39 protein-coding genes, 1 tRNA gene, 2 rRNA genes and 1 pseudogene (2 of these 43 running past the window's edge) are annotated in these 57,671 nt (G+C 72.0%); 8 read left to right on the top strand and 35 right to left on the bottom strand.

What is annotated here, in order from left to right:
• Positions 1 to 483, top strand: partial view of a serine/threonine-protein kinase gene (locus OG370_RS31540; RefSeq protein ID WP_328470225.1) — the final stretch only. Its footprint begins 750 nt before the window's first position; 483 of the gene's 1,233 nt are visible here — the last part of the coding sequence; its start codon lies off the left edge, out of view; its stop codon occupies positions 481 to 483.
• Here the strand turns inward: OG370_RS31540 and OG370_RS31535 are convergent.
• The 5 genes from OG370_RS31535 to OG370_RS31515 form a co-directional block, all read right to left on the bottom strand.
• Positions 461 to 1,084 carry an FHA domain-containing protein gene (locus OG370_RS31535; RefSeq protein ID WP_328470223.1) on the bottom strand — a complete coding sequence of 208 codons (624 nt, stop codon included), beginning with the start codon at positions 1,082 to 1,084 and terminating at the stop codon, positions 461 to 463. The genes OG370_RS31540 and OG370_RS31535 overlap by 23 nt on opposite strands.
• Positions 1,085 to 1,177: 93 nt before the next feature.
• On the bottom strand, positions 1,178 to 2,935 hold the full coding sequence (locus OG370_RS31530) for an IucA/IucC family protein (RefSeq protein ID WP_328474612.1): 1,758 nt from the start codon (positions 2,933 to 2,935) through the stop codon (positions 1,178 to 1,180).
• Positions 2,936 to 3,087: 152 nt separating this feature from the next.
• A complete protein-coding gene (locus OG370_RS31525; protein WP_328470221.1) occupies positions 3,088 to 3,801 on the bottom strand; it encodes a GNAT family N-acetyltransferase in 714 nt (237 codons plus the stop codon).
• Between the two features lie 85 nt (positions 3,802 to 3,886).
• Entirely contained in the window at positions 3,887 to 5,710 is a 1,824-nt protein-coding gene (locus tag OG370_RS31520; protein ID WP_328470219.1) for an IucA/IucC family protein, read from the bottom strand.
• 264 nt (positions 5,711 to 5,974) lie between these two features.
• Complete coding sequence (locus OG370_RS31515; protein ID WP_443060779.1) at positions 5,975 to 7,447, bottom strand: diaminobutyrate--2-oxoglutarate transaminase family protein; 1,473 nt, start codon at positions 7,445 to 7,447, stop codon at positions 5,975 to 5,977.
• A gap of 179 nt (positions 7,448 to 7,626) precedes the next feature.
• On the opposite strand from OG370_RS31515, the gene OG370_RS31510 reads away from it, so the two are divergent.
• The gene (locus tag OG370_RS31510) at positions 7,627 to 8,802 is read left to right on the top strand and encodes a trypsin-like serine peptidase (protein WP_328470217.1); all 1,176 of its coding nucleotides are present in this window, start codon (positions 7,627 to 7,629) and stop codon (positions 8,800 to 8,802) included.
• Positions 8,803 to 8,919: 117 nt separating this feature from the next.
• On the opposite strand, the gene hflX is transcribed toward OG370_RS31510, so the two are convergent.
• From hflX to miaA, 5 genes are all read right to left on the bottom strand, one after another.
• Complete coding sequence (gene hflX, locus OG370_RS31505) at positions 8,920 to 10,419, bottom strand: GTPase HflX (protein WP_328470215.1); 1,500 nt, start codon at positions 10,417 to 10,419, stop codon at positions 8,920 to 8,922.
• A gap of 217 nt (positions 10,420 to 10,636) precedes the next feature.
• Positions 10,637 to 12,844: a RelA/SpoT family protein gene (locus OG370_RS31500; protein ID WP_328470213.1), complete on the bottom strand. Its 2,208-nt coding sequence runs from the start codon at positions 12,842 to 12,844 to the stop codon at positions 10,637 to 10,639.
• A gap of 242 nt (positions 12,845 to 13,086) precedes the next feature.
• Positions 13,087 to 13,992 (bottom strand): diaminopimelate epimerase, encoded by a 906-nt coding sequence (gene dapF, locus OG370_RS31495; RefSeq protein ID WP_328470211.1) that lies wholly within the window; start codon positions 13,990 to 13,992, stop codon positions 13,087 to 13,089.
• Between the two features lie 73 nt (positions 13,993 to 14,065).
• Entirely contained in the window at positions 14,066 to 14,476 is a 411-nt protein-coding gene (locus tag OG370_RS31490; protein WP_328474608.1) for a hypothetical protein, read from the bottom strand.
• A gap of 414 nt (positions 14,477 to 14,890) precedes the next feature.
• A complete protein-coding gene (miaA, locus tag OG370_RS31485; protein ID WP_328470209.1) occupies positions 14,891 to 15,823 on the bottom strand; it encodes a tRNA (adenosine(37)-N6)-dimethylallyltransferase MiaA in 933 nt (310 codons plus the stop codon).
• 245 nt (positions 15,824 to 16,068) lie between these two features.
• On the opposite strand from miaA, the gene OG370_RS31480 reads away from it, so the two are divergent.
• On the top strand, positions 16,069 to 16,293 hold the full coding sequence (locus tag OG370_RS31480; protein ID WP_328470207.1) for an antitoxin: 225 nt from the start codon (positions 16,069 to 16,071) through the stop codon (positions 16,291 to 16,293).
• Positions 16,294 to 16,480: 187 nt separating this feature from the next.
• Here the strand turns inward: OG370_RS31480 and OG370_RS31475 are convergent, their stop codons facing one another.
• The gene (locus OG370_RS31475; RefSeq protein WP_328470205.1) at positions 16,481 to 17,248 is read right to left on the bottom strand and encodes a class III extradiol dioxygenase subunit B-like domain-containing protein; all 768 of its coding nucleotides are present in this window, start codon (positions 17,246 to 17,248) and stop codon (positions 16,481 to 16,483) included.
• A 273-nt stretch (positions 17,249 to 17,521) separates the two neighbouring features.
• Positions 17,522 to 19,030 (bottom strand): tRNA (N6-isopentenyl adenosine(37)-C2)-methylthiotransferase MiaB, encoded by a 1,509-nt coding sequence (gene miaB / locus OG370_RS31470; protein ID WP_328470203.1) that lies wholly within the window; start codon positions 19,028 to 19,030, stop codon positions 17,522 to 17,524.
• A gap of 145 nt (positions 19,031 to 19,175) precedes the next feature.
• Between miaB and OG370_RS31465 the strand changes: the two genes are divergently transcribed.
• The gene (locus tag OG370_RS31465; RefSeq protein ID WP_328470201.1) at positions 19,176 to 20,174 is read left to right on the top strand and encodes a TAXI family TRAP transporter solute-binding subunit; all 999 of its coding nucleotides are present in this window, start codon (positions 19,176 to 19,178) and stop codon (positions 20,172 to 20,174) included.
• A gap of 57 nt (positions 20,175 to 20,231) precedes the next feature.
• Here OG370_RS31465 and OG370_RS31460 read toward each other — a convergent pair whose 3' ends face one another.
• Entirely contained in the window at positions 20,232 to 21,668 is a 1,437-nt protein-coding gene (locus OG370_RS31460) for a sensor histidine kinase (protein ID WP_328470199.1), read from the bottom strand.
• Positions 21,669 to 21,689: 21 nt separating this feature from the next.
• Complete coding sequence (locus OG370_RS31455; protein WP_328470197.1) at positions 21,690 to 22,439, bottom strand: response regulator transcription factor; 750 nt, start codon at positions 22,437 to 22,439, stop codon at positions 21,690 to 21,692.
• A 366-nt stretch (positions 22,440 to 22,805) separates the two neighbouring features.
• Between OG370_RS31455 and OG370_RS31450 the strand changes: the two genes are divergently transcribed.
• Positions 22,806 to 24,536, top strand: coding sequence for an FAD-dependent monooxygenase (locus tag OG370_RS31450; RefSeq protein ID WP_328470195.1), 1,731 nt, complete (start codon positions 22,806 to 22,808; stop codon positions 24,534 to 24,536).
• Positions 24,537 to 24,622: 86 nt separating this feature from the next.
• On the opposite strand, the gene recX is transcribed toward OG370_RS31450, so the two are convergent.
• From recX to OG370_RS31415, 7 genes and pseudogenes are all read right to left on the bottom strand, one after another.
• Positions 24,623 to 25,471 (bottom strand): recombination regulator RecX, encoded by an 849-nt coding sequence (recX, locus tag OG370_RS31445; protein ID WP_443060778.1) that lies wholly within the window; start codon positions 25,469 to 25,471, stop codon positions 24,623 to 24,625.
• Positions 25,410 to 26,333: pseudogene (gene recA, locus OG370_RS31440) on the bottom strand (recombinase RecA); the annotation flags it as partial. The pseudogene recA and the gene recX, both read right to left, overlap by 62 nt.
• Positions 26,334 to 26,563: 230 nt before the next feature.
• Positions 26,564 to 27,682, bottom strand: a complete 1,119-nt coding sequence (locus OG370_RS31435; RefSeq protein WP_328470192.1) for an AI-2E family transporter — start codon at positions 27,680 to 27,682, stop codon at positions 26,564 to 26,566.
• A 70-nt stretch (positions 27,683 to 27,752) separates the two neighbouring features.
• Entirely contained in the window at positions 27,753 to 27,947 is a 195-nt protein-coding gene (locus tag OG370_RS31430; RefSeq protein WP_328470190.1) for a DUF3046 domain-containing protein, read from the bottom strand.
• Between the two features lie 42 nt (positions 27,948 to 27,989).
• Positions 27,990 to 28,307, bottom strand: coding sequence for an AzlD domain-containing protein (locus OG370_RS31425; RefSeq protein ID WP_328470188.1), 318 nt, complete (start codon positions 28,305 to 28,307; stop codon positions 27,990 to 27,992).
• Positions 28,304 to 29,017, bottom strand: coding sequence for an AzlC family ABC transporter permease (locus OG370_RS31420; protein WP_328470186.1), 714 nt, complete (start codon positions 29,015 to 29,017; stop codon positions 28,304 to 28,306). Before OG370_RS31420 ends, OG370_RS31425 begins: the two co-directional genes overlap by 4 nt.
• A gap of 119 nt (positions 29,018 to 29,136) precedes the next feature.
• On the bottom strand, positions 29,137 to 29,973 hold the full coding sequence (locus tag OG370_RS31415; protein ID WP_328470184.1) for an AraC family transcriptional regulator: 837 nt from the start codon (positions 29,971 to 29,973) through the stop codon (positions 29,137 to 29,139).
• A gap of 92 nt (positions 29,974 to 30,065) precedes the next feature.
• On the opposite strand from OG370_RS31415, the gene OG370_RS31410 reads away from it, so the two are divergent.
• Entirely contained in the window at positions 30,066 to 34,754 is a 4,689-nt protein-coding gene (locus tag OG370_RS31410) for an ATP-dependent helicase (RefSeq protein ID WP_328470182.1), read from the top strand.
• A 37-nt stretch (positions 34,755 to 34,791) separates the two neighbouring features.
• Positions 34,792 to 35,649 (top strand): DNA-formamidopyrimidine glycosylase family protein, encoded by an 858-nt coding sequence (locus OG370_RS31405; RefSeq protein WP_328470180.1) that lies wholly within the window; start codon positions 34,792 to 34,794, stop codon positions 35,647 to 35,649.
• Positions 35,650 to 36,083: 434 nt separating this feature from the next.
• Here OG370_RS31405 and OG370_RS31400 read toward each other — a convergent pair whose 3' ends face one another.
• The 10 genes from OG370_RS31400 to OG370_RS31355 form a co-directional block, all read right to left on the bottom strand.
• On the bottom strand, positions 36,084 to 36,554 hold the full coding sequence (locus OG370_RS31400) for a Dps family protein (RefSeq protein WP_328470178.1): 471 nt from the start codon (positions 36,552 to 36,554) through the stop codon (positions 36,084 to 36,086).
• A 281-nt stretch (positions 36,555 to 36,835) separates the two neighbouring features.
• Positions 36,836 to 37,237 carry a helix-turn-helix domain-containing protein gene (locus tag OG370_RS31395; protein ID WP_328470176.1) on the bottom strand — a complete coding sequence of 134 codons (402 nt, stop codon included), beginning with the start codon at positions 37,235 to 37,237 and terminating at the stop codon, positions 36,836 to 36,838.
• A 165-nt stretch (positions 37,238 to 37,402) separates the two neighbouring features.
• Entirely contained in the window at positions 37,403 to 37,996 is a 594-nt protein-coding gene (locus OG370_RS31390) for a CinA family protein (protein WP_443060777.1), read from the bottom strand.
• Positions 37,997 to 38,010: 14 nt separating this feature from the next.
• On the bottom strand, positions 38,011 to 38,835 hold the full coding sequence (gene pgsA, locus OG370_RS41570) for a CDP-diacylglycerol--glycerol-3-phosphate 3-phosphatidyltransferase (RefSeq protein WP_443060776.1): 825 nt from the start codon (positions 38,833 to 38,835) through the stop codon (positions 38,011 to 38,013).
• Positions 38,836 to 38,837: 2 nt separating this feature from the next.
• Positions 38,838 to 38,984 carry a hypothetical protein gene (locus tag OG370_RS31380; RefSeq protein WP_328474912.1) on the bottom strand — a complete coding sequence of 49 codons (147 nt, stop codon included), beginning with the start codon at positions 38,982 to 38,984 and terminating at the stop codon, positions 38,838 to 38,840.
• Between the two features lie 117 nt (positions 38,985 to 39,101).
• Positions 39,102 to 40,802 carry a 30S ribosomal protein S12 methylthiotransferase RimO gene (gene rimO, locus OG370_RS31375; RefSeq protein ID WP_328470174.1) on the bottom strand — a complete coding sequence of 567 codons (1,701 nt, stop codon included), beginning with the start codon at positions 40,800 to 40,802 and terminating at the stop codon, positions 39,102 to 39,104.
• 89 nt (positions 40,803 to 40,891) lie between these two features.
• Positions 40,892 to 41,710: a helix-turn-helix domain-containing protein gene (locus OG370_RS31370; protein ID WP_328470172.1), complete on the bottom strand. Its 819-nt coding sequence runs from the start codon at positions 41,708 to 41,710 to the stop codon at positions 40,892 to 40,894.
• A gap of 370 nt (positions 41,711 to 42,080) precedes the next feature.
• Entirely contained in the window at positions 42,081 to 44,888 is a 2,808-nt protein-coding gene (locus OG370_RS31365; RefSeq protein WP_328470170.1) for a DNA translocase FtsK, read from the bottom strand.
• A 179-nt stretch (positions 44,889 to 45,067) separates the two neighbouring features.
• A complete protein-coding gene (locus tag OG370_RS31360) occupies positions 45,068 to 45,781 on the bottom strand; it encodes a response regulator (RefSeq protein ID WP_328470168.1) in 714 nt (237 codons plus the stop codon).
• Between the two features lie 288 nt (positions 45,782 to 46,069).
• Positions 46,070 to 51,598 (bottom strand): hybrid sensor histidine kinase/response regulator, encoded by a 5,529-nt coding sequence (locus OG370_RS31355; protein ID WP_328470166.1) that lies wholly within the window; start codon positions 51,596 to 51,598, stop codon positions 46,070 to 46,072.
• A gap of 329 nt (positions 51,599 to 51,927) precedes the next feature.
• On the opposite strand from OG370_RS31355, the gene OG370_RS31350 reads away from it, so the two are divergent.
• On the top strand, positions 51,928 to 54,555 hold the full coding sequence (locus tag OG370_RS31350) for a SpoIIE family protein phosphatase (protein ID WP_328470164.1): 2,628 nt from the start codon (positions 51,928 to 51,930) through the stop codon (positions 54,553 to 54,555).
• Between the two features lie 62 nt (positions 54,556 to 54,617).
• Here the strand turns inward: OG370_RS31350 and OG370_RS31345 are convergent.
• The 4 genes from OG370_RS31345 to OG370_RS31330 all read right to left on the bottom strand — a co-directional run.
• Positions 54,618 to 54,690 (bottom strand) — tRNA-Thr (locus OG370_RS31345).
• Between the two features lie 51 nt (positions 54,691 to 54,741).
• Complete coding sequence (locus OG370_RS31340) at positions 54,742 to 55,467, bottom strand: DegT/DnrJ/EryC1/StrS family aminotransferase (RefSeq protein ID WP_328474605.1); 726 nt, start codon at positions 55,465 to 55,467, stop codon at positions 54,742 to 54,744.
• A gap of 135 nt (positions 55,468 to 55,602) precedes the next feature.
• A 5S ribosomal RNA gene (gene rrf, locus OG370_RS31335) occupies positions 55,603 to 55,719 on the bottom strand.
• Positions 55,720 to 55,823: 104 nt separating this feature from the next.
• Positions 55,824 to 57,671, bottom strand: a 23S ribosomal RNA gene (locus OG370_RS31330) (it continues 1,277 nt past the right edge of the window).

Raw genomic sequence — 57,671 nt, 5'->3', positions numbered from 1 at the left:
ATCGAGCGGCGCCGGCCCGAGGTGCCGGCCGGCCTCGCGCACCTGGTGCACGAACTGCTCGCCAAGGACCCGGCACAGCGCCCGTCGACCGCGGGCGAGGTGGCGCTGCGGCTACGGGAGTTGCGGCAGCCAGGCCGCGCGCCGCATACGCCGACGGCCCTGGACCGCGGGACGCGGCATGTGGTGTGGGCGTTGCTGGAGGAAGGCGAGGGACTGCTCATGTCCGGCCGGTTCGCCGACGCCGACCAGCGGTACTGGCAGGCGCTCCAGCAGCTGGCGCGGCATGACGCGGAGAGGGCGCCGGCGTCCTTCGCGGCGCTCTTCGGCCGGGCGCGCGTGCTGGAGGGGCTCAACGGCGCGTCCTCGGTGGCCAGGCGCCTCGCGGAGCTGGCGGGCGACACGGCCGCCGCACTGGGCGCCGAGCATCCGCTCGCCCGGTGCGTGGCCTCCTATGCGGCGGTCAGGGCAGCACCCGAACGGTGACGTCGGCGGCGAGCCGTATGGCGTCGCCCGGGTTCAGCACCGCGGGTTCGTGGGGCTGGAGCCGGTAGCCGTGCAGGTACGTGCCGTTCGTGGAGCCCTCGTCGGTGAGGGAGGCGGAGCCGTCCGGCTCGACCCTGACGGTGGCGTGCAGGCGGGACAGGTTGTCGTGGGTGGCGAGGAATCCGACCGCGGGGCACAGGCGCCGCTCGCGGCCCAGCCGGACCTGCCGGCCGGGTTCGACCTCGACGACCTGACCGTCAGGGAAGCTCAGCCGCAGGGCGCGCGACGGGCCGTCCCTGCGGGTCCTGGCGTTGCCCGCCTCGGTGTTCGCGAGGCGGCCGATGACCCGGGTGTGGTCGGGGTGCGGCTCGGGTTCGGGGCGTGCGTCGGGTTCGGGACTCACGTCGGCAGGCTGCACGGTCTCCCCCGAGTCGGTGGGCCCCACGGCGTCCGTGGAGCCCACCGAGTCCGTGCGGTCCGCGCCGGGGACGGGTGCCATCAGCGCGAAGGGCACGTAGCAGCCCTGGCAGACCAGTTGCCCGGGGTGGGCGCCGCCGCTGCCGCACTCCGGGCATGCCCCGCCGCCGGTTTCCTCGCCCATCCCACTCCCGCCGTCGGGCCGTTCGTCGGCTCAGCCGTCGTCGGACCGATCGTAGCGGCGCCCGGCGGGGCGTCTCGGCGCCAGGCAGCGCGCTCAGGGCCCGCAGAGCGGATTGGCCACGGTCCCGTGCACGGCGGCGTGCGGGCGGTTGGCCCGGTCGCGGTACCCGTCGAGGTGCAGACGGTTGCGGTTGAGGCACAGCCGGGCGATCCGCGGCGCGAAGAGGTCGAACAGCGCGAACCGCTCCTTGAGTTCGGGGAAGCGCTCCTGGTGGCGCACGATCTCCTCCCGTACCAGCGCCCAGAACTCGTTTTCGGGAACGCCGAGTTGCTGCTCGCACAACGGCGCGAGATAGCGGAACACTCCGATGAACAGGCCCGAGTGGATGAACTGGGTGAGGAATTCAGGCGACTCGGTGAGCAGCACGGCGCGGACGTCCGCCGGCATGGTGTCGTGTTCCGGCAGCGGCTGGGCGGAGACGTTCACGTCGTCGACGAAATCCTTGACCGCCAGCCGCACCGGGATGTCGTGCTCGTCGTAGACGACGATCGCGTTCTCGCCGTGCGGGGAGAACACCGTGCCGTACCGGTAGAGGAAGTGCAGCAAAGGAGGGAGAAGCGCGGCAAAGAGGTGTCGCAGCCACACCCGCGGGGAAAGCCCGGAACGGGCGACGAGTTCGGCCGTGAAGGCGCGGCCCGCCGGGTCGGTGTGCAGCAGGGCGGCAAGCGTACGGGCGCGCTCGCCGGGAGCGAGGTACGCGGTCAGCGGCTCACGCCAGATACAGCCGAGCAGTTCGCGGTACTGATAGGGCACCGCGGGCATCCTGTCGTATTGCGGATGGGCGACGGTGACGGACGCCACCTCGCCGAGCAGGATCACCCGGGCCTCGTCGCGCAGGAACCGGTCGTGGTCGCGCAGCGTGTGCACCCAGCCGGTGACCGCGGGGGCGGCCAGCGTGCGCTCGGTGGGCAGGCCGCGCCAGACCAGGGTGTTGAGCACCGACAGCGGGAGCTTGACGGTGCGGCGGTGCGGCCGGCTGGTGTTGAGGAACGTGCGGATCGACTGCTGCGGCAGCCGGAGGTCGTTGTCGGTGGTGAGGTGGATGATGGACCCGTCGGCGATCGCGGGTGCGAAGAGCGGGGCGACGACCTGTTCCCACTGCCAGGGGTGGACGGGTAGCAGCAGGTAGTCGGCGGGATCACGGTCGTGGTCGGCGATCGTGCGGTGGAAGGTGTCCAGGGTCTCGGGGGCGAGTTCCTCGGCGTAGAGCGGGTCGGAGGTGTTCAGGGTGCCGGTGCCCCGGTATTCGGCGAGGTCGCGGTGGACGGCGATCCACGGCAGTCGGTGGCGTCTGCGGGCTTCGGGCGCCCAGTGCGCCGCGTCGGCGTCCGAGAACCCGATACGGCCCTTGTTGGCCACGAGCCATGGGTGGCCGGTCTGGTGCCCCTCGAGTTCGGCGTAGCCGAGGTCGGCGAGTTCGGCGGCCGGCAGCGCGTTGGCGTCCAGGCGCACATCGGCGCACAGCGTGGCGAGCAGTTCCCTGATCAGGTGGCCCGTGGTGTCGCCGCTGAGCCCGAGCACGCTGTCGTGGCCGTGCGCGAGGAAGTGCAGCGGGTCCCCGGTCGGGGTGATGCTGCCCGCGTCCACGTACCAACTCCCGTACGAGCCGCGGCGCGCGCGGAAGCGGTAGGTGACGTCGGGCGCGACATCGACCCGGTAGGTGTCGGGGCCGGACGCCGGGTCGGGTTGCGGCGCGATCACGTCTTCGTAGGCGAACTCGGCGAGCATCTTGGCGAGCAGCCGCCTGGCCGCGCGCTCCCACGCGGCGCCGGACTCGGTCGGGGATGGCATCGTCACGGTGGGCTCCTGCGGACGGGACGGAAGGGCTGCTTTGCGAAGCGGCCGCCGCCGGTCGGACACGACCGGCGCGGTCGGGCGTGCTCGGCGGCGTCCGGTCGCGATCGGATGCGGTCGGACAACGCCGGACGCGGTCGGGCACCGTGTCAGACGCGGTGACGCAGGGCTCGGTCGCGGATCATCAGGGCGGCGCGCTTCCCCGGCAGGTCGACCTCCGCGGAGAGCCGGAAGCCGGCGGCGAGGAAGGCCGCCACGGAGGGGGTGTTGCGCAGGTCCGGTTCGGCGATCACCCGGCCGCAGGCGGAGCGGTGGTCCAGGACCAGGTCGGAGACCGCGCGCAGCAACGTGCCGCCCAGGCCGCGGGCACGGTCGGCGACACCGCCGATGAGCAGATGGACACCGGTGTCGTGCGGCCGGGCCGGGTAGTAGCGGGCGATCGGGTCGAGGTCGGCGCGATAGACCTCCCAGTAGCTCATCGCACTGCCGTCGAGCACGCCGAGGCAGGGCACGCTGCGGCCGTCGCCGTCGAGTTGGGCCCGCACATGGGCCTCGGTGACCCGCTGCTCGCCGGCCAACTCCCAGAACTCGGCGACTGCCGGATCGTTCATCCACCGGGTGAGGACCGCGAGGTCCCGGTCAGGGACGACCGGGACCAGCCGGAAGGGGCCGGCCGGTGTCTCGGCGGCCGGCCAGGCCGCGATGCCGTCGAGCAGCCCGCCCGCGACGCCACCGGCTGCTCCCGCCGCGCCGCCCGCGACGCCCGTCGGCTCCCCCACGGCGCTGTCCGCGAACAGCGCGAGGACCTCCGGTGGCAGTTTCAGGTCGAGGGTGTCCTCGGTACTGGAGTCGGCGGATGGCAACGGAACTCCTTCCTGTCCCGGTCGGGCGCGGAAGGGCCGCGCGGGCGGGGCGTAGAGGCCGGTCGGCGGTGGTGCGTGCCGCCGCTCAGCGGGCCAGCGGGTTGGGCAGGGTGACGTACACGGACTGGGTGTCGACCGGCCCGACGAGTTCGTCCATTCCGTGCAGCCGGGTCAGCAGGTTGGCCTTGCAGCGCAGTTGCGGGCTGTGCAGCAGTCGCTCGGGAAGGCGGCTGGAGCCGCCCGCCACGCCCGCGAGGAAGCGGCGGAAGGCGGCGAGCAGCACTTCCTCGTCGGCGAGCCGCTGCGCCCCGAAGGCGCCGATCAGGCCGAGGACGTTGTTGATGCCGAGGTAGTAGGCGAAGCGCTCGTCGGCCACCTCGTCGGCGACGAAGGTGTCGCTGTGGGCGCCGATGCCGGGCAGTTGGCGTTCCAGGGCGTCGCGGTGCGACTCGCGGAAGTAGTAGCCCTGGTTGTCGCGGTAGCGGCCGCCGCGCGGCCAGCCGTCGGCGTCGAGCAGCACGATGGTGTTCTGCTGGTGCGCCTCGAGCGCGATGCCCGCCTCGCCGTCCAGCCATAGTGCCGGCCGGACCACCTCGTCGAGGTAGCGCAGGAACCACTCGGTGGCGACCGCGGTCCCCGGCCGTCCGCTCCGCTCGGAGAGGCGGCCGACGAGCACCGCGAGCCGGGAGGCCAGCGCCGGTGCGGGCAGTCGTGGCCAGGGCCGCGGGGAGGTCAGTCCGGCCACGCAGTGCGCCTGCGCGCCGGGCCCGAACGGGTTGTGCCGCAGGGCGACGTCAAGACCGGTCAGCGGGCGGCCGTCCCTGTCGTCCACGCCCAGCCAGGCGGGGTCACGAACGATGTCGAACCGGGGATAGGCCTCGTGCCAGCGGGCGGCCAGCCCGCTGCGCAGCAGCCGGTGCACCTCGGTGCCGCGCAGCAGCTCCTTGCGGAGGTTCTCCCGGCGGGAGTTGGTGATGCGCAGGGCCAGCGACAGCTTCAACATGACCTGTTCACCCGACCGGTAGACCGTACGCACCGACGAGGTGGGGTGCCAAGGCTCCCCGAGGGTGCCCAGGTCGTGCAGCAGCCCGGCGTCGAACAGCTCCTGTACGGCCGGCCGATGGCGGACCTCGCGTGCCTGCCACGGGTGCAACGGCAGCGGTGCGGTACCGGCGGGCAGCTCAGGGCCGGGTCCGGCCAGCGCCGTGAGCAGGTCGGGCGCGGACACCGGACGGCCGCGATCGGTCCACGCCGAATCGGTGGCGAGCAGCGAGCGGTCCACCGCGAACCAGTGCAGCGGGAAGGCGCCGCGCAGCTCGGGCGAGTAGGCCGCCGACTCGGCGTCGCCCAGGCCGTCGCGGCTCTTGGGCGTCGGGTGCAGCGGGTGGCCGAGGATCAGCGCCTGCTCGGAGTCGAGGAACGGCAGTTCGGGATCACCGTGGCCGGGGCGTTCGCGCCGGGCGGTGACGAAGACGGCGGTCCGGCGTACCGAGTCCGCCACCCTTGCGACCAGGTCGGCGCCCTCCGCCGGGTCGGCGCCGCTCTCCCGGGCCAGCAGCGCGGCGAGTTCGACCGCGGTCAGCGGCCGCTGGTCGGCCGTGGTGAGCCGGACGGGCCCGAAGCGGTGGTGGCCGGTGGCGGACCAGTGGTGGACGACCGCACCGGCCGCGGTGCCCGCCGCCGGCAGCGGCACCCGCAGCAGCCCGTCGGCCGGCTGCGCCAGGCCCTTCTCGCGGGTCCAGCAGCGCAGCAGTGCCTCGGTGCCGGCCGCGTCGGCCACGGCGTACGGCTCCTCGCGAGCCAGCGGGTCGGGACCGGTCACGATCCGGGGGGTGCGTGCCCGCTGGGGCGGCACGGAGGTGGCGGTGTCATGGCGGTCGGTGCCGGCGGGGTCCACGGGTGCGGTCATGCCAGGGGCCTCACTTGTCGTTACGGCGGTACGGCGGTGCGGCAGTGCTGTACGGGGGCGGGGGTGATGTGCCTTGGTGGGTCGGTGCGCTTCGGGGCGGCGGCGCCGTGCGCCGAGGCGACGGCTCGGCGTGGCACGCGGTGGGACACGGCTGCCGCGCCCCACCGTTGCAGCCAGGTCGTGGCGCGGTCAGGGGCCGACCGGCCCAGCGGAGCGGGGATCGGCGTCCTGCGCGCCGGCGTGCCCGCGGTGCGGTGGTCGCCCTCACGGGGTGCCCGCCGGCTGTGCCTCGCTCGTGCGCAGGGTGTCGATCCCCTTGGCCCGCCCGCCGATGGGGCCGCCACGGCTGCCGGCGTCGGGCACGTCGGCGGCGGCGATGGCGTCGGAGAGCCGGTCCAGTACGGCTTCGGCCTGCTCGTCGGTGATCGTCAGCGGTGGCAGCAGCCGTACGACGCTGGAGTGCCGACCACCCAGTTCGATGATCAGACCGCGCCGCAGGGCCTCCTGCTGGACGCGGGCGGCGAGACGCGGCGCGGCGGGCAGCGCCCCGCGGTCGTCGGGCTCGGCGCCGGTGTCGACAAGTTCGACGCCGATCATCAGGCCGCGGCCACGCACGTCGCCGATGCAGGCGTGGTGGGCGGCCAGGCCGCGCAGCCGGCGCAGGATGCGGGACCCGATCTCCTCGGCCCGCTCGTGCAGCGCGTTCCGCGCCACGTAGCGGATCGTGGCGGTGCCCGCGGCCATGGCGAGTTGGTTCCCGCGGAAGGTGCCGGCATGGGCACCTGGATGCCAGGCGTCCAGTTCCTCGCGGTAGACGATCACCGCGAGCGGCAGGCTGCCGCCGATGGCTTTGGACAGCACCATCACGTCGGGCACGATGCCGCTTCGCTCGACCGCCCAGAACGTACCGGTGCGGCCGACTCCGGTCTGCACCTCGTCGGCGATCAGCGGGATGCCGCGGGCCGCGGTGATCTCCCGCATCCGGCGCAGCCAGGAGTCCGGGGCCGGGATGACACCGCCCTCGCCCTGGACGGGCTCCAGCAGCATCGCCGCGGGCTGCTGCACGCCGCCCTTGGGGTCGTCGAGCAGACTGGCCGTCAGCCGCGCGGACAGCTCGGCACCGCGCTCGCCCCCGGTCCCGAACGGGCAGCGGTAGTCGTACGGATACGGCAGCCGGGTGACGCGCGCGTCCGCCTCGGCGGTGGCTCGCGCGTCGGTGTCGCCGGTGGCCGCGAGGGCTGCCGCGGTCATGCCGTGGTACGCGCCGGAGAAGGCGAGCAGGCCGGTCCGGCCGGTGGCGATCCGGGCGAGCTTGATGGCCGCCTCGACCGCGTCGGTGCCGGCCGGGCCGCAGAACTGGATGCGGCCGTGGTCGGCGAGCGCCGGTGGCAGCGTCTCGAACAGGGCGGTGGTGAAGTCGTCCTTCACGGGCGTGGCGAGGTCCAGGACGTGCAGGGGCGCGCCGGAGTCCAGCACCCGCCTGACCGCCTCCAGGACCACCGGGTGGTTGTGGCCGAGCGCCAGCGTGCCCGCGCCTGACAGGCAGTCCAGGTAGCGACGGCCGTCGGCGCCCTCGATGGTCATCCCGCGGGCGCGGACCGGCACCACGGGCAGCGACCGCGCGTACGTGCGCGCCGCGGACTCGCGCTGTGCCTGTCTGCGCAGGATCGCCTCCCCCGCACCGAAGTCTTCGTCGGGTGCCGTAAGTTGTCCCGGCACGCTCGAAGTGGCCGCCACGTGTGCTCTCCTCCTGCTCGGCGTTCCGTCCGTCCCCCATCCGTACTAACGACGCGGTCACCGACCGATCACGGGCCGTCGCCCGACTTTCCCGCGCGGAACCGCCCACAGGTCCGGTGCCGTCCATGAATCAGGCAGCACACGAGCCACGAACGCACGAATCAGGGGGACATACGTCCATGCCATCGATACGCAGGCCGCTGATCGCCGTGGCGGCCGCGGCACTTCTCGCGGGCGCGGCCACCGCGTGCGGGCCGTCCGGGAGCAATGACGACGCCAAGGCGACGACATCGCCGAGCGCCACCGCGGCGGCCAGGAAGACATTGCCCAAGCTGCCTACGTCACTGCCCACGAGCCTCGGCGACCTGAAGAAGTGGGAACAGGCGTACAAGGACGGCGGCTGGAAGAACTGGGACAAGTCGTCGTGGCTGCGCAAGGCCCAGGACTTCGTCAACCCGGTGATCGACGGTCTGTGGAGCAACGACCGGATGAAGGGCGCCGGTCAGGACGACAAGCAGGTGCCCGCGGATGTGCCCGCCGACCAGGGGAAGACCGACCCGGTGCCGGCGCCCGAGGCGGCCAGGAAGGTCGGCTCGCCGTACCACGACAACGCGCCGGCGGTCGGCAAGCTCTTCTTCGACAGCCCGAAGGGGCCCATGGTCTGCTCGGCCACGGTGGTCGACGATCCGGCGCACCCGGGCAAGTCGAACCTGGTGTGGACGGCCGGGCACTGCGTCCACGCGGGCAAGAGCGGAGGTTGGTACCGCAACATCGCCTTCGTGCCCGACTACAACGACGCCGGTCAGAGCGCGGCCGCGCTGGCGAACGCGGGGGTGGACAAGCTCGCGCCGTACGGCGTGTGGTGGGCGGACTGGGCCGGCACCTCGGACGAGTGGATCGCCTCCGGCTCCGAGGAGGGCGGCGGCGGTTCGCCGTACGACTTCGCGGTGCTGCACGTGACGCCCGCGAAGGGCTCCGGCGGCAAGTCGCTGCAGGAGACGGTCGGGGCGGCGATGCCGGTGTGGTTCGACGCTCCCTCGACGACGCAGATCAAGACCATCGGCGCATGGGGTTACCCGGCGGAGGCGCCTTACGACGGCCAGCGGATGTACGCCTGCCAGGGCAAGCCGGGCCGGCTGTCGCTGCTCGCCTCGGCACCGACGGAGTACCGGCTCGGCTGCACGATGACCGGCGGTGCCTCCGGTGGCGGGTGGTTCGCCACGATGCCGGACGGCAAGCAGGGGCTGGTCAGCAACACCTCGATCGGCCCGATCACGGCAACGTGGCTGGCGGGGCCCCGGCTGGGCGCGGACGCGAAGAAGCTCTACGACGGAGTGAGCAAGAAGTTCAGCTGAGCCGGGTGATGGTGACAGCGCAGTGACGGGTAAGGGTCCGCCTCCAAGAGGCGGACCCTTACCCGTTGTTGTGCGCCCAGGAGGCGAACCTCGGCCCGGTGGCCGGTCGAACTCCGGTCAGTGCTGGGCGGCGAGGGTGAACGGCGCCAGCTCGGCGGCCAGATCCTCGTGTACCCGCACCCGCAGCAGGGTGCCTTCGCCGGTGTGCTCCTCGGAGAGCACCTCGCCGTTGGCATGCGCCCGGGAGACCAACCCGCCGTGGGTGTAAGGCACCAGGGCCTCGATCTCCACCTGCGGGCGCGGCAGCGCGTCGTCGATGATCTCGAGAAGCTCGTCGATGCCCTGCCCGCTGCGCGCGGACACCGCGATGGCGTGCTTCTCGGCCCGCAACAGCCGCTGGAGGACCAGCGGGTCGGCCGCGTCAGCCTTGTTGACCACCACGATCTCCGGCACCTGGAGTGCGCCGACGTCGCGGAACACCTCGCGGACCGCGGCCAGTTGCTCCTCGGGCACCGGGTGCGAGCCGTCCACCACGTGCACGATCAGGTCGGCGTCGCCGACCTCCTCCATGGTGGAGCGGAACGCCTCGACCAGGTGGTGCGGCAGGTGCCGGACGAACCCGACCGTGTCGGCGAGCGTGTAGAGCCGCCCGCTGGGCGTCTCGGCGCGCCGGACGGTCGGGTCCAGGGTGGCGAACAGGGCGTTCTCCACCAGGACTCCGGCGCCGGTGAGCCGGTTGAGCAGCGAGGACTTGCCCGCGTTGGTGTAGCCGGCGATGGCCACGGACGGAACCTTGTGGCGCCGTCGCTCCTGGCGCTTGAGGTCGCGGCCGGTCTTCATCTCCGCGATCTCCCGGCGCATCTTGGCCATCTTCTCGCGGATGCGCCGCCGGTCGGTCTCGATCTTGGTCTCACCGGGTCCGCGGGTGGCCATGCCGCCGCCCGAGGAGCCGGAGCCACCGCCACCCATCTGCCGGGACAGCGACTGGCCCCAGCCGCGCAGCCTCGGCAGCATGTACTGCATCTGCGCGAGCGAGACCTGCGCCTTGCCCTCACGGGACTTGGCGTGCTGGGCGAAGATGTCCAGGATCAGCGCGGTGCGGTCGACCACCTTGACCTTGACGACGTCCTCGAGGTGGATCAGCTGGCCGGGGCTCAGCTCACCGTCGCAGACCACGGTGTCGGCGCCGGTCTCGACGACGATGTCCCGCAGCTCCTGCGCCTTGCCGGAGCCGATGTACGTGGCCGGGTCCGGCTTGTCGCGGCGCTGGACCACGCCGTCCAGCACGATGGCGCCCGCGGTCTCGGCGAGGGCGGCGAGCTCGGCCAGCGAGTTGTCGGCGTCGTCGACGGTGCCGGAGGTCCACACCCCGACGAGCACCACGCGCTCCAGACGGAGCTGCCGGTACTCGACCTCGGTGACGTCCTCCAGCTCGGTGGAGAGTCCGACGACCCGGCGCAGAGACGCGCGGTCGGAGCGGTCGAACTGGTCGCCGTCCCGATCCTCGTCGATCTCGTGGCTCCAGGCCGCGTCCTCTTCCATCAGGGCGTCGGCCCGAAGGCTCTCCGGGAGGCGCTGGCGGTTGTTCGAAGAAGAGGAGGAAGCGTTGGAGGTCATCGGGTCCTTCGGTCGTACGGTCAGTGGCCGGCAGCCGTGGTGGCGCCGTTACCTTCGATGGTCGCACGCCGGGGCGGAAGGGTCACGCGACTTTCGGTCCGACCGGCAGCCGGTTCCGCGAGAAGTTCGCATTCCGAACGAAATCCGCACAGGATCACCCGCAGGAGTGACGAAATCCGGGAACAGCGGGAAGCGACCGCCCGTTTACCCAGTGTGATCAGTTACGAACAGCAGCGACAGCAGGCTGGGCGCGGTAGACGTCGTACACGCCCGGCACCGACTTCATGGCCCGCATCAGCCCGGCGAGAGCTTCGGGCGCGGGCAGTTCCACGGTGTAGGTGTGCCGGACCCGATGCTCCTGCGGCGGCTCCACGGCCGCGGAGACGATGCCGATCCCCTGGGCGGCGATCACCTCGGTGAGGTCGGCGAGCAGTCTCGGCCGGCTGAGCGCTTCGGCCAGGACGGTGGCGCGGAAGTTCCCGGCGGAGGTGCCGTCACGCCATCGGACGGGCACGGCGGTCCGCCCGGCCGCCGCCATACGGGAGCCGGCCGGACACCCGGCCCGGTGCACCGCGACGGTCCCGCCGCGGATCACGAACCCGGTCACGCGGTCCGGCGGCACCGGCGTACAGCAGCGCGCCAGCCGCACCGCGGCGCCGGGCAGGTCGGTGACGGCCACCGGGTCGGTGTCCGGCGTGCTGTCGACCGCTGGCAGCGGACGGGCGGCGGGCGCGGCGGCCGGCCGGGCCCCGCCGGTCGCGGTCGGGTGCAGCGCCAGCCAGCCGGTGATGGCGATCCGGGCGGCCGGAGTGGTCGCGTGCTCCAGCCATTCGGGGTCGGGGCCTTCGGGCTCGCGCGCCGACGCGGCGGTGTCGTCCATCAGGAGCTGGAGAGCGTCGCCGTCGCGCAGGCGGGTGCCGAGCGGCGCCAGCCTGCCGTTGACCCGCGCGCCGACGCAGGCGTGGCCGGCCTCGCCGTGGACGGCGTAGGCGGCGTCCACGCAGCTCGCGCCCGCGGGCAGCCGGAGAGTGCCGGAGCGGTCTCCGTCCTGGCTGGTGAAGACGGTGATCTCGCGGTCCTGGGCGAGGTCGTCGCGCAGCGCCGTCCAGAAGGTGTCCGGGTCCGGGGCGGCGCGCTGCCACTCCAGCAGCCGGGCGAGCCAGCCCGGCTGGGTGGGGTCGGGGTCCGCCCAGCCGTCCCCGGAGGCGCCTGGCGCCTCCGGGCCCTGCGCGGCCTCGGCCGCGTAGGGGTCGCCGAGGGCGATCACACCGGCCTCGGCGACACGATGCATCCGCTTGGTGCGCACCAGCACCTCGGCGATCCGGCCGTGCCGGTCGGCGACGGCGGTGTGCAGCGATTGGTAGAGGTTGAACTTGGGAGCGGCGATGAAGTCCTTGAACTCGGCGATGACGGGGGTGAAACAGGTATGGAGCTCGCCCAGCACGGCGTAGCAGTCGGCGTCCTCGTCCACGAGGACGAGCAGGCGGCCGAAGTCGCAGCCGCCCAGTTCGGTCACGCCGCGCTTGAGCATCAGGCGGTGCACGGACACGGTGTGGCGGGGGCGGATGCCGACCTCGGCGGCGATGCCCGCGTCACGCAGCACACCGCGCAGGTCGTCGGCGACGACGGAAAGGGGGTCGGGCCGCGCCCCGGCCGCTTCGATCATCGTGCGGGTGCCGGCGTGCTCCTCGGGGTGGAGGATGGCGAAGACCAGGTCCTCCAGTTCGCTCTTGAGCGCCTGCACGCCGAGTCGTTCGGCGAGCGGGATGAGCACGTCGCGGGTGACCTTGGCGATCCGGGCCTGCTTCTCGGGCCGCATCACCCCGAGGGTGCGCATGTTGTGCAGCCGGTCGGCGAGTTTGATCGACATCACCCGCACGTCGTTGCCGGTCGCGACGAGCATCTTGCGGAAGGTCTCGGGTTCGGCGGCGGCACCGTAGTCGACCTTCTCCAGCTTGGTGACGCCGTCGACGAGATAGCTGACCTCCTCGCCGAAACCCCGCCGGACCTGATCGAGCGTCACCTCGGTGTCCTCGACGGTGTCGTGGAGCAGCGAGGCGGTCAATGTGGTGGTCTCGGCGCCGAGTTCGGCGAGGATGAGGGTGACCGCGAGCGGGTGGGTGATGTACGGCTCGCCGCTCTTGCGGGTCTGCCCCCGGTGCGAGGACTCGGCGAGCACATAGGCGCGGCGCAGGGTCTCGACCTCTTCGCGGCCGGCCTCGGGATGGCGGGTGCGGTGGACCTTGATCAGATGCTCGATGGCACCGGGCAGGCGGCCCCTGCTGTGGCCGTTGCTCCCCAGGAGCGCCACCCGGCCCAGACGACGGAGGTCGATCCGGCGCAGATCGATCCGGCGCAGCCCGCGCCGGACGACATCGGCGGCGTTCTCCGCACTCTCCGCGTTCACCGCGTTGTCTGCGCTCATCGGGGCCTCCCGGCAGCGTGGACCGGCTGCGGGAACTCACCACGCCCCGTGGGGCCGCGCCGGTGATTGATGCTATCGAGCCCACCACGTGCGGCTGCCACGCTCTCGCCGAGAGTGATCCCCATCACCCGTTCGAGGGAAGGCGTACGGGTGTGGTGACCTGATACGTCCGGTTCGGGTGGTGCGAGCCGGCGCCGACGGTGCCAGGCCGGCCCGCAAAGGGACCGCCGGGGGCCACCGGGTCAGCGCCCGGGGCCGGCGAGCCAGGCTGGGTCGACGGTGCCCTCGGCGAGGATGACGGCGGGACCGGTCATCTCGATCTCGCCGTCGGCGCGCTCGGTGATCACCAGACGGCCGCCGGGCACATCGACGGTGTAGGTGACCGGTTGGCCGGTGGCAGTGGGGTCCAGACCGTCCCTGCGGGCGGCGGCGACCATCACCGCGCACGCGCCGGTGCCGCAGGAGCGGGTCTCTCCCGAGCCGCGCTCGTGCACCCGCATGGCGACATGGGCGGGGCCGCGGTCGACCACGAACTCGACGTTGGTGCCGTTCGGATAGGCCGAACCAGGGCTGACGGCGGGTGCACGCAGCAGGTCGCCGGCGTCGTCCAGGTCGTCGACGAAGGCCACCGCGTGCGGGTTCCCCATGCTGACGTGTACGGCGGGCCAGGTGCGGCCGTCGACACCGACGTTGACGGCGCCGCCGGGCAGTTCGGCGGGCCCCATCGTGACGGTGACGTCGCCCGGTGTGCCGTCCACGCCGTCCTTGCCGATGTGGACATGCCGCACTCCGGCACGGGTGGCGATGTCCAGGTCCCCGGCGCCGGCGCGTCCGGTCCGCTGGAGATAGCGGGCGAAGACCCGCACGCCGTTGCCGCACATCTCGGCGATGCTGCCGTCGCTGTTGCGGTAGTCCATGAACCACTCGGCCTCGGCGGCGAGCGCGGCCGCCTCCGGATGAGCGGCGGAGCGCACGACCCTGAGCAGACCGTCGGCGCCGATGCCCGCCCGCCGGTCGCACAGCCGCGCCACGTCGCCCGCCGACAGTTCGAGCCGGCCGTCCGGGTCGGGGACGATCACGAAGTCGTTCTCGGTGCCGTGGCCCTTGAGGAAGGCGATGGGGGCGTCGGCGGAGCGCGCGTCAGTCACAGGTCCGATCGTACGTGGTCGGCCGTCGGTGCCGGGTATGCCGCCCGCACGGCGCTGACCTGGCGGCGCGCGGTCAGCGCAGCCGGGCGACCCGCCAGACGGCGAGCAACGCCAGCAGCACGATCAGTGCGGCATAGCCGGCGACGTAGCGCCAGTCGGCGCGCTCGCCCGAGCCCCGCGCGGGCAGTCCCGGCCAGGTCTGGCCGATCCGGCGGGCGGCCGCCAGGCCCCACCCGGCCGCGCAGCAGCACAGCAGCAGGCCGAGCATCGCGACCACCGGGCCGGTGTCCCCCGACTCGAAGGCGAGCGGGAAGGCGAACATCAGCGAACCGCCGACGGCCAGGGCGACGATCGGCGCGATCTGCCAGATCCGCAGCCGGCGCTGCGGCCGCAGCTCGCGGAAGGACTCGCCGTCCGCCATGGACGGCATCGGCTCCCCGGCCTCGAGCGGGTCGAGGTCGTCCAGCACGCCGAGCGGTTCCAGCCGGTCGAGCCGTTCCAGGTTGTCGTACCGGTCGAGCGACGCGACCGACGCGAGCAGATCGCCGGGGTCGTCCGGATCGACGGCGACGTCGGCCACGGAGTCGAGGCCGGGCTCGGGGTCGGCGGGCGCGTCCGGACCGATCAGCGCGTCCGGATCGAACGGAGCGTCCACGGAGTTCAACGACTCCAGGGAGTCCAGTGGTGGACGGGAGTCCGGAATCTGCCCCTGCCGGTGGTTCCGGTTCTGACTCCTCGCCGAGCGGTCGGAGTCCGTCGATGTGTCGCGCCCCGGTGGGGTGTCGCGTGGGCCGGCTGCCATCGCCACGCGCCCTCCCGTACGTCGACACAGTAGCTCGAAGCACGATGATGACACGGGCGGGAGGCGCCTCCGGGACACCGAGGCGTCCCGATGCAATCACGTGATCAGGCTGTGACCGCTTCTTGGAGTATCCCGCGCCAACGCCAGCGCCTGCCCGGCGAGTTCCGTTCCCTGGGTGGTGAGCCAGTGCACACGCGGGTCGCGCCGGAACCACGAGTCCTGACGCCGGGCGAAGCGCTTGGTGGCGCGTACGGTCTCGGCGTGCGCGTGCTCCTCGGTGCAGTCGCCGGCGAACCAGGCGAGCACCTGCTGGTAGCCCAGCGCGCGCGACGCCGTACGGCCCTCGCGCAGCCCGGCCGCCTCCAAGGCGCGCACCTCCGCGACGAGTCCGGCCTTCCACATCCGGTCCACGCGCAGCGCGATCCGCTCGTCGAGCTCGGGCCGCGGGACGGCGACCCCGATCTGCACGGTGTCGTAGACGGACTCGGGGCCGGGCAGGTTCGCGGTGAAGGGCTGCCCGGTGATCTCGACCACCTCCAGCGCGCGCACGATCCGGCGGCCGTTGCTCGGCAGGATCGCCCGAGCGGCCTCGGCGTCCACGGCGGCCAGCCGGGCGTGCAGGGCACCCGGCCCCCGCATGTCGAGTTCGGCCTCCAGACGGGCGCGGACGGCGGGATCGGTACCCGGGAAGCGGAGGTCGTCGAGGGCCGCGCGGACGTAGAGCCCGGAGCCGCCGACCAGGATCGGCACCTTGTCCTCGGCGAGCAACCGGTCGATCTCCCCACGGGCCAGTCGCTGGTAGTCGGCGACGTTGGCGGCTTCCGTGACGTCCCAGATGTCGAGCAGGTGGTGCGGCACGCCGCCCCGCTCCTCGTCGGTGAGTTTGGCGGTGCCGATGTCCATGCCCCGGTAGAGCTGCATGGAGTCGGCGTTGATCACCTCGCCGCCCAACTCCCGTGCCAGGGCGACGCCCAGATCGGACTTGCCGGCCGCGGTGGGCCCGACGACGGCGATCACGCGCTTGTTCACCCTGCAAGTCTCCCAAACTCCGCCGTGACGTACCGATCGAGTGATGATCGCAGGCGCCGGCCGACCGGTTGTCCACAGGGCGTGGCGGTCGGCGGCGCGAAAAGCCGGCAGCACGGGTATGGTCGAGAAGTGGAGGGCGCCATGTGCCCTTTGGTGTGCTTTGCGACCTGGTCACCGCCGGTGTCGGCGCATCCCGGCCGTCCCCCTGGCCGTCACTTCGAGGGGAATCCCAGGGAAGGTGCCAGATGAGCTTCATGGACTCGCTCAAGGGCAAGATCGGCGTGTCGAAGGACAAGGCCGCAGACCTCGCCAAGCAGCACGGCGACAAGATCCAGCAGGGCCTCGACAAGGCGGCCAAGACCGTCGACTCCAAGACCGGCGGCAAGTACAGCAACCAGATCAACTCGGGTGTGGGCAAGGCGAAGGACGCCGTGAAGGGCTACGGCGACAAGGGCCGCGACGCCACCTGAGCACCGACCCAACCGGTCCTGGTTCTGGGTGCCTCCCCGGGCCGTGACCAGCGCGCGGACGTATGAGCGCGCGCCCTGATGCCGGACGGCCGCGGACCCCACCATCCGCGGTCAGTCCACGTTCCGGGCCTATGCGCCTACGCGTCCGAACCGCAGGGCGGCCCCACGGCTCGCCTCGGCGGGCCCGCTACGTCCAGGTCGCGACGAAGTAGCCGACCCCGTACGGCGCCGCGTCGTACAGCAGTTCACCCGCCAGCCCGGCGCCGCGTGCCGCGCCCGCCAGCACCTGCCACGGCGCCCGCCCCGCCGCCTGGACCGCCTGGGCCAAGGCCGTGTCGAGCCCCTCCAGCGCCGCGGTGTCGGCCGCGCCGAGCGCCGCGGCCACGGCGGCGTCGAACGGTTCCGCCCGCTCGTCCAGATAGCCGGGCGCCTTGACCGTACGGCACGCACTGCCGTCGCCCATGACCAGCAGCGCGACCCGCGGCGCCGCATCGGCGACGGCCCGCCCGGCCACCGCGCACCGCTCCTGCTCCAGTTCCTCCCCCACCCCGAGCCCCTCGACAGGCGACGCCTGCCAGCCGCGCAGCAGCCACGCGGCCACCGCGAGCGAGGACGGCAGCGGAACCGGCGAGGCGGGCGGCGCCGCGTCCACGCGGTCGGAGGACGGCTCCGCGGTTCGCTCTTCGGCGGGCTCGTCAGCGCGCGGTTGTCCCAGCGTCACGTCGACCGCGACGCCGTAGCCGCGGAAGGAGCCGACCGCACCGGGAGGGAAGACCTCGCGCCCAGGTCGCGGAGCCGGACCGACGACCACCAGCCGTTCCGGTCGCGCCGCGGCCAGCACGCCGACGGCGTCCGCGCAGGCCGCCCGCAGGGTGTCCAACTCGGGCGCGGCACCGGCCGCGACCTCGGGTACGAGCAGCGGCGGGCAGGGGCAGACGGCAGCGGCGACCAGCATGATCGGAACCCTACCGGCCCGGCCTCTCACCGGCCCGGGCCCCCGACGCCGGTCTGGCGCCGATCCAATGCCGGTCCGACGCCGGTCCAACGCGGGTCGGACGCCGGTAGGACCCCGCTGACGAGCCACGACCGCGTGCCCACGCCGACCGCGTCCCCGCCCGACGGCAGCCCCCGGTCGCCGCCCAGGGCACCCTCGAAGGCCGCCGACGGCCCTTCACCGCCCCGGCCGGCCCCGCACGCCCCATCTCCCCGGCCGCGATGTCCGCGGCCCTCAGTCGAGCGCGCAGCCGCCCGCCGGTACCGCCTCGGGCGCGGGCGCCGGAGCACCGATCGTCGGCAGGCCGAGCATCACGCCTGCGGGCTTGGCGGCCGCAGCGCCCTGGCGCCGCTCCCAGGCGTCACCGGCGCGAGTGCGGCGGACCGACAGCGGGGGCCGCTCGGCGAGCAGGTGGTGCGGGGCTCCGTAAGTGATCTCGACGGTCGCCATGTCGCCGGGCCTGACCTCCTGCTCCGGCCGTGCGAAGTGCACCAGCCGGTTGTCGGGGGCACGGCCGGACAGCCGGTGGGTGGCGTCGTCCTTGCGGCCCTCGCCCTCGGCGACCAGCACCTCCAGGGTGCGGCCGACCTGCTTCTTGTTCTCCTCCCAGGAGATCTCCTCCTGGAGTGCGACCAGCCGCTCGTAGCGCTGCTGCACGACCGCCTTGGGGATCTGGCCGTCCATCTCGGCCGCCGGGGTGCCGGGCCGCTTGCTGTACTGGAAGGTGAACGCCTGCGCGAAACGCGCCTGGCGCACGACCTCCAGGGTCTGTTCGAAGTCCTCCTCGGTCTCGCCGGGGAAGCCCACGATGATGTCGGTGGTGATGGCGGCGTCCGGCATCGCGGCGCGCACCTTCTCGATGATTCCGAGGTAGCGGTCCTGCCGGTACGACCTGCGCATCGACTTCAGCAGCCGGTCGGAGCCCGACTGGAGCGGCATGTGGAGCTGGTGCATCACGTTCGGCGTCTCGGCCATGGCGGCGATCACGTCGTCGGTGAAGTCGCGCGGGTGCGGGGAGGTGAAGCGGACCCGCTCCAAGCCGTCGACGGCGCCGGTGGCCCGCAGCAGCTTGCCGAACGCCTCGCGGTCGCCGATGTCGGAGCCGTACGCGTTGACGTTCTGACCGAGCAGGGTGACCTCGACGACCCCCTCGGCGACCAGCGCCTCGACCTCGGCGAGCACGTCGCCGGGCCGCCGGTCCTTCTCCTTGCCTCGCAGCGCGGGCACGATGCAGAACGTGCAGGTGTTGTTGCAGCCGACCGAGATCGCGACCCAGGCCGCGTACGCCGACTCGCGGCGTGAGGGAAGCGTGGAGGGGAACGTCTCCAGCGACTCGACGATCTCGACCTGCGCCTCGTCCGCGATCCTGGACCGCTCCAGCAGCACCGGGAGCTGCCCGATGTTGTGGGTGCCGAAGACGACGTCGACCCAGGGGGCGCGCTTGACGATGGTGTCGCGGTCCTTCTGCGCCAGGCAGCCGCCGACCGCGATCTGCATGCCAGGGCGCGCGGCCTTCTTCGGCACGAGCTGGCCGAGGTTGCCGTAGAGCCGGTTGTCGGCGTTCTCCCGCACCGCACAGGTGTTGAAGACCACGACGTCCGCGCCGTCGGCGCCCTCCGGCGCCCGCACATACCCCGCGTCCTCCAGGAGGCCGGCCAGACGCTCGGAGTCGTGGACGTTCATCTGGCACCCGTAGGTGCGGATCTCGTAGCTTCGCTGGAGAGCGGTGTCCTGCGCGGTCATGCCCCCAGGGTAGGCGCTGCCCACGACATACCCGAACCCGGTTTGCCGCCGGGCGGACAGGGACGGCGCACCGGGTGGCGGCCGGGGCCGCCCGGTCCCGGCCGCGCCTTCCTTCCCGGCGGTACGGCTGGCAGGATCGCGGGGCATGGACCTCACCCGCCTCGGCAGCCGGCTCGGCACCCGACGTGCCCTCCAGGTCGTGCTGGCCGCCGCCTCGGCCCTGGCACTGCTGCTGTGGTGGCTGCTGCCGACGGACGGTCCGTCGTACCCGAAGGGGCCGATCTCGCTGGCGACCGGGGTGCAGAGCGGGGTCTACGAGAAGTACGGCGTGCTGCTCAAGAGCGACCTGCGGACCGCCCTCCCCGGTGTGAAGGTCGATCTCAAGCACACCGAGGGCTCCGTGGAGAACATCGAGCAGGTGGCGGACGGGCGCTCCGACTTCACGATCGCCGCGGCCGACGCGGTCGCGTCGTACAGCGGGCCGAACAAAAAGGACCTGCGGGCGTGCGCCCGGCTCTACGACGACTACATGCAGCTCGTCGTGCCGCGCGACTCCACCGTGCGGTCGGCACGGGACCTGCGCGGGCTGCGGGTGGGCGTCGGACAGGCCGGATCAGGGGTCAACCTGATCACCAGGCGGCTGCTGACGGCCGCGGGCCTCGACATCGCGAAGGACGTCACCGCGGTGCCGGTCGGGATCGATCAGGCGCCCTCGATGCTGCTCTCCGGCAAGCTCGACGCGTTCTTCTGGTCCGGGGGGCTGCCGACCGCGGCGGTGAGCGCGATGGCGTACCCGACCGACCGTATCCGGCTGGTCCAACTCGGCGACCTGGTGGCCAAGCTGCACTCCATGGGATCGCAGATGCAGTACTACCGGCAGGCGATGATGCCGCCGGACGCGTACCCGCGCGCCCAGGGCGGTCAGTCCGTCGCGACCATCGCGGTGGCGAACCTGCTGGTCACCACGGACCACGCCGACGCCGGTCTGGTGCAGCGGCTGACCAAGGCGGTGATCGACAGCAGGGACTCCATCGGCAAGGTGGTGCACGCGGCGCAACTGGTCGATCTGCGCACCGCCGTCTTCACCGACCCGCTGCCCCTGCACGTGGGCGCGGAGCGCTACTACCGATCCGTGAAGCCGTAGCCGGCGCGTCCGTTCGAGCCCCGCGCCACCAGCTGGTCCGAGGGTGTCCGCCCCACCTCAGTCGGCGGGCCGTGCCGATGCCACCGGCGCGGTGCGCGGCACCGCCAGCCGCACCTCCAGGCCGTGCGGCTCGCGGCGCCCGAAGCTGATGCTGCCACCGCCCTGGCTGAGCAGCGCCCGCGCGATCGACAGGCCCAACCCCGAGCCGTGCACGTTCTGGTGGCGGGCACTGCGCCAGAACCGGTCACCGATCCGGTCGAGTTCGTCGTCGTTCAGGCCAGGTCCGCTGTCGGCCACCTCGATGGCGACCTGATCGCTGTCGACCGCCACCCGCACCGTGACGGCGCTGCCCTCGGGGGTGAACTTGATCGCGTTGTCGATCACGGCGTCCAGGGCGCTGGACAGCGCGATCGCGTCGGCCCACGCGGTGGCCCCTCCGTGTGCGGGCGCGCTGAAGTGCACCGCGACACCCTCCCGGTCGCCGCTGGGCCGCCAGGCGTCAGCGCGGGTCCTGGCCAGTTCCGCGATGTCGGTGACGCCCAGGTGACTGCCCGAGCTCTCCGCGACGGCGAGGCCGAGGAGGTCGTCGAGCACCTGGGCGAGTCGGTGGCCCTCCTCCTTCACGGATTCGGCCTCGGTGTGGCCGTCGGGCAGCTCGAGGCCGAGCAGCTCGATCCGCAGCAGCAGGGCAGACAGCGGATTGCGCAACTGGTGCGAGGCGTCGGCGACGAAGGAGCGCTGCTGCTCCAGCACGGCTTCGACGTTGTCCGCCATCTCGTTGAACGACCGGACCAGGCGCCGAAGTTCCGGGGGTCCCCCGGATGCCCCGACCCGCGACTTCATCCGGCCGGTGGCGATGTCGTGCGTGACCCGGTCCAGCGTCGCGACCGGCAGCAGCACCCAGGCGGTCAGCCGCACCGCGAGCAGGACCGCGATGGCCATCGCCGCGAGTTCTCCGGCCGCGAGCAGCAGCCAGCCGTGCAGGATGCGCGAACGCAGCGCCCCGGTGGGCGAGTCGGTGACGACCACCGCGACCACGTCGCCGTCCCGCACGATCGGCGAGGCGATGGCGAGCATGCGGTGCTGCCACGGCCATACCTGCTCCGGATTGTGGACGCGCCGCCCCAGCAGCGCCGAGTCGTACGCGTCGTACAACTCCCCGCTGGACGGGACCCGCCAGCTGTGCGGCGCCGCGGCCATCGACGTGCGGTCCCGGTAGAAGACGCCGGCCCTGATGCCGTAGAGCTGCTCGTAGCGGTCGAGTTCGGTCACCAGCGTGTGCAGCCGCTCGTCGTCCTCCGGGTCGACGACCGTGTTCTCGTCGCGAGCCGTGACGAACTGCGCCAGCGCCGCGAAGCGGGTGGTGTCGTCGATACGGTCCACCACGACGCGCTGCTGCTGGGCGGCCGCCTGGCTGGCGGCCAGCGGGAACCCGAGCGCGAGCAGGACGCCGGCCATCAGGACGATGAGCAGCGGCAGGAGTCGTGAGCGCACGGCGGTCCTCGACTTCTGCGGTCAGCCGGCCGGCACGACGAGCCGGTAGCCGACCCCGCGCACCGTCTCGATCATGGCCGGGGTGCGCAACTTGGAACGCAGCGAGGCCACATGCACCTCCAGGGTGCGGCCGGTTCCCTCCCACGCGGTGCGCCACACCTCGCTGATGATCTGCTCCCGGCGGAAGACCACCCCGGGCCGCTGGGCGAGGAGCGCGAGCAGGTCGAACTCCTTGCGGGTCAGCGCCACCGGATCGCCGTCCACGGTGACCCGCCGGGTGGACGGTTCGATCACCACCTGGCCGAGTGACATCGGGGTGCCGTCGGCGGCGCCCGGCATGGTCACCACCGGGCTGCCGTTCGGCGGTGTGGCCGGCCCCGCGTTCTGGGCGGCCCCGGGTCGCAGCGGCGGTCGGCGTACCACCGCGTGGATACGCGCCAGCAGTTCGCCGGTGTCGTACGGCTTCACGACGTAGTCGTCCGCGCCCAGGTTGAGACCATGGATGCGGGACCTGACGTCGGATCGGGCCGTGACCATGATCACCGGGGTGGCGCTGCGGCGCCTGATGCGGCTGCACACCTCGAAGCCGTCCTGGTCCGGCAGCCCCAGGTCGAGCAGCACGCAGTCGTACTCCGGGCCGCCGTCGGGAAGCAGCGCCTGGATCGCCTCCTCGCCGCTACGGGCGTGGCGCACGTCGAAGCCGTGCTTTCCGAGCACCGCGGAGAGGGCGGCGGCGACCCGGTCGTCGTCCTCCACCAGCAGCAGTCGCATGCGTCACCTCCTCCTCATCCGCCGGAACCCCCGCGTTGGCGCGGACTTCGCCGCTCCGCCCGCGGAATGGGTCATGGACCTGTCGATCGAATCCACGCCGATCAGGACCCGCACGTCAAGGGGCTACCGGCCCTCGCAGCGGACCGTTACCCAGCCGGTACGCTCCGGGGACGGGGAAGGCACGCAGCGGCGATTCCCGTGGCGGCGGACCGGTGCCGCGGTGCGCGCCCCGGGTGCGTCGCGTGCGCGGCCGATGTGCGCCCGATGAACCGCCCGCACCGCGCCGACGTGCGACTGTCGCTTGACGTGGGCAGGCGCAGTGAGTTGCATACGCTTTGTGACCGCAACTCTTCCGGGGGCCGCTGCGTGGACCCGGTGATCGTCGCGGGGGCCGGCCCAGTGGGTCTGACCCTCGCCCTCGCGCTGGCCCACCGCGATGTGCCCGTGATCCTGCTGGACGAGGCGGAGGTGCTCGGCGGAGCCGAGGGGCTGCGGCAGGCGCGCACCTGTGTGCTCGGTCCGGCGACCGCAGCGCTCGTGGAACGCCTCGGCTACGGCGGACTGCGCGGCGACGGCGCGACCTGGACGGGCTGGCGCACGCTGCGCCGGCGTACGGAGGTGTTACGGCTGGACTTCGGCGCCGATCCCGCGGGCGCGCCGGTCCATGTCGCGCAGTACCTGCTGGAGAAGGGGTTGCGGACGGAGCTTTCGTCCCGCGGCTCGGTGCGTGTCGTGTCCGGCTGCCGGGTGGACGCGGTGGAGCAGGACGCGCGCGGGGTCACCGTGCACACCAAGGGCGCCGAGGAGACCTGGTGGCGCGGCAGTTACCTGGTGGGGTGCGACGGTCCGCGCTCCACGGTCCGCAAGCTGCTGGGCGTACGTTTCCCCGGCCGTACGGCGGTGGACCGGCACGCGGTGGTGACGGTGCGGACCGAACTGCCCGAACCCGGCGTGGCGCTGCTGCACCGCGATCCGCCGGGAGCCCCGGCCGGGCAGGAGATCACCGCCCGCCCGCTGCCGGACGGACGGTGGCGGATGGACTGGCTGCTGCCGGTGCACGGCCGCCAACTCACCTCCGACGCGCTGGTGGAACGTCTCAGGGCCGCCCTGACCGCCTGGTGCGGCAAGGTGGTGCCGTACGAGCTGGTCGGCTCGGCCGACTATCCGGTCCATCAGCGGCTGGCTCGCGCCTGGCGGGCCGATCGGGTCTTCCTCGCGGGGGACGCGGCGCACCTGATGGGGGCGCTGGGGGCGCAGAGCGTCGAAGAAGGGCTGCGCGACGCGGAGAACCTCGCCTGGAAGTTGGCACTCGCCGTTCACGACGGCGCTTCCGATCTCCTGCTCGACAGCTACGAGGCGGAGCGGCGGGGCGCGGTCGGCACCCGGCTGCGCGCTACCGACCAGGCGCTTCCGCTGCTGCGGGCGAACGGTGCCTGGCAGACGGTCCGCCACAGCCTGCTGTCCGGCTCGGCCCGCGGCCAGGTCGAGTTGCTGACCGACAGTCATCTCGGGCGCGGCGGCACGGCTGCTTCCACGGTGTACGGCCGCTCACCGCTTACGGTACCCGCACCTCGGAGTTCCGCCAGGTCGGGCGGGATGTCGTCGCTGGTGGCCGAGTGCGACACGCGGCCGGGCGAAGCGGTGGCCGACGTGGCCGTCACCGCGCTGGACGGCACGGTGAGCCGGCTGCGCGACCGGCTCGGGCGCGGGTTGGTGGTGGTGCTCGTCGCGCCCGGGACCGGAGTGTGGGAGTCGCGGCACTGGCTGACGGCCGGTCTGATGCCGCGGCTGGCGTCAGCGGTGGCCGCGCTGCCCACCGGGGCGGAGCTGCTGGTCGCCGAGACCTATCCGGGGGCGACCGCGCACACGGTGCTGCTGGTCCGGCCGGACGGGCATCTGGTGGCGGCGATGGTGGGCTGCCGGCCCGCCGAGTTGTACTCCTACGCGGACCTGGCCCGGGGAGGTCCGCCGGCACCGGCGGGCAGCCGGGACGACCCGGCCGACGACGCCACCCCCGATGAGGATGGACCCGACCGCCCGGACGGGCGTCCGGGGGGCGATACGGCCGGTCACCAGGTCAGCGGGCGCACCGGCTGACGCGGCGGGCGGCGGGCGGCGGGCGGCGGGCGGCGGGCGGCGGGCGGCGGGCGGCGGGCGGCGGGCGGACTATGACCGCTCCGCGCCTATTCGCCTTGCCATGCCCACCGCTCCTCTTCCGTGTCCTCACCGTCGGCGCCTTCGGCTGCCAGTGCGTCGCGGACCACTCGCAGGGACATGCCCTCCGGGTATCCCTTGCGGGCGAGCATGCCCGCGAGACGTCTGATCCGCCGGTCGCGGTCCAGGCCACGGGTGGCCGGCAATCGGCGCCGGACCAGCTCGCGGGCGGTCTCCTCCTCCTGCTCGGAATCGAGCAGTTCCACGGCCTCGGTCACCAGCTCCGCGTCCACACCACGGTGGCGAAGCTCGCGGGCGAGGGCGCGGCGGGCGAGGCCGCGGCCGCGGTGTCGTGACTCCACCCAGGCGTTGGCGAACGCCTGGTCGTCGATGAGGCCGACGTCCTCGAAGCGCTCCAGGACGTGCTCGGCGACGTCGTCGGGGATCTCGCGCTTGCGCATGGCGTCGGCGAGCTGCCGGCGGGTGCGGGGGGTCCCGGTGAGCAGGCGCAGGCACAGCGCCCGCGCCTGCTCACCAGGATCGAGCGGCGGCTCTCGCGAGGCCCTCGACTCGGAAGAGCCGCCGCGCTTCTGGGACTTGCGCTCCATGGCGTCAGACCTTGGCGGCGGTGGCCTTGGTCGCCTTCTTCGGAGCGGGGACATCGGCCTTGGCGGGCTCCGCCTTGCCGGACGCGGCCGACCCCGCGGCGTCGGCCTCCGGCTGGGCGGCCGGGATCTCGGGCTTCGGCACGCCGACGCCGAGCTTCTCCTTGATCCGCTTCTCGATCTCGTCCGCGAGGTCCGGGTTGTCCCGCAGGAAGTTCCGGACGTTCTCCTTGCCCTGGCCGAGCTGGTCGCCCTCGTAGGTGTACCAGGCACCCGACTTGCGGACGAAGCCGTGCTCCACGCCCATGTCGATCAGGCCGCCCTCGCGGCTGATGCCGTGGCCGTAGAGGATGTCGAACTCGGCCTGCTTGAAGGGCGGCGCGACCTTGTTCTTGACGACCTTGACACGGGTGCGGTTGCCGACCGCGTCGGTGCCGTCCTTGAGGGTCTCGATCCGGCGGATGTCGAGCCGGACCGAGGCGTAGAACTTCAGGGCGCGGCCACCGGTGGTGGTCTCCGGCGAGCCGAACATCACACCGATCTTCTCGCGGAGCTGGTTGATGAAGATGGCGGTGGTCTTCGACTGGTTGAGCGCGCTGGTGATCTTCCGCAGCGCCTGGCTCATCAGGCGGGCCTGGAGGCCCACGTGGGAGTCGCCCATCTCGCCCTCGATCTCGGCCCGCGGCACGAGGGCTGCCACGGAGTCGATCACGATGAGGTCGATGGCGCCGGAGCGGACCAGCATGTCCACGATCTCCAGCGCCTGCTCGCCGGTGTCCGGCTGGGACAGCAGCAGGTTCTCGATGTCGACGCCCAGGGCCTTGGCGTACTCGGGGTCGAGGGCGTGCTCGGCGTCCACGAAGGCCACCGTGCCACCGGCCCGCTGGGCGTTGGCCACCGCGTGCAGGGTGAGGGTGGTCTTGCCGGAGGACTCCGGACCGTACACCTCCACGACGCGGCCGCGGGGCAGCCCGCCGACGCCGAGCGCCACGTCCAGCGCGGTCGACCCGGTGGGGATGACCTCGATGGGCTCGTTCGGCCGGTCGCCGAGCCGCATGACGGCGCCCTTGCCGAATTGCCGTTCAATCTGCGCGAGCGCGGCGTCGAGCGCCTTCTCGCGGTCGTTTCCTGCCATGGACTCCACCCGGGATGTCTGGTTCGATCGCTTCACGTCCATGACGCTAGCGCCTGGCACTGACAACGCGCCCGCACGTCGTCCGGGACCTGTGGATAACTCCGGCCGACGTGTGCGACCGGCACCGGCCGGAGTTCGCGCCGCCACGGCGGGAGATCCGCCGGGCCCTCTCCATATGAATGGATGTTCGATTTTCATGTCAAGCGACCCGCCGAGCGTGCCCGGGTCGGTCACATCCGCGGGTCGGTGACCTCGTAGCGCCTTACATAGGCGGTGAAGAAGCCCTGGAGCGTGGCGGTGGCCGGGATGGCGATGAGCGCGCCGACCGCGCCGAGCAGCGCCGTCCCCGCGATCACCGAGCCGAAGGCGACCGCCGGATGGATGTCCACCGTACGTGCGGTGATCCGCGGTTGGAGCAGGTAGTTCTCGAACTGCTGGTAGACCACGACGAAGCACAGCACCCACAGCGCGTCCCACGGGTCCTCGGTGAACGCGACGAGGATCGGCAGGGCCCCGGCCAGGTAGGTGCCGACGGTGGGGATGAACTGCGAGACCAGCCCCACCCAGACCCCGAGCGCGGGGGCGTAGGGAACACCGAGCACCTGGAGCAGGATGTAGTGGGCGAGTCCCGAGACCACGGCCATCAGGGCGCGGGAGTAGAGGTAGCCGCCGGTCTTGGCGACCGCGATGTCCCAGGCCCGCAGGACTTCCGCCTGGTGCGCGGGCGGGAGCATGGAGCACAGCGTGCGGCGCAGCCGGGGCCCGTCCGCGGCCAGGTAGAAGGTGAACAGCACCACCGTGAAGACCTGGAAGATCGTGCCGATGACCGTGGCCGAGATGCCCCACACGCTGGCGGCACCACTGGTGAGGTAGGTGCGCACCCAGTTGGAGTGCAGCACCTTGTCATGCAGCTTGCCGCCGGTGTCGATGTGCGTGTGGAAGGTCCGGTTGATCCACTTCACCACGTCGTCGACGTACTGCGGCAGGTTGCGCACGATGGTGCCGATCTGGTCGACGAGCAAGGAGCCGACGGCCAGCAGGAAGCCGGCAGCGGCGACCAGCACCACGAGCATCACGATTCCGGTGGCCAGGCCCCGGCGGATGCGGCGCCTGGCCATCCAGTCCACCGCGGGCTCGATGGCCAGGGCGCAGAAGAACGCGACCAGGACGTTGACGAGGAGTCCGACCAGCCGGTCGAACGCCCAGTGCGCGAACTGGTAGCAGGCGACGAGGGCGAGCGCGAGGACGAGCGCGCGAGGCAGCCAGCGCGGCATGCGCGCACGTGACGGGCGCGATCCGTCGCCGGGCGCGTCGGGCGCCGGGTCGGGAGACTCGTCACGTGCTGCCACAGGCCAAGTCTGGGCCCTACCTCCGATCAAGTCCTGATATCAGGGCATTCGCGGCACTTCGGACGGATGGTCAGCGTCGAGCAGCGGGCACGTCCATGGCCACGCAGACCGCCCGCCAGACGTCCTTCGCCTCCCAGCCGTCCTCCAGCGCCTGGACGACCGTACGGCCGCCCAGTTCGGACATCACGTGGTCACGCGCGAAGGAGTCGGCGTAGGTCTCGCCGAACTGCGCGCGCATCCGCTCCCAGAACATCGTCAGCCGCATGGGTGCCAGTATCCCCCGGTCGCCGGCCGCCCCTCGTACGGCCTACATCGCCCGTACCGCGGCGGTGACCAGTACCGCGGCGGCGACCACCACGAGGAAGGGCGCGCGCAGGAGCAGCGCGGTGGCCGCCGCCGCCAGCCCCGCGGTCCGCGCGTCGATCGCCAGACGCAAGGCATCGGTGCCGAAGGTCTGCAGCGCGGTCAGGGCGGCGAGCAGGGCGATGGGCAGCAGAGCGGCCAGTCGCTTGACGAGCGGGCGCTCCAGCAGCCCCGCGGGCACGGACAGGCCGAGCAGTTTCACTCCGTAGCAGCCCAGGGCGGTGGCACCGATGGCGATCCACGTGTTCGTTTCCCCTGTCATCGCGCGGCCCTCTTCTTTACGGCCAGCACCAAGGGCGCCGCCAGAGCCGCGACCAGCACCGGCACCCCGGCGGGCAGCACGGGCAGGCAGACCAGCGCGAGCAGGACGGCGAGCGCGGCCACCGCCCGTTCGGTGCGTCCCTTCACCATGGGTGCCAGCAGGGCCAGGAAGACGGCCGGCCCTGCGGCGTCCAGTCCCCAGGCGTCCGGATCACCGAGCGCCGACGCGCCCAGGGCTCCCAGCAGCGTGGTGAGGTTCCACAGCACGTAGAGACTCGCGCCCGTGACGGTGAAGCCGAGCCGGGCGGCGGCCCGTTCGCGCTGCGCCAGGGCGACCGCGGAGGTCTCGTCGATGACCCACTGGGCGGCCAGCGGCCGTATGGACGCCGGCAGGCGCAGGAGTTGCGAGAGCCGCAAACCGTAGAAGGCGTTGCGGGTGCCCAGGAAGAACGCCCCGGCCGCCGCCGCGAACGGACTGCCTCCCGCACCGAGCGCACTCACCAGCGCGAACTGCGAGGCCCCGGTGAACACGAGCAGCGACAGGACGCAGCTCTGGAGGACGGACAGGCCCGCGCCCGCCGAGGTCACTCCGAAGGCGAATCCGGACAGTCCGACGGCGACCCCTACTCCCAGGGCGTCTCGGACCACTTCTGCTCGGGGCCGCTCCGGCTGCCGCACGGTGTCCGGCCCCGTCGTCTGCGCTGTTTTCACTCGATCAGGCTAGGAAGACCGCCGCCTGCGGGTCTTGTACGTTCTTGCGGCGGGCGGCCCCGCGGCGATACGGGGCGATACGGACCGCCCGCCGGTCGTCCGAACGACGCGGCCGCGGGTCAGCGCTCTCGTACGATCTTCCGCTCGCGCTGGTACGCGCCGGGCGGGACCCCGACGATCCGGCTGAAGTGGCGGTTGAGGTGCGGCTGGTCGGTGAAGCCGACGGTGACCGCGGCTTCGGCCGGAGCGACGCCGGTGTCCAGGAGGCGGCGGGCGGCCCGGACGCGCTCACCGGTGAGCCACGCGTGCGGGGGCAGGCCGTAGGCGGCCTTGAAGGCGCGCAGCAACGCGAAGGGGCTGGTGGCCGTGGCGGCGGCGAGTTCGTCGAGACCGGGCGGGTCGGCCAGGTGGGCGGCGAGCAGTTCGCGGGCATGGGCCGCGGCGCCGGGAGCCGCCGCTCGGGGCCGACCGCCGCGGGCGATGCCCCCGCTGTGGCGTGCCAGCAGCCGGGCGAGGGTCAGGCGCAGAAACGTCTCGGCGGCGAGCGCGTCGTCCTGCTCGGCCGCTTCGTGGACGGCCGCGATCAGGCGGGCCGCGGTCGGGTCGGCTATGACCGGGCCGGTGAAGAAAGGGGTGCCACGCAGCCCGCGGGTCTCGGCGGCGACGGCCGACACGACGTCCGTCCGCGGATACAGGACCCGGTAGCTCCAGCCTCCGGCGGCGCCCGCGTACGCCGAGTGCGGGACCTCCGGGTTGATCAGGACGACGCCGCCCTCGCCGGCCCGCTCGGCACCGCCGGGCAGGCCGATGCCCTCCACCCCGCCGGTGACCGCCGCGATCACGTAGCCGTCGTGGGCATGGCGGGAGAAGGTGTGCCGGATGTAGCGGGCCCGCAGCAGGTCAACCCCGGGCAGGCCCGGGTGCTCCCAGAATCGTGCCTGCTCACGCGCGGTCATGGGGACATTGTGTCGTGACCGCGCCAGGAGTTGTCCACAGCCGGAAGAGTGGTCATCGGCGCGGTGTCGGTCCGGCGAGGCAGGATGGGGTCATGTCCAGTCCGTCCGCTCCGTCCAGTCCTCAGTCCGATCCGCACAGCAGCCTCGACTCCTTCTCGCCCGCGACCCGCGCGTGGTTCACGGGAGCCTTCCGCGAGCCCACCGCCGCTCAGTCCGGCGCGTGGTCCGCCATCGCCGCGGACTCCGACGTGCTGGTCGTGGCGCCCACCGGGTCGGGCAAGACGCTGGCCGCGTTCCTGGCAGCGCTGGACCGGCTGGCCGCCACTCCGCCGCCGGCTGAGGCCCGTCGCCGCTGCCGGGTGCTGTACGTCTCGCCGATGAAGGCGCTCGCGGTGGACGTCGAGCGCAATCTGCGCAGCCCGCTGGCGGGGATTCGGCAGGAGTCCGTGCGGCTGGGGCTGCCGGAGCCGGAGGTGCGGGTCGGTATCCGGTCGGGTGACACGCCCGCGGCGGAGCGGCGCTCGATGGCCACCCGCCCGCCGGACATCCTCATCACCACGCCCGAGTCCCTCTTCCTCATGCTCACCTCCGCCGCGCGGGAGGCTCTGAGCGGGGTCGAGACGGTGATCCTCGACGAGGTGCACGCGGTCGCCGGCACCAAGCGGGGCGCCCACCTGGCGCTTTCCCTGGAGCGGCTGGAGCGGCTGCTCGATCGGCCGGCCCGCCGGATCGGGCTGTCGGCCACGGTCCGGCCGGTGGATGAGGTGGCCCGCTTCCTTTCCCCGCAGCGGCGAGTGGCGATCGTGCAGCCGCCGTCCCAGAAGCGGTTCGACCTGTCGGTGGTCGTGCCGGTGGAGGATCTGGGAGAGCTGGGCGGTTCGCCGGTGATGGACGCGGCCGAGCACAGCGGGCCGGCCGCGGGCCCGGCGCAGCGGCCGTCGATCTGGCCGCATGTCGAGGAGCGGATCGCCGACCTGGTGCAGGCGCACCGCTCCACGATCGTCTTCGCCAACTCACGGCGGCTCGCCGAGCGCCTGTGCAACCGGCTCAACGAGATCGGCCAGGAGCGCGCCGAGGGCGAGCCGCTGCCCGAAGCGCACTCCCCGGCACAGGTCATGGCGCAGTCGGGCGCTGCCAAGGGGGCTCCTGCGGTGCTGGCCCGCGCGCACCACGGCTCGGTGTCCAAGGAGCAGCGCGCACTGGTGGAGGAGGATCTCAAGGCAGGGCGGCTGCCCGCGGTGGTCGCCACGTCGAGCCTGGAGCTGGGTATCGACATGGGTGCGGTCGACCTCGTGGTCCAGGTGGAGTCGCCGCCATCGGTCGCGTCGGGGCTGCAGCGGGTGGGCCGGGCCGGCCACCAGGTGGGGGCGGTGTCCACCGGGGTGGTCTTCCCGAAGTACCGCGGCGACCTGGTGCAGTCCGCGGTGGTCACCGAGCGGATGCGGGAAGGAGCCATCGAGTCGCTGCGGGTGCCGTCCAACCCGCTGGACGTGCTGGCGCAGCAGATCGTGGCGATGACCGCCCTGGACACCTGGGACGTGGACGAACTGCTCGCCCTGGTACGGCAGGCGGCACCCTTCGCGGCGCTGCCGCACTCCGCGTACACCGCGGTGCTGGACATGCTGGCCGGCCGCTATCCGTCGGACGCGTTCGCCGAACTGCGGCCCCGCCTGGTCTGGGACCGGGTGGCCAACACGCTCACCGGCCGGCCGGGAGCACAGCGGCTGGCGGTCACCTCCGGCGGCACCATCCCGGACCGCGGGCTGTTCGGGGTCTTCCTGGCCGGGGCGGACCCCAAGAAGGGCGGCGGCCGGGTCGGGGAGCTGGACGAGGAGATGGTGTACGAGTCCCGGGTGGGCGACGTGTTCACGCTGGGCACCACCTCGTGGCGGATCGAGGACATCACCCGTGACCGGGTGCTGGTCTCCCCCGCGCCGGGCGTACCCGGGCGGCTGCCGTTCTGGAAGGGCGACCAGTTGGGACGCCCGCTCGAACTGGGCCGAGCGCTGGGCAGGTGGCTGCGGGAAGTGGGCGCGCTCCCCGCGGAGGCGGCCCGGGAGCGGTTGGCCGCGGCCGGCCTGGACCCCTGGGCGGTCGACAACGTGCTGTCGTACCTCGCCGAGCAGCGGCAGGCGTGCGGGCACATCCCGGATGACCGCACCATCGTGGTGGAGCGCTTCAGGGACGAGCTGGGTGACTGGCGGGTGATCATCCACTCCCCGTTCGGCGCCCAGGTGCACGCTCCGTGGGCGCTCGCGCTCGGTGCCCGGCTCCAGGAGCGCTACGGGTTGGACGCCCAGGCCATGCACGCCGACGACGGGATCGTGCTGCGCCTGCCGGACGCGGACCTGATGGGGCTCGACCTGCTGGACGCCGATCCGGTGGCGAAGGGGGCCGAGTTCGATCCGGAGCAGTCGCCGGTGGGGGCGGGCGATGTGGCCTTCGACAAGGGCGAGGTCGAGCAGTTGGTGACGGAGCAGGTGGGAGGGTCCGCGTTGTTCGCGTCGCGCTTCCGGGAGTGCGCGGCGCGGGCACTGCTGCTGCCGCGCCGCACTCCCGGCCGGCGCACCCCGTTGTGGCAGCAGCGGCAGCGGGCGTCGCAACTGCTCCAGGTGGCGTCGGAGTTCGGGTCGTTCCCGATCGTGCTGGAGGCGATCCGGGAGTGCCTTCAGGACGTGTTCGACGTGCCGGGGCTGGTGGAGTTGATGGGAGACATCGAGGCGCGGCGGGTCCGGTTGGTGGAGGTGACCACGCAGGAGCCGTCGCCCTTCGCCCGTTCGCTGCTGTTCGGCTATGTGGCGCAGTTCCTCTACGAGGGCGACTCGCCGCTGGCCGAACGCAGGGCGGCCGCGCTGTCGCTGGACTCGCGGCTGCTGGCGGAGCTGCTGGGGCAGGCGGAGTTGCGGGAGCTGCTCGATCCCGACGTGCTGGCCGATCTGGACAGCGAGTTGCAGTGGCTGACGGAGGATCGCCGGGTCAAGGACGCGGAGGGGGTCGCGGACCTGCTGCGGGTGCTCGGCCCGCTGACCGGCACCGAGTTGGCGGTGCGCGGCGCGGAGGCGGGGTGGGCCGCGGAGTTGGAGGCGGCCAGGCGGGCGATCAGGGTGCGGATCGCCGGGGAGGAGCACTGGGCCGCGGTGGAGGACGCCGGGCGGCTGCGCGACGCGCTGGGCACGGCCTTGCCGGTGGGCGTGCCGGTGGCGTTCACCGAGCCGGTCAAGGACCCGCTGGGCGACCTGCTGGCGAGGTACGCGCGGACGCATGGCCCGTTCACGACGGGCGAGGCCGCGGCCCGGTTCGGTCTGGGTGGGGCCGTGGCGGACGGCACGCTGCACCGGCTGGCGGCAGCGGGCCGGGTGGCGCAGGGCGAGTTCCGTCCGGGCGGAGCCGGTCAGGAGTGGTGCGACGCCACGGTGCTGCGGCGGCTTCGGCGCCGTTCGCTCGCCGCGCTGCGGCAGGAGTTGGAGCCGGTGCCGCCGGCCACGCTCGGGGTGTTCCTGCCGCAGTGGCAGCATGTCGGCACGCATGGTCTGCGCGGGATGGACGGCCTGGCGCGGGCGGTTGAGCAGTTGCAGGGCGCGTCGGTTCCCGCGTCGGCGTTGGAGAAGCTGGTGCTGCCGTCCCGGGTGAGCGGCTACACCCCGGCGATGCTGGACGAGTTGACGGCCTCCGGCGAGGTGCTGTGGGCCGGAGCGGGGGCTCTGCCCGGCAAGGACGGATGGGTGTCACTGTATTTGTCCGAAAGTGCACCCTTGCTGCTGCCGGGTCCGCAGCCGTTGGAGCTGACGGAGTTGCACACGGCGGTGCTCGGCGCGCTGTCCGGCGGGTACGGTTTGTTCTTCCGGCAGATCGGCGAGCAGGTGCGGGCGGCCGGGCTGACGGCGAGCGACCCGGAACTCGCCGACGCGGTATGGGACCTGGCCTGGTCGGGGCGGCTGACCAATGACACCCTCGCCCCACTGAGGGCGCTACTCGGCTCGGGCCGTACCGCGGGGGCGACCGCGCACCGGGCGCCGCGCTCGGTGCCGCGCGGCAGGTACAGCTCGCTCGCCTCGGCCAGGTCGCCACGGGCCACCGCCTCCCGGACCGGGCCGCCCACCACCGCGGGCCGCTGGTCCCTGGTGCCCGCACCCGAAGCAGATCCGACCCTGCGGGCGCACGCCCTGACCCACACCCTGCTGGACCGGCACGGCGTGGTCACCCGGGGCGCCGTGGCCGCGGAAGGAGTGGCGGGCGGCTTCTCGGCGGCATATCGGGTGCTGGCGGCGTTCGAGGAGACCGGGCAGGCCAGACGCGGCTACGTGGTGGAGGGTCTGGGTGCGGCGCAGTTCGCGATGGACGGCGCGGTGGACCGGCTGCGAGCCCTCAGCGCGGCGCGGGAGCGGGAGGAAGAACGCCCCGACCGGTCCCGCACGGTGGTGCTGGCCGCCGCGGACCCGGCCAATCCGTACGGCGCCGCGCTGCCGTGGCCGGAGCAGCCCGAGGGGGTCTCCCACAAACCCGGGCGGAAGGCGGGCGCCCTGGTGGTGCTGACCGACGGCGAACTCGCCCTGTATGTGGAGCGGGGTGGCAAGACCCTGCTGGCCTGGCCACGGGACGAGATACGGGTCGGGGCCGCGGCGGACGCCCTCGCGCTGGCGGTCCGGGAGGGAGCGCTGGGCCGCCTCACGGTGGAGCGTGCCAACGGCGAGTCGGCGCTGACCTCTCCGCTGGGCCGGGCGCTGGAGGCCGCGGGGTTCCACGCCACACCGCGCGGGCTGCGGTTGCGGGAGGACCGCTGATGCGAGGTGGGGACGGCGCAGGCGCCATCATGGAGGGGTGCCCGAAGGAGACACGGTCTGGCTGACCGCCCATCGACTGCACGCGGCGCTGGCCGGGCAGCCGCTGGTGCGGGCGGATCTGCGCGTGCCGAAGCTGGCGACCGTGGACCTGGTGGGACGGCAGGTGCTGGCGGTGGTGCCCCGCGGCAAGCACCTGATGGCGCGGCTCGAAGGCGACATGACGCTGCACAGCCATCTGCGGATGGACGGGGCGTGGCACCTGTACGGGTCCGGGGAACGCTGGCGGGGCGGGCCGATGCACCAGGTGCGGGCGGTGCTGGCGGCGGGTGAGCGGGTCGCGGTCGGCTACCGGCTGCCGGTGCTGGAGTTGCTGAGCACCGAGGAGGAGGGCGAGGTGGTCGGCCACCTCGGGCCCGACCTGCTCGGGCCGGACTGGGACGCGGAGCAAGCGCTCGCCCGGCTGGCCGCGGACCCGGACCGCCAGGTCGGGGAGGCGTTGCTGGACCAGCGGAATCTGGCCGGGATCGGGAACGTCTACGTCGCCGAGCTGTGCTTTCTGCGTGGGGTGACGCCGTGGACACCGTTCGGGGCGGTGCCGGCGCCGGAGCGGCTGGTGGCGCTGGCCAGACGACTGCTGGAGGCGAACAAGGCGCGCCCCGGCCATGTGACGACCGGGGACACCCGTCGCGGGCGCACCCACTGGGTGTACGGCCGGGAGCACCAGCCGTGCCTGCGGTGCGGCACTGCGGTCAGGTCGGCTCGGCACGGCGACGACACCCGGCAGCAGGATCGGGTGGCCTACTGGTGCCCGCGGTGCCAGCGAGGTCCGGCGCCAGGCCCAGCCCCAGAACCAGCCCCAGATCCAGGTCCCGCGTCGTCCTCGGCCAGGGGCTGATCCTCGAAAAGGCCGGACCCCGCCGGCACGGGAGCGGGCGCCTTCGTCCGGCGGCGGCGCGCCGCCTCCCGCCGCCGTGCGGGCACCGCGTGCATGGGGATCAGGCCGAGGCTCCATCCGCCGGCGACGATCGCGGCGTGCACGCCGCCGGCCGAACCGCCCGAGGTGTCGGGCCGCAGGCCGAACCGCAGGACCGCCAGCCACCACAGCACGCCGCCGACCAGGGCCAGCACCACGCGCACGCCACCCGCACCCTGGCCCCTGCCCCCGACCCGGGCCGTCGCGGCGGGCCCGGGCGAAAAGGGCGCCGCCACCCGTACCGCCGGTATCGGCGCCGGAGCGGGCCTGGCACGCGTGCGCGAGCAGGTCCGGGTCCGGGACCGGGTCGTCCGGGTCCGTATCGTCGGAGTCCTTCGAGGGCCGCGCATGGCGCCTCAGACGTTCTCCGCCTGGAACATCCAGTGGAACTTCTCCAGGTCGGCGGTGATGCCGATGAGGATGTCCTGGGTCACCGGGTCGGGCTTGTCGGTGGTCTGGATACGTTCACGCATCCGGGTGATGCAGGCGTCGAGGGCGGCGACCATGATCTCCACGACCTCGCCGTCCTTGACCCACCCGTCGGTGACGGTGTCGATGCCGCTGGTCTTGGCGACGGTGCCGGCGCGGCCGTCGGGGGTCACGCTGATCGCGGAGGCACGCTCGGCGACAGTGTCGGAGGCGACTCGAGCGCTGTCCACGACCTCGTCCAGCTGGAGGTGGATGGACCGGAACCGGGGGCCGATGACGTTCCAGTGCACCTGCTTGGCCAGCAGTGACAGGTCGATCAGATCCACCAGGGCACCCTGGAGGGCTTCACCGACGGTCTTGCGGGCCTGCTCGGCCAGGGGGCTCTTCACGACAGACATGCGCTTGTCTCCTCGCGGATCGACGCGTTCGGGTCCGATTCATCCCGTACTGACCTTCTGCGCCTACCCTGCCTCTGCGCACCACACATGGCAAAAGACAGCGGCCCCCCGCACCGACCCCGCACCCACCCCGCGCACACCCCCGATCGGCAGCGCGGCACGCGCCGCGTGCGCCCCGCAGGAACACGACGGCCCCGCCACGGGACGGGTGTCGTCCCGGACGGGGCCGGCAGGTGCGCTCAACCGCTGACGCACGCGTCAAGCGGCGGTACCGAGCTGGTTCAGGCGGCGACGACGTCCACGGCTTCCGCGGACTTCTTGGGCGCCTTGATGGTGATCCGTTCGTCCGGCGCGGATGGTACGGCCGTGACGGAGGTGACGGACGTGACTGCGCCCAGCAGGGGCCTCATCGGCGCGGCCGGGGTCTCGGCCGCCGACGACTGGGCCAGCTCCGCGAGCGACAGATCGTCGCTGACCTCGCGCATCACCTCGGACATCGGCACGTCCAAGGCGTCGCAGATCGCCGAGAGCAGTTCGGAGGACGCCTCTTTCTGCCCCCGCTCGACCTCCGAGAGATAACCCAGGGAGACCCGGGCCGACGAAGAGACCTCACGCAGAGTGCGGCCCTGGCGCTGGCGCTGCCGACGCAGCACGTCACCAAGCAGGCGACGGAGCAGGATCATCGGTGGCTCCCTCCTCGGACCGCGAAACCGCATCCTTCTCGCCCCACCGTACCGCCTCGGGCACCGCCCGTGCGGGGAGCGAAGACGTGTTCACTCAGGGCTGCAAACATCACTTCCCCCCGTCTTCTTCCCTATCCTTGGCCGCCGGTAGTCGTACCGGGACCGTTACGTGTGGCCGTTCGGCCCTTGTCGTTCCGCTGTCCTTCGGCCGGGGCCGGTGGACTCCGGACCCGCAACCGTACTCCTCCGCAGTTCGGCGGTGAGCAGTTCCAGGACAGCCGCCACCGACGCCCGGCGGATCGTGCCGCGGTCCCCGGGGAGCCGCAGCGGGACGACCACGGCGCCCGACGGGCCGGCGACGGCGACGAAGACCGTGCCGACCGGCTGACCGTCCTGGGGGGTGGGGCCGGCGACGCCGGTGGTCGCGACGCCCCAGTCCGCGCCGAGCCGGTGGCGTACGCCCTCGGCCATCCCGCGCGCCACATCGGGGTCCACCGCACCCCGCTCGGCGAGCAGAGCGGCGTCGACGCCGAGGATCTCGTGCTTCAGCTCGGTCGCGTACGCCGTGACCGAACCACGGAAGGCCCGCGAGGCGCCGGGAACGGCAGCCAGTTCAGCGGCCACCAGGCCGCCTGTGAGCGACTCCGCGACCGCGAGCGTCGCCGCGCGACCCACGAGCAGCCGCAGGGCCTCACGCGCGGACTCAGCCGGTTCCGCGGACCCGGTCGGCGCGGGCCGCCCCGAAGCCTGCGACCCCACCGGCCCCTCCGCGCTCATACGCCCTGCCGACGCTCGCGCTCGGCGGCAGACGCGGGGGCGGACGCGGGTGCCGGGTCGGCCTCGGCCCCAGGCGCGGTATCGGTCCTCGACACGGGCTCATCCGCACGCTCGGCCCGATGCGCTCCCCCGGCCCTCGTCCCCGTTCCCGGCCCGCTCGTCGCCGCGAGCGTCGCCCCGGACCCGCTCCCGGGCGCCGTCGCCGACACCCGCGCACCGCCCCGAGCGCCCTGAGCGGTCGCCGCGGGGGCGCTCGCCGCCGGAGCGGTCGCCGTCTCGTCGTGAGCCGCATCGGCGGCCTGCGCCGCCAGGCCCGCCCGGCGCAGGACGACCGCCTGCCGTACGTAGTCCACGCCGCTCGCCACGGTCAGCACGACCGCGACCGCCATGATCCAGGCGCGGATGCTGGCCAGCGGACCGGTCAGCACCAGGATGTACATGCCGACCGCGACGCCCTGCGTGAGCGTCTTGAGTTTGCCGCCGCGGCTCGCGGGGATGACACCGTGCCGGATCACCCAGAAGCGCATGAGGGTGATGCCGAGTTCACGGAAAAGGATGACCCCGGTGACCCACCACGGCAGGTCACCCAGAGCGGACAGCCCGACCAGCGCCGCGCCCATGATCGCCTTGTCCGCGATCGGGTCGGCGATCTTGCCGAAGTCCGTGACGAGGCCGTAGCGCCGGGCCAGTTCGCCGTCGAAGAGGTCGGTGATCATCGCGATGGCGAAGGCGGCCCAGGCGAAGGAGCGCCAGGCCGGGTCGTTCCCGTCGTCGTGCACGAGCAGCAGCACGAACCCCGGGACCAGCACGAGCCGGGTCATGGTCAGCAGGTTCGCGACGTTCCAGAGCCCGGCCTGGCCGCTGCCCCGTCCGGCCTGCGCACCGGCTTCGTGCGCACCACCAGCACCCTCGACACCAGCACCAGCACCAGCGCCCGCAGCACCGGCGCCAACGCCCTCAGCACCAGCACCCCGTGAACCGCCGGAGGCCCCGCCCCGCCCGCTCCCGTCCCCACCGGTGCCGGCCTCGGCCGGACGCGCCGCGGTGGCCGCCCGCAGCGGCGGCGGTGTGGGCTCGGCGCCTCCGCTCATCTGCCCACTCCCTCGGAACACTCCGCACCCTGGCCGCCGGCCGCACCGGCCAGGGCGGGCAGCACTTCGGCGATCAGGTCCACGCCCTCGGTGCCCGTCACCTTCGCGGTCACGAACGTCCCGGGCGCCGGGCGCCACTCCCCGCCGGATGCCCCAACGGCCGCCGCGCCCGCCGGGTTCCCACCGGGCGGCAGCAGGACGACCTGGCCGTCGGTCTCCGGCGCCTGGTGGTCGGCGCGGCCGGTGACCTCGCCGGTCTCCTCGTCGAACGCCTCGACCAGCACCCGCAGGGTGGCGCCGAGCCGCTCCTCCGCGCGCTGCGCGGTCAGTTCCTCGGCCAGCCGGGAGACCCGCGCGAGCCGGGCGGCGACCACGTCCTCGTCGAGTTTGTGCTCGAAGGAGGCGGCCTCGGTGCCCTCCTCGTCGGAGTAGCCGAACACGCCGATGGCGTCGAGCCGCGCCTCGCTCAGGAACCGCTCCAGTTCGGCGAGGTCCTCCTCGCTCTCGCCGGGGAAGCCGACGATGAAGTTGGACCGGACGCCGGCCTCCGGCGCCCTCGACCGGATCGTGTGCAGCAGTTCGAGGAACCGCTCGGTGTCGCCGAAGCGGCGCATGGCGCGCAGCACCCCCGGCGCGGAGTGCTGGAAGGACAGGTCGAAGTACGGCACGACACCCGGGGTGCCGGTCATGACGTCGATGAGCCCGGGCCGCATCTCGGCGGGCTGGAGGTAGCTGATCCGGACCCGCTCGACACCGTCGACGGCGGCCAGTTCCGGCAGCAGCGTCTCCAGCAGGCGGATGTCGCCGAGGTCCTTGCCGTAGGAGGTGTTGTTCTCGCTGACGAGCATGACCTCCTTGACGCCCTGCCCGGCCAGCCAGCGGGTCTCGCCCAGCACGTCGGAGGGGCGCCGGGAGATGAACGAGCCGCGGAAGGACGGGATCGCGCAGAAGGTGCAGCGGCGGTCACAGCCGGAGGCGAGCTTCACGGACGCGACCGGGCCGGAGTCGAGCCGCCGGCGCAGCGGAGCGCGCGGCCCCGAAGCGGGAGCGACACCCTCCGGCAGATCGGGCACCTGCCAGGGCACATCCGGGTCCGCGGTCGGGTGCGCCGCCGCGCGGGCCGCACCGGACGCGCCCCCGTCCACACCGCTGTCGGTTCCGGCGCCTCTGCCCTCGTCCGCCTCCCCGGCGCCCGCCGCGCCCTGCCCGTGTCCCGGCAGCGCCACCGCCCCGCTCCGCGTGCCCGTACCGGAGACCGCGCGCTGCCGCTCCACCGGGCTCACCGGGAGCAGCTTGCGCCGGTCGCGCGGGGTGTGGGAGGCGTGGATGCCGCCGCCCAGGATGGTGCGCAGCCGGTCGGAGATGTCCGCGTAGTCGTCAAAACCGAGGACACCGTCGGCCTCCGGAAGCGCCTCGGCCAGGTCCTTGCCGTACCGCTCGGCCATGCAGCCCACCGCGACGACCGCTTGGGTGCGGCCCTGCGCCTTGAGGTCGTTCGCCTCCAGCAGGGCGTCCACCGAGTCCTTCTTGGCGGCCTCGACGAAGCCGCAGGTGTTCACCACGGCCACGTCGGCGTCGGCGGCGTCCTCGACGAGCTGCCAGCCGTCCGCCGCCAGCCGGCCGGCGAGCTCCTCCGAGTCCACCTCATTGCGGGCGCAGCCGAGCGTGACAAGGGCGACGGTACGGGGTTCGGGCATGGGCACCAGCCTACCCGGTGGCCTTCTCGCGACTTCGCCGCGCGGTGCGCCGAACGCCCGTCCGCCCCCGTCGGTCCGGCGGCCCGCGGCTAACCCTGCGTCGGGTCGCCCGGCGTGTACGTCAAGCGGACGACCTGGCCCTTTCCGCCGGCCGGTCCGAGGTCCTTGCCGTTGACGAAGAGCTGGACCGCGCCCGCGTTGCCGACGATGAGCTTGATCTTCTTGTCGTCGGTCCAGGTCTTGGACTGGCCCTCCTTGAGGGACGCCTGGAAGAGCTGCTTGCCGTTGCCGTCGGTGGCCTGAATCCAGCTGGCGCCGCTCTCGGCGGTGACCTTGACCGTGACCTTCCCGGGCGGGGCCGCGGCGATGGCGCTGCCGGTGTCGGTCGGCTGCGCGGTCGGGGCGCCGTTGCCCTGCGGCGACGACGGGCTCGGGGACGTCGTGGTCGAGGCCGACGCGCTCGGGCTGGACTGGGCGCTGGTCTTGCCGCTGTCGCCGGCGCTCCCGCTGACGACGGTGTACCCGACGAAGCCGATGACGGCCACGATCGCGGCGATCATGGCGGCGGTCCAGTTCGGCCGGCGCGGCTCGGACTTGATCCGCTCGGCCTCGTAAAGCGGCGCGACCGGCGGGGGCGCGGAGTCGGTGTCGTGGTCGGCGGCGTACTGCTCGATCAGCGGCTCGGGGTCGACGCCGACGGCGCGGGCGATGGCGCGGATGTGGCCGCGGGCGTAGACGTCACCGCCGCAGCGGGAGAAGTCGTCCTGCTCGATCGACTGGAGGATCGGGACGCGTACCCGGGTGGTGGTGCTGACCTCGTCAACGGTCAGCCCCGCCTCGGTGCGGGCCTGAGCGAGGGCGCGGCCGACCGAAGGGCGGTCGGCGGAGGGCGTGTTGCCGATGGACACGAGGGCGCCTTTCGAGCGTGCAGCCACCTGCTGGAAGTTCAGTCTAGGGGCGGTATGAAACACCGGGGCAGGCGGACTACGGATTTTCGTCGGCCCCACGGGCACGCGAGGGTGTCAACGGGGTGACAGTCGTCCTGCCTGTACAACTTGACGCTTGGACCGGAGAAACGGTTGCCCTTCAACGTGCCCCGAGTTGGCCGGGATCACACGTGGCACGACTCCACTTGTGTGACGAATGGTACGTACGTCCGGGTGTACCCGTCGGTACCGCTCCGTCGCCCGGGCCGGTGGCCTTGCGCCGCTCCCCGGCCCATCACCCCGGGGCCGCCGGCCCCCGGGCCCGTCGCTCCGAGCGCTCACCCTCAGCGCGTCACCCCGGCCCGTCACCGCCGCGGATCACCGCCAGGACCCCGTCCAGCTCATCCGCCTTGACCAGCACGTCGCGCGCCTTGGAACCCTCACTCGGGCCGACGATCCCGCGGGACTCCATCAGGTCCATCAGCCGCCCGGCCTTCGCGAAGCCCACCCGCAGCTTGCGCTGGAGCATCGAGGTGGAGCCGAACTGGGTGGAGACCACCAGTTCGGCCGCCTGGCACAGCAGGTCCAGGTCGTCGCCGATCTCCTCGTCGATCTCCTTCTTCGGTCCGCTGCCGACGGTGACGTCGGACCGGTAGGTCGGTGTGAGCTGCGCCTTGCAGTGCTCCACCACCTTGGCGATCTCGTCCTCGGTGACGTAGGCGCCCTGCATCCGGACCGGTTTGTTCGCGCCCATCGGCAGGAACAGCCCGTCGCCCTTGCCGATCAGCTTCTCGGCGCCCGGCTGGTCGAGGATGACCCGGCTGTCGGCGAGGGAGGAGGTGGCGAAGGCGAGCCGGGACGGCACGTTGGCCTTGATCAGGCCGGTGACCACGTCGACGCTCGGCCGCTGGGTGGCCAGCACCAGGTGGATGCCGGCGGCGCGGGCCAGCTGGGTGATGCGGACGATCGAGTCCTCCACGTCGCGGGGCGCGACCATCATCAGGTCGGCCAGCTCGTCGACGATCACCAGCAGATACGGATACGCGGTCAGCTCGCGCTCGCTGCCCTCGGGGGTCTTCGCCTTGCCCGAGCGCACCGCCGCGTTGAAGTCGTCGATGTGCCGGTAGCCGTACGCGGCGAGGTCGTCGTAGCGCAGGTCCATCTCGCGGACCACCCACTGGAGGGCCTCGGCGGCCCGCTTCGGGTTGGTGATGATCGGCGTGATCAGGTGCGGGATGCCCTCGTAGGCGGTCAGCTCGACGCGCTTGGGGTCGACCAGCACCATCCGGACCTCGTCCGGGGTGGCACGGCACATCACCGAGGTGATGAGGCAGTTGATGCAGGAGGACTTGCCGGAGCCGGTGGCGCCGGCCACCAGGACGTGCGGCATCTTCGTGAGGTTGGCCACCACGTAGCCGCCCTCGACGTCCTTGCCGAGCGCGACGGTCATCGGGTGGTCCTCGCCCGCGGCCTCGGCCGAGCGCAGCAGGTCGCCGACGTTGACCATCTCGCGGTCGCTGTTGGGGATCTCGATGCCGACCGCGGACTTGCCGGGGATCGGGCTGATGATCCGCACATCGGGACTGGCCACGGAGTACGCGATGTTCTTGGCCAGCGCGGTGATCCGCTCCACCTTCACCGCGGCGCCCAGTTCCACTTCGTACCGGGTGACCGTCGGGCCGCGGGTGAAGCCGGTGACGACGGCGTCGACCTTGAACTCCTTGAACACCTGGCTCAGCGAGGCGACGACCGCGTCGTTGGCGGCGCTCCTGGTACGGCCGGGGCCGCCGCGCTCCAGCAGGTCGAGCGAGGGCAGGGCGTAGGTGATGTCGCCGGAGAGCTGGAGCTGCTCGGCCCGCGGCGGCAGCGGCGGCCCGGCCTCGGAGGTGGCGGCGGGCTTGGTCAGGTCGGGTACGGAGTCGCTGCCCTTGCCGGCGCCGGCCGCGCCCTGGGCGCCGGTGTCGTCGGCGCGGGCGGCGGGCACCGGCTTCTTGAGCCGGCTGGTGAGGTCGGCGACGAGCGGGGAGGGCTGCACGCCGTGCAGCACCGCGCCGTCGAGGGCCGCGGCGGCCGCGGCGGCGACGTCCACCGGGTCCAGGTCGAGGTCGTCGGCCCCCTGGGCGGACGCCGGCTCCGGGCGGCGCCGGGACTTGCGGCGCGGCTTGTCCTGCTCGTCCGCGTCGAGCCCGCCCATGCCCGAGCCGGCACTGTCGCCGTCACGCTCTATGTCGTACGGGTCGGCGTCGGCGCCCTTGCCGCCACGGGACTTGGTGAAGCGGGCGGGCACCCTGCGGACCGGTGAGTCGTCCTCGGCCGCTCCGGAGCGCGACCCGGACACGGCGTCCGCGTCGTCGTCGAAGAAGTCCTCCAGCGGGACGGCCTCGGGGTCGGGCGGGGGTGCGTACAGGCCGACCCGGACGCCGGCCGCCCGCAGCCGCTGCGGGATGGCGTTGACCGGGGTCGCGGTGACCACGAGCAGCCCGAAGACGGTGATCAGCAGGAGCAGCGCCGCGGCGAGCACGGAGCCGACGGTGTAGTGCAGGGGCGCGGCGGCGGCCCAGCCGATCAGGCCGCCGGCGTCGCGCAGCGCCTGCGCGCCGTCGGCGCGGCTCGGGGCCCCGCAGCCGATGTCGATCAGGCCGAGCACGCCGAGCACCAGCGCGGACAGGCCGATCACGATCCGGCCGTTGGCCTCGGGCTGTTCGGGGTGGCGCATCAGCCGGACGGCGATCGCGCCGACCAGGAACGGCACCAGCAGGTCGAGCCGGCCGAAGGCTCCGGTGACCAGCAGGGCGACCAGGTCCCCGACCGGGCCGTTCAGATTGGACCAGGTGCCGGCGGCGACCACCAGGGTCACGCCGAGCAGCAGCAGCGCCACGCCGTCCTTGCGGTGCGCGGGGTCGAGGCCGCGTGCGCCGCGCCCTATCCCGCGGAAGATCGCGCCGACGCCGTGTGCGAAGCCGAGCCACACCGCGCGCACCACCCGGTAGAGGCCGCCGGTGGGGGACGGCGCGGCCGCGGGCGCGGGTTTGGCCGCCGCCGCCTTCTTGGCGGGCGGTCGGGCGGCAGCGCTCTTGGCCGCGGGCTTCTTCGCCGCGGTCTTCTTGGCCGGAGGCCGCGCCGGGGCTTTCTTGGCGGTGCCGGACGTACGGGGGGCCATGGGCCGAGGTTACCGCCCTTGTGATCGGGGGACACGCCTGCTCGGGGATACGCCCGTTCGTGTCGGACCGCGCTGGGCGCCGGGTTGACGCCGCGTCATGGGCCGGGAGGACGACCGGCGGGAGCATGCCACCCGGCTCGCGCACGGCGCGCCGTGGAGTCCGGACCCGCCGTGCGCGCTCAGTCCGAGCCGCCCTGCTGCCTGCCGAACCCGTTGCCGCCGCCGGCCTCGCCGGGTTCCAGCGCGTCCAACGCCCGCCGCAACCCGGTGAGTTTGCGCTCCAGGTGTGCGGCCGTGGCCACCACTGCGGCGTCGGCGCTGCCGTCGAGCTGCTTGCCGAGCGCTTCGGCCTGCTCCTCCACGGCGGCCAGCCGCGCGGACAGTTCGGCGAGCAGGCCGACGGACTCCCTCGCACCTGCCGGGCCCGCCCCGCCGGCCACGGCGTCGGACGGCGCGCCCTGCTCCAACTGCAGCCGCAGCAGCGCCGCTTGCTCGCGCAACTGGCAGTTCTTCATGTACAGGTCCACGAACACCGAGACCTTGGCGCGCAGCACCCACGGGTCGAACGGTTTGGAGATGTAGTCGACCGCACCGGCCGCGTATCCGCGGAACGTGTGGTGCGGGCCGTGGTTGATCGCGGTGAGGAAGATGATCGGGATGTCCCGGGTCCGCTCCCGCCGCTTGATGTGCGCCGCGGTCTCGAACCCGTCCATGCCCGGCATCTGGACATCGAGCAGGATCACCGCGAAGTCGTCGGTCAGCAGCGCCTTGAGCGCTTCCTCCCCTGACGATGCACGGACCAGGGTCTGGTCCAGCGCCGAGAGGATCGCCTCCAGCGCCAGCAGATTCTCCGGCCGGTCATCGACCAGGAGGATCTTGGCCTTTTGCACCACGCCACGCCCTCCTCGCCCCGGCTTGGGGCCTCCCCGACTCGCAATGCCGACGGAAGCGCCGATCGCCGCCCCCGGGGGCAGCAATGTCCCGCCGCCCGTCCTTGTGCCGGTCATCGTAGCCGCACCCCGCCGTTCGCCACACCCTGTCACCGTCACGTCACTCACCACGTACCGGAAACGCAGGCGGAGACCGTAAGGTTCCCAGATTCCACGCGGCCCACACCTCACCTGCCCCTCAAGTCGGCAAAATATTCAGCCATCTTCGGGCAGGTTCGGTGATCGGGCCGATCATCGGGCGTGCATCCAGCCCTCCATGAGCGTCAGCAGGTGGTCGGTGTCCACCGGCTTGGTCACGTAGTCCGACGCCCCGGAGTCGATCGCCTTCTCCCGGTCGCCCTTCATCGCCTTCGCGGTGAGCGCGATGATCGGCAGCCCGGCGAACTGCGGCATCTTGCGGATCGCCGTGGTCGTCGCGTACCCGTCCATCTCCGGCATCATGATGTCCATCAGCACCACGGCGATGTCGTCGTACTGCTCCAGGACGTCGATACCCTCGCGCCCGTTCTCCGCGTAGAGCACGGTCAGGCCGTACTGCTCCAGCACGCTGGTGAGCGCGAAGACGTTGCGGATGTCGTCATCCACGATGAGGACCTTCTCGCCGCTGAACCCGCCGGTGAAGGCCGGGTACGCCTCCCCGTGCGCCGTCTCCCGCGCCGCCGCGCCCGCGTCGGTCCCCGCGCCCTCGGCGCCGTGTACGGCGCCGCTCCGGCCGTTTGCGGCGCCGCCGTGGCCGTTCAGGGAACCGGCGCCGTTCGCGGACCCGCCGCCCTGCGCCGAACCGCCGTTCCCGGACCCGGTGTCGCCCTCCGCCGGCCGCGCCGGGCCGGGCGCGGGCTGGGCGGAGCGGCGGCGCAGCCGGGCCAGGCTGCTGCCCGGGCTGCGGTTGCGGCCCTGCGCCTGCTGGTCGGCGTCCGCGCCCCGGCCACTGCCTGCGCCGGCCGGCAACTGCGGCTGCACGGGCAGCGTGTCACCGAGGCTGAGCGGCAGGTACAGCGTGAAGGTGGAGCCGCGGCCGGGCTGGCTGTCGGCGTGGATCTCGCCGCCCAGCAGCCGGGCGATCTCCCGGCTGATCGACAGGCCCAGGCCGGTGCCGCCGTACTTGCGGCTGGTGGTGCCGTCGGCCTGCTTGAACGCCTCGAAGATCACCAGCATCTTGCTCGCCGCGATCCCGATGCCGGTGTCGGAGACCGAGAAGGCGATCAGCGGCTGGTCGGCGTCGCGCATCGTCCCCGCCTCCAGCAACTGCTCGCGGATCGCCTGCGGCACATCCGGTCCGGCCGGGCGGATCACCAGCTCCACCGACCCGGAGTCGGTGAACTTCACCGCGTTCGACAGCAGGTTGCGCAGCACCTGCAGCAGCCGCTGCTCGTCGGTGTGCAAGGTCACCGGCAGCTCCGGCGAGACCCGCACCGAGAAGTCCAGGCCCTTCTCCGCGGTCAGTGGCCGGAACGTCGCCTCCACGTAGTCCACCAGCTGCACCAGGGCGATACGGGTCGGCGAGACGTCCATCTTGCCGGCCTCGACCTTCGACAGGTCCAGGATGTCGTTGATCAGCTCCAGCAGGTCGGAACCGGCTCCGTGGATCGTCTCGGCGAACTCGACCTGCTTGGGCGACAGGTTGGAGTCGGCGTTGTCGGCCAGCAGCTTGGCGAGGATCAGCAGCGAGTTCAGCGGCGTGCGCAGCTCGTGCGACATGTTCGCCAGGAACTCCGACTTGTAGCGCATCGAGACCGCGAGCTGCTCGGCGCGCTCCTCCAGGACCTGCCGGGCCTCCTCGATCTCGGTGTTCTTCACCTCGATGTCGCGGTTCTGCCGCGCCAGCAGCTCGGCCTTCTCCTCCAGTTCCGCGTTGGACATCTGCAGGGCGCGCTGCCGGCTCTCCAACTCGTCCGAGCGCTCCTGGAGTTGCTCGGTCAGCTCCTGGGACTGCTTGAGCAACCCCTCGGTCTTGGTGTTGACCGAGATGGTGTTCACGCTGATCGCGATGATGTCGGTGATCTGGTCGAGGAAGTCCTTCTGGATCTGCGTGAACGGCTGGAACGCGGCCAGCTCGATCACGCCCAGCACCCGCCCCTCGAAGAGCACCGGCAGCACGATCACGTGTGCCGGCGGCGCCTCGCCGAGCCCGGACACGATCTTCAGATACCCCGGCGGCGCCTGCTCGATCAGGATCGAGCGCTTCTCCACCGCGGACTGCCCGATCAGGCCCTCACCGGGCAGGAACACCGAGGACATGGTGCGCCGGGAGAAGCCGTAGCTGCCGATCAGCGCGAGTTCGTACTCCGACTCGGACTCCGCGGTGTCCTGCGCGAGGAAGAACGCGCCGTGCTGCGCGGACACCACCGGGGTCAGCTCGCTCATGATCAGCGCGGCCACGTCCCGCAGGTCCCGGCGGCCCTGCATCAGACCGGAGATCCGGGCCAGGTTGCCCTTGAGCCAGTCCTGCTCCTTGTTGGCGAGGGTGGTCTCGCGCAGCCGGACGATCATCGTGTTGATGTAGTCCTGCAGTTCCAGGATCTCCCCGGCCGCGTCCACGTCGATCCGCAGGTTCAGGTCGCCGCGGGTCACCGCGGTGGCGACCTGCGCGATGTTGCGCACCTGGCTGGTCAGGTTGTTGGCCATCAGGTTCACCGACTCGGTGAGGTCCTTCCAGATCCCCGAGACACCCGGCACCCGCGCCTGACCGCCCAGCCGCCCCTCGGTACCCACCTCGCGCGCGACCCGCGTCACCTCGTCACCGAACGCGGACAGCTGCCCGACCATGGTGTTGATCGTGGTCTTCAGCTCCAGGATCTCCCCGCGGGCGTCCACGTCGATCTTCTTCGACAGGTCACCACGCGCGACCGCGGTCGTCACCTGCGCGATCTGCCGCACCTGGCCGGTCAGGTTGGACGCCATCCCGTTGACGGACTCGGTCAGGTCCTTCCAGGTGCCCGCCACGCCGGGCACGCGCGCCTGGCCGCCGAGGATGCCCTCGGTGCCCACCTCGCGCGCCACCCGGGTGACCTCGTCACCGAAGGCCGACAGTGTGTCCACCATCGTGTTGATGGTGTTCTTGAGCTCCAGGATCTCGCCCCGGGCGTCGACATCGATCTTCTTCGTCAGGTCGCCGTTGGCGACGGCGGTGGCCACCGAGGAGATCGACCGCACCTGCGACGTGAGGTTCGACGCCATGCCGTTCACCGAGTCGGTGAGGTCCTTCCAGATGCCCGACGCGTCACGCACCCGCGCCTGACCGCCCAACTGCCCCTCGGTACCCACCTCGCGCGCCACGCGCGTGACCTCGTCACCGAACGCCGACAGCGTGTCCACCATCGTGTTCACGGTCGTCACCAGCGCGAGGATCTCGCCCTTCGCGTCCACGGTGATCTTCCGTGACAGATCGCCGGCCGCCACCGCAGACGTCACGTCGGCGATGTTGCGCACCTGGGACGTCAGGTTGTTCGCCATGAAGTTGACGGACTGCGTGAGGTCCTTCCACGTACCGCTGACGCCCTTGACCTCCGCCTGGCCGCCCAGGATGCCCTCCGTGCCCACCTCGCGGGCCACCCGGGTCACCTGCTCCGCGAACGACGACAGCTGGTCGACCATCGTGTTCAGCGTGCTCTTCAGTTCCAGGATCTCGCCCTTGGCGTCCACGTCGATCTTCTGCGACAGGTCACCGCGGGCCACCGCCGTCGCGACCTGCGCGATGTTGCGGACCTGGCCGGTCAGGTTGCCGGCCATGAAGTTCACCGAGTCCGTCAGGTCGCGCCACACGCCGGCCACGCCCGGCACCTGCGCCTGACCGCCCAGCCGCCCGTCCGTGCCCACCTCGCGCGCGACCCGGGTCACCTGCTCCGCGAACGACGACAGCTGGTCGACCATCGTGTTGATGGTGTTCTTCAGCTCCAGGATCTCGCCCCGGGCGTCCACGTCGATCTTCTGCGACAGGTCGCCACGGGCCACCGCCGTCGTCACCTGCGCGATCTGCCGCACCTGCGAGGTGAGGTTGCCGGCCATGAAGTTGACGGAGTCCGTCAGGTCCTTCCAGGTGCCCGACACCCCGTCCACCCGGGCCTGACCGCCCAGCCGGCCCTCGGTGCCCACGTCCCGCGCCATCCGCGTGACCTGCTGCGAGAACGAACTGAGCTGGTCCACCATGCGGTTCACGGTGTTCTTCAGCTCCAGCATCTCGCCGGAGACATCCACCGTGACCTTCTGCGACAGGTCACCGTTGGCGACGGCCGTGGTCACCTGAGCGATGTTCCGCACCTGCGCGGTCAGGTTCCGGAACGCGGTGTTGACGGAGTCCGTCAGGTCCTTCCACGTCCCCGCCGCACCGGACACCTGCGCCTGTCCGCCCAGTTGGCCCTCGACCCCGACCTCGCGCGCGACCCGCGTCACCTCGTCACCGAACGCGGAGAGCTGGTCCACCATGGTGTTCACGGTGTTCTTCAGTTCCAGCATCTCGCCGGAGACGTCCACGGTCACCTTCTGCGACAGGTCACCACCCGCCACCGCCGTCGTCACCTGCGCGATGTCCCGCACCTGCGCCGTCAGGTTCCGGAACGCGGTGTTCACCGAGTCCGTCAGGTCCTTCCACGTCCCCGCCACACCCGGCACCTGCGCCTGCCCGCCGAGCTGACCTTCTGCGCCGATCTCCCCCGCGACCCGCGTCACCTCGTCGGCGAACGTCCGCAGCGTCTCCGTCATCGCGTTGATCGTCTCGGCGAGCTGCGCGACCTCACCGCGCGCCCCGATGGTGATCTTCTGCGTCAGGTCGCCGTTCGCGACCGCCATCGTCACCTGCGCGATGTCCCGCACCTGCGCCGTCAGGTTCCCCGCCATGAGGTTGACGGAGTCCGTCAGGTCCTTCCACACCCCGGCCACGCCCGGCACCTGCGCCTGGCCGCCCAGCTCGCCCTCGGTACCGACCTCCCGGGCCACCCGGGTCACCTCGGACGAGAACGACGAGAGCTGGTCCACCATCGTGTTGACGGTGTTCTTCAGCTCCAGCATCTCCCCGGCGACATGCACCGTGACCTTGCGGGACAGGTCCCCCTTCGCCACCGCCGTCGTCACCAGCGCGATGTCCCGCACCTGCGCCGTCAGCCGGTACGCCATGGTGTTGACGGAATCCGTCAGGTCCTTCCAGGACCCGGACACGCCCCGCACCTTCGCCTGCCCGCCGAGCTTGCCCTCGGTACCGACCTCGCTCGCGACCCGCGTCACCTCGTCGGTGAACGCCGACAGCTGATCCACCAGACCGTTGACCGTACGGCCGACCTTCAGGAACTCACCGCGCAGCGGATGCGCCGACCCGTCCGCGTTCTGCGCCCGCAGGTCCATCCGCTGCTCGAGATCGCCCTCGGCCACCGCCGACAGCACCCTGCCGACCTCGGAGACCGGCCGCACCAGGTCGTCCACCAGCGCGTTCGACGCCTCGATCGCGGCCGCCCAGGACCCCTCCGACGGGCCCGTCTCCAGCCGCTCCGTCAGCTTCCCGTCCCGGCCCACCACCCGCCGGACCCGGGCCAGCTCACCGGTCAGATGCTGATTGCGGTCGGCGACCTCGTTGAACACGACCGCGATCTCCGCCAGCGGCCCGTCCCCGGACACCGGCAGCCGCTTGCGGAAATTGCCGTCCCGCATCGCGGACAACGCCCCGAGCAGCTTGGTGAGCGCGGCCATGTCGACCTCGACGGTCCCGTTCCCACGGGATCGCCCGTTCTTCGTACGCGTGACCGTGCCCCGCGCCGATGCGCCAGACTCCACCGTGTTCCTCCCGGAGGGTCGACCGACCCGCAGATGAGCAAGCTTGCAACCTTCAGAACATGCCCAGTGTTTCACTACGGCCCACCCCTCCCATAACAGTTCGGCAGCATCGGAGGAACTGCGACCACGATCGGGGTGGAAACACCGGTAACCGGCGCACACGCGGTCGGTGTGGGTAGGTAACGTGAACGGTGCTGCCACAGTCGGGGGGTCCCACCCTCCGACGGGCGCACACGCAGGGGAGCCGCCGGGTGACGTTCCAGCAGCACGGCGACGCACCGGCAGCAGCGGGCAGCGCGCCCGCGCGGACACGAACCATGAGGAGATCGGTGATCACGGCGCGGGCAGCGGCCACCTTCGAACCGGTGGGACGGTCGGTCGCGATCGCCCGCGCCTTCGTCCGCGACACCCTGCACGGCTGGGGCTTCGCCGACGTGGTGGACGACGCCGTCGTCCTGACCAGCGAACTGGTCACCAACGCGGTGGTACACGCGGGCACCGCCGCCGACGTGCAGTGCCTGCGGTACGACACCGCGGTCCGCGTCGAGGTCGCCGACCACTATCCCGAGCGCGAAGTCCCCATGCAGACCCGCGGCCGCCAGTTCCGCGAGACCGACAACGAGGGCGGCCGCGGCCTGCTGCTCTGCTCCGCCCTGGCCAGCCGCTGGGGCGTGGAGTACTCCGCCGCCGGCAAGTACGTCTGGTTCCAGCTCGATCTGCCCCAGCGCCCCACCGGCACCCGCTCCGCCGGACCCGTACTGCCCACCGCCGACCTCCCCGTCGCCGACGAACGCGTCCGTGTCGCCGTCATCCAGGTCGACCGGTCCGGCGCCATCACCCGCTGGAACGACGACGCCACCGACCTCTTCGGCCACACCGCCGCCGGCATCGTCGGAAAGTCCCTCGCCGACCTCGCCGCCTGGCCGCAGACCCCCGGCACCGGCATCGGCCTCGCCGACGCCCTCCAGCTCTCCCGCTGGGAGGGCACCTACGGCCTGCGCGACGCAGGCGGCCGCGTCCTGTCCGTCTACGGCTCCCACCTGCGGGTCCGCGACACCGCCGGCGAACCGTCCACCGTGTGCCTGCTGGTCCGCGCCGAGGAGCGCGCCGTCCTCCAGTCGCCCAACCGCGGCTCCCACGGCTCCGACGCCCACGCCTCCCAACGCGGCAAGGCCACCGACGCGTTCGAGGTCTTCATCGGCTCCCCCGCCCCCGACGACCTCGACGGTCTCCTCCAGCGCACCGTGGAACGCGCCCGCGACATGCTCGACGGCGACGCCGCCTACCTGCTGCTCGCCACCGACGACGAGACCGAACTCGAAGTACGCGCCTCCACCGGCCTGCCCTCCGCCCGCCAGCGCTTCGCCCGCGTCCCCGTCGAGGCCGGCACCGGCCGCTACGGCAGCGCCCGCATGCCCGCCGTCTACGAGGACCTCACCGCCGTGCCCGGCGCCGTACCGCTGCTGTCCGGCACCGGCATGCGCTCCGTCGTCACCGTCCCGCTCAAGGTCGAAGGCCGCCTCACCGGTTCCCTCGGCGTCGCCGCCGAAGCACCCGGCCGCTACAGCAACCAGGAGGCGCTCCGCCTCCAGTTCGCCGCCGACCGGATCGCCCTGGCCGTCGAGAGCGCCCGCCTCACCGAACTCGAACGGCTCCGCCGCGGCTCGCTCTCCTTCCTCGTCGAAGCCTCCGACCTGCTCGCCGGCACCCTGGAACGCGACCAGACCCTGGCCCTCATGGCCCAGATGACCGTCCCCACCCTCGCCAGCTGGTGCGCCGTCTACACCATCGCCGAGCAGTCGGAACCCGAACTCGCCTTCGTCCTGCACGAGGACGAGGACCGCATCGACGGCATCAAGGCCCTCCTCCAGCAGGTCAGGCCGCCCGAGCCCGACCCCACCCCCGGCGCCCGGATCTGGACCGCCCCCTCCGACGCCGCCCACTCCAGCGCCCTGCGCGCCTCCCTGCGCAGCCTCGGCGTCGGCGCCGCTCCCGGCGCACGCCCCGCCACCACCCCGGGCGTCGCCCTGGCCACCGCGGCCGCGGTCGGTGGAGAAACGGTCGTGCTGCCCCTGGTCGCCCGCAACCGCGTCATCGGCATGCTCACCCTCGGCAAGCCCAGCGACGAACGCTTCCGCCAGGAGATCCTCGAACTCGCCGAGGACCTCTCCCGCCGTGCCGCCCTCGCCCTGGACAACGCCCGCCTCTACAGCGAGCGCACCGCGATCAGCCAGGCTCTCCAGCGCAGCCTGCTGCCGCCCGAGCTGCCCCGCGTCCCGGGCGTCGAGGTCGAGGTCGTCTACCGCGCGGCCGGCGAGGGCAACGAAGTCGGCGGCGACTTCTACGACCTCTTCCCGATCCGGGAGGGCTGCTGGGGCTTCGCCATCGGCGACGTCTGCGGCACCGGCCCGGAAGCGGCCGCCGTCACGGGCCTGGCCCGGCACGCCCTGCGCCTGCTCGCCCGCGAGGGCTTCGGCGGCCCCGCCGTCCTCGAACGCCTCAACGCGGCCATCCTCGACGAAGGCGCCCGCAGCCGCTTCCTCACCCTCCTGTACGGCGAGTTGTGGCCCCGGGAGGACGGCAGCGCCGAACTGCGCATGGTCTGCGCCGGCCATCCCCTGCCGCTGCGCCTGCGCCCCGACGGCACCGTCGAGCCCGCGGCCGAACCGCAGCCGCTGCTCGGCGTCATGGACGACCTGGACCTCTACGAGCAGTCCGTCACCCTCGACCCCGGCGACGTGCTGCTGTGCGTCACCGACGGTGTCACCGAGCGCCGCGAGGGCAGCCGCATGCTCGGCGACGACGGCCTCGCCGACGTGCTGGCCACGTGTACGGGCCTGACCGCCGGCGCGGTGGCCGCGCGCATCCAGCGCGCGGTGGAGCGCTTCGCGGCCGACGCGCCCTCCGACGACATGGCGATCCTGGCGATGCGGGTACCCGCGCTGCCGAAGCCGTGAAGCGCCCGCGTCCCGCCTCATGACAAAGGCCCCCGCCATGAGGCGGGGGCCTTCTTTCGCAGAGCCCCAATACGGAATCGAACCGTAGACCTTCTCCTTACCATGGAGACGCTCTACCGACTGAGCTATTGGGGCGCGTCGATGGGAAGATCGTAGCCCATCGGCGCGTGTGCACGAAAACCGCGGTCAGACGATCCCGCCGAGCCGGTTGCAGACCGTGGCAATATGCGTCAACTCGCGCTGCGTCAGGCCCGAGTGGACCGGCAGCGACAGGCTGTCCGCCGCGACCAGCTCGGTCTGCGGCAACTCCACCGGCGGCGCCGCACGGTGCGCCGGCATCCGGTGCACCGGCACCGGCACGCTCACCGTCGCCCGCACCCCGCGCACGGCCAGCGCCCGCAGGTACGCGTCCCGGTCCGGCCGGCCGTTCCCCGGCACCCGCACGGTGTACTGGTGGTAGACGTGGTGGGCACCGGGCGCGGTGTACGGCACCACGACGCCGGTGAGCGCCGAGTCGAGGAAGCGCGCGTGCGCCCGGCGGCGGGCCACGGCGCCCACGTCCTCGCCGCTCGGCGCCTCTTCCACGACGGCCAGCCCGTGCCGGACCGCGAGGTCGTCCAGGAGGTCCATGGCGGCGGGGTGGCCGAACACGTTCACCGGGACGAGAGCGGCGGTGCGGGAGGTGACAGAGGCGGCCACCGAGGCCGGGTCCACGCAGTACGTCCGCGGGTCGATGTCGGCGAACACCGGTGTCGCGCCGGCCAGTCGAGCCCCGTCGGCGGGTGCGCCGGGGCCGTACGACGGCACGATGACCTCGTCGCCGCGGCCGATACCGAGCGCTTTCAGGGTGTCGCGAACCGCGGTCGCCGTCATCTCCGAAGCGATACCGGGCCGCCGTCCGGCAGTCGTCATCTGCTGCACGTCTCCACACCTCCGCCTGTCGGGGTGCCCAGGTTCCCGTTTCGACGTGAACATGAGGGTAACGAGCAGCAAAAAGACCCCAACCCCCGGGACAAGCCTCGGGGGTTGGGGTCTATTCAAATAATTGTTCGGCGGTGTCCTACTCTCCCACAGGGTCCCCCCTGCAGTACCATCGGCGCTGAAAGGCTTAGCTTCCGGGTTCGGAATGTAACCGGGCGTTTCCCTAACGCTATGACCACCGAAACACTATGAAACTGTCCCACACACCACACACCAACCCAGCCCAAAGGGACCAGGGGTGTGTAGTTGCTGGTTGTTTCAGAACTACACAGTGGACGCGAGCACACATGGACAAGCCCTCGGCCTATTAGTACCGGTCAGCTCCACCCCTCACGAGGCTTCCACATCCGGCCTATCAACCCAGTCGTCTACTGGGAGCCTTACCCCATCAAGTGGGTGGGAGCCCTCATCTCGAAGCAGGCTTCCCGCTTAGATGCTTTCAGCGGTTATCCCTCCCGAACGTAGCCAACCAGCCATGCCCTTGGCAGGACAACTGGCACACCAGAGGTTCGTCCGTCCCGGTCCTCTCGTACTAGGGACAGCCCTTCTCAAGACTCCTACGCGCGCAGCGGATAGGGACCGAACTGTCTCACGACGTTCTAAACCCAGCTCGCGTACCGCTTTAATGGGCGAACAGCCCAACCCTTGGGACCGACTCCAGCCCCAGGATGCGACGAGCCGACATCGAGGTGCCAAACCATCCCGTCGATATGGACTCTTGGGGAAGATCAGCCTGTTATCCCCGGGGTACCTTTTATCCGTTGAGCGACGGCGCTTCCACAAGCCACCGCCGGATCACTAGTCCCTACTTTCGTACCTGCTCGACCCGTCAGTCTCACAGTCAAGCTCCCTTGTGCACTTACACTCAACACCTGATTGCCAACCAGGCTGAGGGAACCTTTGGGCGCCTCCGTTACCCTTTAGGAGGCAACCGCCCCAGTTAAACTACCCACCAGACACTGTCCCTGATCCGGATCACGGACCGAGGTTAGACATCCAGCACGACCAGAGTGGTATTTCAACGACGACTCCACCACGGCTGGCGCCGCGATATCAAAGTCTCCCACCTATCCTACACAAGCCGAACCGAACACCAATATCAAGCTATAGTAAAGGTCCCGGGGTCTTTCCGTCCTGCTGCGCGAAACGAGCATCTTTACTCGTAGTGCAATTTCACCGGGCCTATGGTTGAGACAGTCGAGAAGTCGTTACGCCATTCGTGCAGGTCGGAACTTACCCGACAAGGAATTTCGCTACCTTAGGATGGTTATAGTTACCACCGCCGTTTACTGGCGCTTAAGTTCTCAGCTTCGCCACACCGAAGTATGACTAACCGGTCCCCTTAACGTTCCAGCACCGGGCAGGCGTCAGTCCGTATACATCGCCTTACGGCTTCGCACGGACCTGTGTTTTTAGTAAACAGTCGCTTCTCGCTGGTCTCTGCGGCCACCCCCAGCTCAAGAGGTAAACTCCATCACCGGAAGTGGCCCCCCTTCTCCCGAAGTTACGGGGGCATTTTGCCGAGTTCCTTAACCATAGTTCACCCGAACGCCTCGGTATTCTCTACCTGACCACCTGAGTCGGTTTAGGGTACGGGCCGCCATGAAACTCGCTAGAGGCTTTTCTCGACAGCATAGGATCATCCACTTCACCACAATCGGCTCGGCATCAGGTCTCAGACTTAATGTGTGACGGATTTACCTACCACACGCCCTACACCCTTACCCCGGGACAACCACCGCCCGGGCTGGACTACCTTCCTGCGTCACCCCATCGCTTACCTACTACAAGTCCGGTTCAGCGGCTCCACCACTCCCCCTCACTCCGAAGAGATCAGAGGCGGCTTCACGGCCTTAGCATCGCTCGGTTCAGTACTGGGCGTTTCAAAGCGGGTACCGGAATATCAACCGGTTGTCCATCGACTACGCCTGTCGGCCTCGCCTTAGGTCCCGACTTACCCTGGGCAGATCAGCTTGACCCAGGAACCCTTAGTCAATCGGCGCAAGAGTTTCCCACTCTTGTATCGCTACTCATGCCTGCATTCTCACTCGTGAACCATCCACCACTCGCTTACGCGGCGGCTTCACCCGGCACACGACGCTCCCCTACCCATCACAGCGGGCGTTGGCCCTCAT

It is taken from the genome of Streptomyces sp. NBC_00448 (assembly GCF_036014115.1).
Taxonomy (GTDB): Bacteria; Actinomycetota; Actinomycetes; order Streptomycetales; family Streptomycetaceae; genus Actinacidiphila.
This window is presented reverse-complemented; position numbering and strand designations above follow the sequence as displayed.

What these genes read in the sequence shown, in the direction of transcription:
- OG370_RS31535 (WP_328470223.1), bottom strand. Translation starts at nt 1,084, where the DNA reads ATGGGCGAGGAAACCGGCGGCGGGGCATGCCCGGAGTGCGGCAGCGGC.
- OG370_RS31530 (WP_328474612.1), bottom strand. Translation starts at nt 2,935, where the DNA reads ATGCCATCCCCGACCGAGTCCGGCGCCGCGTGGGAGCGCGCGGCCAGG.
- OG370_RS31520 (WP_328470219.1), bottom strand. Translation starts at nt 5,710, where the DNA reads ATGACCGCACCCGTGGACCCCGCCGGCACCGACCGCCATGACACCGCC.
- OG370_RS31510 (WP_328470217.1), top strand. Translation starts at nt 7,627, where the DNA reads ATGCCATCGATACGCAGGCCGCTGATCGCCGTGGCGGCCGCGGCACTT.
- hflX (WP_328470215.1), bottom strand. Translation starts at nt 10,419, where the DNA reads ATGACCTCCAACGCTTCCTCCTCTTCTTCGAACAACCGCCAGCGCCTC.
- OG370_RS31500 (WP_328470213.1), bottom strand. Translation starts at nt 12,844, where the DNA reads ATGAGCGCAGACAACGCGGTGAACGCGGAGAGTGCGGAGAACGCCGCC.
- OG370_RS31480 (WP_328470207.1), top strand. Translation starts at nt 16,069, where the DNA reads ATGAGCTTCATGGACTCGCTCAAGGGCAAGATCGGCGTGTCGAAGGAC.
- OG370_RS31475 (WP_328470205.1), bottom strand. Translation starts at nt 17,248, where the DNA reads ATGCTGGTCGCCGCTGCCGTCTGCCCCTGCCCGCCGCTGCTCGTACCC.
- miaB (WP_328470203.1), bottom strand. Translation starts at nt 19,030, where the DNA reads ATGACCGCGCAGGACACCGCTCTCCAGCGAAGCTACGAGATCCGCACC.
- OG370_RS31465 (WP_328470201.1), top strand. Translation starts at nt 19,176, where the DNA reads ATGGACCTCACCCGCCTCGGCAGCCGGCTCGGCACCCGACGTGCCCTC.
- OG370_RS31455 (WP_328470197.1), bottom strand. Translation starts at nt 22,439, where the DNA reads ATGCGACTGCTGCTGGTGGAGGACGACGACCGGGTCGCCGCCGCCCTC.
- OG370_RS31430 (WP_328470190.1), bottom strand. Translation starts at nt 27,947, where the DNA reads ATGCGGCTGACGATGTTCTGGGAGCGGATGCGCGCGCAGTTCGGCGAG.
- OG370_RS31425 (WP_328470188.1), bottom strand. Translation starts at nt 28,307, where the DNA reads ATGACAGGGGAAACGAACACGTGGATCGCCATCGGTGCCACCGCCCTG.
- OG370_RS31415 (WP_328470184.1), bottom strand. Translation starts at nt 29,973, where the DNA reads ATGACCGCGCGTGAGCAGGCACGATTCTGGGAGCACCCGGGCCTGCCC.
- OG370_RS31410 (WP_328470182.1), top strand. Translation starts at nt 30,066, where the DNA reads ATGTCCAGTCCGTCCGCTCCGTCCAGTCCTCAGTCCGATCCGCACAGC.
- OG370_RS31400 (WP_328470178.1), bottom strand. Translation starts at nt 36,554, where the DNA reads ATGTCTGTCGTGAAGAGCCCCCTGGCCGAGCAGGCCCGCAAGACCGTC.
- OG370_RS31395 (WP_328470176.1), bottom strand. Translation starts at nt 37,237, where the DNA reads ATGATCCTGCTCCGTCGCCTGCTTGGTGACGTGCTGCGTCGGCAGCGC.
- pgsA (WP_443060776.1), bottom strand. Translation starts at nt 38,835, where the DNA reads ATGACCCGGCTCGTGCTGGTCCCGGGGTTCGTGCTGCTGCTCGTGCAC.
- rimO (WP_328470174.1), bottom strand. Translation starts at nt 40,802, where the DNA reads ATGCCCGAACCCCGTACCGTCGCCCTTGTCACGCTCGGCTGCGCCCGC.
- OG370_RS31365 (WP_328470170.1), bottom strand. Translation starts at nt 44,888, where the DNA reads ATGGCCCCCCGTACGTCCGGCACCGCCAAGAAAGCCCCGGCGCGGCCT.
- OG370_RS31340 (WP_328474605.1), bottom strand. Translation starts at nt 55,467, where the DNA reads ATGACGACTGCCGGACGGCGGCCCGGTATCGCTTCGGAGATGACGGCG.